Origin of the sequence: Oceanibacterium hippocampi (assembly GCF_900172325.1) — a bacterium.
Classification (GTDB): domain Bacteria; phylum Pseudomonadota; class Alphaproteobacteria; order Sneathiellales; family Sneathiellaceae; genus Oceanibacterium; species Oceanibacterium hippocampi.
Window position 1 is genome coordinate 1 of record NZ_FWFR01000001.1, and the last position, 56269, is coordinate 56269.

At 66.8% G+C, this 56269-nt stretch carries 54 protein-coding genes and 1 tRNA gene (1 of these 55 cut by a window edge); 32 read left to right on the forward strand and 23 right to left on the reverse strand.

All coding sequences use genetic code 11. The features are described from left to right. The first annotated feature begins 353 nt into the window (after positions 1 to 353). Entirely contained in the window at positions 354 to 1853 is a 1500-nt protein-coding gene (locus OCH7691_RS00005) for a M23 family metallopeptidase (protein WP_085881387.1), read from the forward strand. Positions 1854 to 1934: 81 nt separating this feature from the next. Here OCH7691_RS00005 and clpB read toward each other — a convergent pair whose 3' ends face one another. After that, the gene (clpB, locus tag OCH7691_RS00010; protein ID WP_085881388.1) at positions 1935 to 4529 is read right to left on the reverse strand and encodes an ATP-dependent chaperone ClpB; all 2595 of its coding nucleotides are present in this window, start codon (positions 4527 to 4529) and stop codon (positions 1935 to 1937) included. 206 nt (positions 4530 to 4735) lie between these two features. On the opposite strand from clpB, the gene OCH7691_RS00015 reads away from it, so the two are divergent. Continuing rightward, positions 4736 to 5494 carry an MOSC domain-containing protein gene (locus OCH7691_RS00015; RefSeq protein ID WP_085881389.1) on the forward strand — a complete coding sequence of 253 codons (759 nt, stop codon included), beginning with the start codon at positions 4736 to 4738 and terminating at the stop codon, positions 5492 to 5494. A gap of 33 nt (positions 5495 to 5527) precedes the next feature. Here OCH7691_RS00015 and OCH7691_RS00020 read toward each other — a convergent pair whose 3' ends face one another. From OCH7691_RS00020 to OCH7691_RS00060, 9 genes are all read right to left on the reverse strand, one after another. Continuing rightward, a complete protein-coding gene (locus OCH7691_RS00020; protein ID WP_085881390.1) occupies positions 5528 to 6157 on the reverse strand; it encodes a DUF4167 domain-containing protein in 630 nt (209 codons plus the stop codon). Positions 6158 to 6408: 251 nt separating this feature from the next. Next, positions 6409 to 7266, reverse strand: a complete 858-nt coding sequence (gene prmC / locus OCH7691_RS00025; RefSeq protein ID WP_085881391.1) for a peptide chain release factor N(5)-glutamine methyltransferase — start codon at positions 7264 to 7266, stop codon at positions 6409 to 6411. Beyond that, complete coding sequence (gene prfA / locus OCH7691_RS00030; protein ID WP_085881392.1) at positions 7263 to 8357, reverse strand: peptide chain release factor 1; 1095 nt, start codon at positions 8355 to 8357, stop codon at positions 7263 to 7265. Before prfA ends, prmC begins: the two co-directional genes overlap by 4 nt. 1 nt (position 8358) lies before the next feature. Continuing rightward, positions 8359 to 9603 carry a histidine--tRNA ligase gene (gene hisS / locus OCH7691_RS00035; RefSeq protein ID WP_085881393.1) on the reverse strand — a complete coding sequence of 415 codons (1245 nt, stop codon included), beginning with the start codon at positions 9601 to 9603 and terminating at the stop codon, positions 8359 to 8361. Positions 9604 to 9661: 58 nt separating this feature from the next. Then, entirely contained in the window at positions 9662 to 10807 is a 1146-nt protein-coding gene (gene ispG, locus OCH7691_RS00040; protein WP_085881394.1) for a flavodoxin-dependent (E)-4-hydroxy-3-methylbut-2-enyl-diphosphate synthase, read from the reverse strand. A gap of 109 nt (positions 10808 to 10916) precedes the next feature. Further along, complete coding sequence (locus OCH7691_RS00045) at positions 10917 to 12155, reverse strand: helix-turn-helix domain-containing protein (protein ID WP_176244865.1); 1239 nt, start codon at positions 12153 to 12155, stop codon at positions 10917 to 10919. Positions 12156 to 12472: 317 nt separating this feature from the next. Beyond that, a complete protein-coding gene (ptsP, locus tag OCH7691_RS00050) occupies positions 12473 to 14674 on the reverse strand; it encodes a phosphoenolpyruvate--protein phosphotransferase (protein ID WP_085881396.1) in 2202 nt (733 codons plus the stop codon). 59 nt (positions 14675 to 14733) lie between these two features. After that, positions 14734 to 15795 (reverse strand): NAD(P)H-dependent flavin oxidoreductase, encoded by a 1062-nt coding sequence (locus tag OCH7691_RS00055; protein ID WP_085881397.1) that lies wholly within the window; start codon positions 15793 to 15795, stop codon positions 14734 to 14736. Further along, the gene (locus tag OCH7691_RS00060; protein WP_085881398.1) at positions 15785 to 17005 is read right to left on the reverse strand and encodes an aspartate kinase; all 1221 of its coding nucleotides are present in this window, start codon (positions 17003 to 17005) and stop codon (positions 15785 to 15787) included. Before OCH7691_RS00060 ends, OCH7691_RS00055 begins: the two co-directional genes overlap by 11 nt. A gap of 163 nt (positions 17006 to 17168) precedes the next feature. Here OCH7691_RS00060 and ubiG point away from each other — a divergent pair, with 163 nt between their 5' ends. The 4 genes from ubiG to mutT are packed head-to-tail and all read left to right on the forward strand — an operon-like array spanning position 17169 to position 20977. Then, the gene (ubiG, locus tag OCH7691_RS00065; RefSeq protein WP_085881399.1) at positions 17169 to 17921 is read left to right on the forward strand and encodes a bifunctional 2-polyprenyl-6-hydroxyphenol methylase/3-demethylubiquinol 3-O-methyltransferase UbiG; all 753 of its coding nucleotides are present in this window, start codon (positions 17169 to 17171) and stop codon (positions 17919 to 17921) included. Between the two features lie 14 nt (positions 17922 to 17935). Continuing rightward, positions 17936 to 19285, forward strand: coding sequence for an alpha/beta hydrolase (locus OCH7691_RS00070; RefSeq protein ID WP_085881400.1), 1350 nt, complete (start codon positions 17936 to 17938; stop codon positions 19283 to 19285). 44 nt (positions 19286 to 19329) lie between these two features. Beyond that, complete coding sequence (gene argJ, locus OCH7691_RS00075; RefSeq protein ID WP_085881401.1) at positions 19330 to 20559, forward strand: bifunctional glutamate N-acetyltransferase/amino-acid acetyltransferase ArgJ; 1230 nt, start codon at positions 19330 to 19332, stop codon at positions 20557 to 20559. Beyond that, positions 20540 to 20977: an 8-oxo-dGTP diphosphatase MutT gene (gene mutT, locus OCH7691_RS00080; RefSeq protein WP_085881402.1), complete on the forward strand. Its 438-nt coding sequence runs from the start codon at positions 20540 to 20542 to the stop codon at positions 20975 to 20977. Before argJ ends, mutT begins: the two co-directional genes overlap by 20 nt. On the opposite strand, the gene OCH7691_RS00085 is transcribed toward mutT, so the two are convergent. Beyond that, positions 20961 to 21902 (reverse strand): methyltransferase domain-containing protein, encoded by a 942-nt coding sequence (locus OCH7691_RS00085; protein WP_085881403.1) that lies wholly within the window; start codon positions 21900 to 21902, stop codon positions 20961 to 20963. The genes mutT and OCH7691_RS00085 overlap by 17 nt on opposite strands. On the opposite strand from OCH7691_RS00085, the gene OCH7691_RS00090 reads away from it, so the two are divergent. Genes OCH7691_RS00090 through OCH7691_RS00100 form a run of 3 tightly spaced genes read left to right on the forward strand, consistent with a single transcriptional unit; the run spans position 21891 to position 23907 of the window. Next, positions 21891 to 22745 (forward strand): ComF family protein, encoded by an 855-nt coding sequence (locus tag OCH7691_RS00090; protein WP_217807720.1) that lies wholly within the window; start codon positions 21891 to 21893, stop codon positions 22743 to 22745. The genes OCH7691_RS00085 and OCH7691_RS00090 overlap by 12 nt on opposite strands. Positions 22746 to 22779: 34 nt before the next feature. After that, positions 22780 to 23040: a glutaredoxin 3 gene (grxC, locus tag OCH7691_RS00095; RefSeq protein WP_085881404.1), complete on the forward strand. Its 261-nt coding sequence runs from the start codon at positions 22780 to 22782 to the stop codon at positions 23038 to 23040. Between the two features lie 3 nt (positions 23041 to 23043). Further along, complete coding sequence (locus OCH7691_RS00100) at positions 23044 to 23907, forward strand: carbon-nitrogen hydrolase family protein (protein WP_085881405.1); 864 nt, start codon at positions 23044 to 23046, stop codon at positions 23905 to 23907. A gap of 20 nt (positions 23908 to 23927) precedes the next feature. On the opposite strand, the gene OCH7691_RS00105 is transcribed toward OCH7691_RS00100, so the two are convergent. Then, on the reverse strand, positions 23928 to 24455 hold the full coding sequence (locus OCH7691_RS00105) for a class I SAM-dependent methyltransferase (RefSeq protein WP_217807721.1): 528 nt from the start codon (positions 24453 to 24455) through the stop codon (positions 23928 to 23930). 109 nt (positions 24456 to 24564) lie between these two features. On the opposite strand from OCH7691_RS00105, the gene OCH7691_RS00110 reads away from it, so the two are divergent. After that, positions 24565 to 25041 (forward strand): DUF1178 family protein, encoded by a 477-nt coding sequence (locus OCH7691_RS00110; protein ID WP_085881407.1) that lies wholly within the window; start codon positions 24565 to 24567, stop codon positions 25039 to 25041. Between the two features lie 51 nt (positions 25042 to 25092). On the opposite strand, the gene OCH7691_RS00115 is transcribed toward OCH7691_RS00110, so the two are convergent. Continuing rightward, the gene (locus OCH7691_RS00115) at positions 25093 to 25974 is read right to left on the reverse strand and encodes a peptidylprolyl isomerase (protein WP_085881408.1); all 882 of its coding nucleotides are present in this window, start codon (positions 25972 to 25974) and stop codon (positions 25093 to 25095) included. Between the two features lie 285 nt (positions 25975 to 26259). Here OCH7691_RS00115 and secA point away from each other — a divergent pair, with 285 nt between their 5' ends. From secA to OCH7691_RS00145, 6 genes are all read left to right on the forward strand, one after another. Beyond that, on the forward strand, positions 26260 to 29013 hold the full coding sequence (gene secA / locus OCH7691_RS00120; protein ID WP_085881409.1) for a preprotein translocase subunit SecA: 2754 nt from the start codon (positions 26260 to 26262) through the stop codon (positions 29011 to 29013). A gap of 13 nt (positions 29014 to 29026) precedes the next feature. Next, the gene (locus OCH7691_RS00125) at positions 29027 to 29497 is read left to right on the forward strand and encodes a MaoC family dehydratase (RefSeq protein ID WP_085881410.1); all 471 of its coding nucleotides are present in this window, start codon (positions 29027 to 29029) and stop codon (positions 29495 to 29497) included. 91 nt (positions 29498 to 29588) lie between these two features. Next, positions 29589 to 30035 carry a tellurite resistance TerB family protein gene (locus OCH7691_RS00130; RefSeq protein WP_176244866.1) on the forward strand — a complete coding sequence of 149 codons (447 nt, stop codon included), beginning with the start codon at positions 29589 to 29591 and terminating at the stop codon, positions 30033 to 30035. Positions 30036 to 30130: 95 nt separating this feature from the next. After that, a complete protein-coding gene (gene fdxA / locus OCH7691_RS00135; protein WP_085881412.1) occupies positions 30131 to 30469 on the forward strand; it encodes a ferredoxin FdxA in 339 nt (112 codons plus the stop codon). 466 nt (positions 30470 to 30935) lie between these two features. After that, entirely contained in the window at positions 30936 to 31433 is a 498-nt protein-coding gene (locus tag OCH7691_RS00140) for a CarD family transcriptional regulator (RefSeq protein WP_085881413.1), read from the forward strand. A 72-nt stretch (positions 31434 to 31505) separates the two neighbouring features. Continuing rightward, positions 31506 to 32312 carry a hypothetical protein gene (locus OCH7691_RS00145; protein WP_085881414.1) on the forward strand — a complete coding sequence of 269 codons (807 nt, stop codon included), beginning with the start codon at positions 31506 to 31508 and terminating at the stop codon, positions 32310 to 32312. A gap of 13 nt (positions 32313 to 32325) precedes the next feature. On the opposite strand, the gene OCH7691_RS00150 is transcribed toward OCH7691_RS00145, so the two are convergent. Beyond that, positions 32326 to 33252, reverse strand: coding sequence for a transcriptional regulator GcvA (locus OCH7691_RS00150; protein ID WP_085881415.1), 927 nt, complete (start codon positions 33250 to 33252; stop codon positions 32326 to 32328). Positions 33253 to 33436: 184 nt separating this feature from the next. Between OCH7691_RS00150 and OCH7691_RS00155 the strand changes: the two genes are divergently transcribed. After that, positions 33437 to 33865 (forward strand): DUF1127 domain-containing protein, encoded by a 429-nt coding sequence (locus OCH7691_RS00155; RefSeq protein ID WP_085881416.1) that lies wholly within the window; start codon positions 33437 to 33439, stop codon positions 33863 to 33865. A gap of 69 nt (positions 33866 to 33934) precedes the next feature. Here the strand turns inward: OCH7691_RS00155 and OCH7691_RS00160 are convergent, their stop codons facing one another. Next, positions 33935 to 35425, reverse strand: a complete 1491-nt coding sequence (locus OCH7691_RS00160; protein WP_176244867.1) for a M48 family metalloprotease — start codon at positions 35423 to 35425, stop codon at positions 33935 to 33937. A gap of 49 nt (positions 35426 to 35474) precedes the next feature. Then, positions 35475 to 36254, reverse strand: coding sequence for a thermonuclease family protein (locus tag OCH7691_RS00165; protein ID WP_176244868.1), 780 nt, complete (start codon positions 36252 to 36254; stop codon positions 35475 to 35477). Positions 36255 to 36345: 91 nt separating this feature from the next. On the opposite strand from OCH7691_RS00165, the gene OCH7691_RS00170 reads away from it, so the two are divergent. The 5 genes from OCH7691_RS00170 to OCH7691_RS00190 all read left to right on the forward strand — a co-directional run bounded on the left by OCH7691_RS00170 (position 36346) and on the right by OCH7691_RS00190 (position 40504). Next, entirely contained in the window at positions 36346 to 36864 is a 519-nt protein-coding gene (locus OCH7691_RS00170; protein WP_217807722.1) for an acyloxyacyl hydrolase, read from the forward strand. Positions 36865 to 37081: 217 nt separating this feature from the next. Then, entirely contained in the window at positions 37082 to 37798 is a 717-nt protein-coding gene (locus OCH7691_RS00175; protein WP_085881419.1) for a phosphoadenylyl-sulfate reductase, read from the forward strand. Positions 37799 to 37964: 166 nt separating this feature from the next. Beyond that, positions 37965 to 38300, forward strand: coding sequence for a DUF2849 domain-containing protein (locus tag OCH7691_RS00180; RefSeq protein ID WP_139839466.1), 336 nt, complete (start codon positions 37965 to 37967; stop codon positions 38298 to 38300). A gap of 55 nt (positions 38301 to 38355) precedes the next feature. Beyond that, a complete protein-coding gene (locus tag OCH7691_RS00185; protein ID WP_085883409.1) occupies positions 38356 to 40008 on the forward strand; it encodes a nitrite/sulfite reductase in 1653 nt (550 codons plus the stop codon). Further along, positions 40001 to 40504, forward strand: coding sequence for a DUF934 domain-containing protein (locus OCH7691_RS00190; RefSeq protein WP_085881421.1), 504 nt, complete (start codon positions 40001 to 40003; stop codon positions 40502 to 40504). The genes OCH7691_RS00185 and OCH7691_RS00190 overlap by 8 nt, the downstream gene beginning before the upstream one ends. Here OCH7691_RS00190 and OCH7691_RS00195 read toward each other — a convergent pair. Then, positions 40476 to 41141 (reverse strand): rhomboid family intramembrane serine protease, encoded by a 666-nt coding sequence (locus tag OCH7691_RS00195; RefSeq protein ID WP_176244869.1) that lies wholly within the window; start codon positions 41139 to 41141, stop codon positions 40476 to 40478. The two genes, OCH7691_RS00190 and OCH7691_RS00195, sit on opposite strands and share 29 nt — an antisense overlap. Before the next feature lie 365 nt (positions 41142 to 41506). On the opposite strand from OCH7691_RS00195, the gene OCH7691_RS23140 reads away from it, so the two are divergent. Then, positions 41507 to 41662: a hypothetical protein gene (locus tag OCH7691_RS23140; protein WP_176244870.1), complete on the forward strand. Its 156-nt coding sequence runs from the start codon at positions 41507 to 41509 to the stop codon at positions 41660 to 41662. Between the two features lie 170 nt (positions 41663 to 41832). After that, positions 41833 to 41909 (forward strand) — tRNA-Arg (locus tag OCH7691_RS00200). Positions 41910 to 41962: 53 nt separating this feature from the next. On the opposite strand, the gene OCH7691_RS00205 is transcribed toward OCH7691_RS00200, so the two are convergent. From OCH7691_RS00205 to OCH7691_RS00215, 3 genes are all read right to left on the reverse strand, one after another. Continuing rightward, on the reverse strand, positions 41963 to 42706 hold the full coding sequence (locus OCH7691_RS00205) for a hypothetical protein (protein ID WP_085881423.1): 744 nt from the start codon (positions 42704 to 42706) through the stop codon (positions 41963 to 41965). Beyond that, the gene (locus OCH7691_RS00210; protein ID WP_085881424.1) at positions 42706 to 43383 is read right to left on the reverse strand and encodes a hypothetical protein; all 678 of its coding nucleotides are present in this window, start codon (positions 43381 to 43383) and stop codon (positions 42706 to 42708) included. The genes OCH7691_RS00205 and OCH7691_RS00210 overlap by 1 nt, the downstream gene beginning before the upstream one ends. 91 nt (positions 43384 to 43474) lie before the next feature. Then, positions 43475 to 44623, reverse strand: a complete 1149-nt coding sequence (locus tag OCH7691_RS00215) for a helix-turn-helix transcriptional regulator (protein ID WP_085881425.1) — start codon at positions 44621 to 44623, stop codon at positions 43475 to 43477. A 215-nt stretch (positions 44624 to 44838) separates the two neighbouring features. Between OCH7691_RS00215 and OCH7691_RS00220 the strand changes: the two genes are divergently transcribed. From OCH7691_RS00220 to OCH7691_RS00250, 7 genes are all read left to right on the forward strand, one after another. Continuing rightward, entirely contained in the window at positions 44839 to 46284 is a 1446-nt protein-coding gene (locus tag OCH7691_RS00220; protein WP_176244871.1) for a TrkH family potassium uptake protein, read from the forward strand. Positions 46285 to 46358: 74 nt separating this feature from the next. Then, positions 46359 to 47126, forward strand: a complete 768-nt coding sequence (locus OCH7691_RS00225; RefSeq protein WP_085881426.1) for a DUF1194 domain-containing protein — start codon at positions 46359 to 46361, stop codon at positions 47124 to 47126. A 184-nt stretch (positions 47127 to 47310) separates the two neighbouring features. After that, positions 47311 to 48588, forward strand: a complete 1278-nt coding sequence (locus OCH7691_RS00230) for an ABC transporter substrate-binding protein (RefSeq protein ID WP_085883411.1) — start codon at positions 47311 to 47313, stop codon at positions 48586 to 48588. Positions 48589 to 48647: 59 nt separating this feature from the next. Further along, positions 48648 to 49523, forward strand: a complete 876-nt coding sequence (locus OCH7691_RS00235; protein WP_085881427.1) for a branched-chain amino acid ABC transporter permease — start codon at positions 48648 to 48650, stop codon at positions 49521 to 49523. Next, positions 49520 to 50524 carry a branched-chain amino acid ABC transporter permease gene (locus OCH7691_RS00240; RefSeq protein ID WP_085881428.1) on the forward strand — a complete coding sequence of 335 codons (1005 nt, stop codon included), beginning with the start codon at positions 49520 to 49522 and terminating at the stop codon, positions 50522 to 50524. The genes OCH7691_RS00235 and OCH7691_RS00240 overlap by 4 nt, the downstream gene beginning before the upstream one ends. After that, positions 50521 to 51255, forward strand: a complete 735-nt coding sequence (locus OCH7691_RS00245; protein ID WP_085881429.1) for an ABC transporter ATP-binding protein — start codon at positions 50521 to 50523, stop codon at positions 51253 to 51255. The genes OCH7691_RS00240 and OCH7691_RS00245 overlap by 4 nt, the downstream gene beginning before the upstream one ends. 4 nt (positions 51256 to 51259) lie before the next feature. Further along, on the forward strand, positions 51260 to 51964 hold the full coding sequence (locus OCH7691_RS00250; protein WP_085881430.1) for an ABC transporter ATP-binding protein: 705 nt from the start codon (positions 51260 to 51262) through the stop codon (positions 51962 to 51964). 9 nt (positions 51965 to 51973) lie between these two features. On the opposite strand, the gene OCH7691_RS00255 is transcribed toward OCH7691_RS00250, so the two are convergent. From OCH7691_RS00255 to OCH7691_RS00265, 3 genes are all read right to left on the reverse strand, one after another. Beyond that, complete coding sequence (locus OCH7691_RS00255; protein ID WP_085881431.1) at positions 51974 to 53509, reverse strand: acyl-CoA synthetase; 1536 nt, start codon at positions 53507 to 53509, stop codon at positions 51974 to 51976. 66 nt (positions 53510 to 53575) lie between these two features. Further along, the gene (locus tag OCH7691_RS00260; protein WP_085881432.1) at positions 53576 to 54331 is read right to left on the reverse strand and encodes an SDR family oxidoreductase; all 756 of its coding nucleotides are present in this window, start codon (positions 54329 to 54331) and stop codon (positions 53576 to 53578) included. Between the two features lie 141 nt (positions 54332 to 54472). Beyond that, the gene (locus OCH7691_RS00265) at positions 54473 to 55228 is read right to left on the reverse strand and encodes an SDR family oxidoreductase (protein WP_085881433.1); all 756 of its coding nucleotides are present in this window, start codon (positions 55226 to 55228) and stop codon (positions 54473 to 54475) included. Between the two features lie 179 nt (positions 55229 to 55407). On the opposite strand from OCH7691_RS00265, the gene OCH7691_RS00270 reads away from it, so the two are divergent. After that, positions 55408 to 56269, forward strand: partial view of an ABC transporter ATP-binding protein gene (locus tag OCH7691_RS00270; protein ID WP_085881434.1) — the 5' portion only. It continues 836 nt past the right edge of the window; only the first 862 of its 1698 coding nucleotides appear in the window; the start codon lies at positions 55408 to 55410; its stop codon lies beyond the right edge, outside the window.

The window sequence follows — 56269 nt, forward strand, 5'->3', positions numbered from 1 at the left end:
AAAGAGCGCCTCTCCAGAACCGCCTCAGCGGCCCCGCCTCGCCGCAACCCGCCAGCCCCGAAAGACCACCGCGTCGCTGCGAGGCCCGGCTTATACGAACCCTGCCAAACCCTGTCAACAGGCTTTCGAAACATCCCTGTCACATTTGACAAGACGCATTTGCCCATCCCCCCCGGCGCCCGAAAAATGTCACGGCCCGAGGCGGCCAAATACCTTGTATTTCCGGCAAAATTCTTGACAAGAGGAGGGTGTGGCCGCATCGTTCAGCGCGGTCAATCCATGGTTAACAAGTTTCTGCCAGACTGGCCCTCCAACGCCACCCTCCGACGCAACCGACAAGCAAGAAGCACCGCGTGACGAAAAAGCGTACGAGCCGATTCAAGGGCGCCGAGCGTCGGGGAATCATCAGCCCGGCCACGGTCGCCCTGAGCGGCGTGATCTGTGGCGCTGTCCTGGCCCTCGCCGGCCTCGCGCTGACCGATGGCGGGACTTTCGACATGCCGCGCGCGAGCGGCTATGACGAGCGCCTGGAACCGACGCCACCCGTTCTTGAGAGCCGGGCCAACCGTTTCCTGACGGCCGAGGCGGCACCACTCGAGTCGCCGATCGAGGTGGCACTGGCGCCAACCGGCAAGGCCGGCAACGACGATGACATCCTCGGACCTGTCCTTCCGGGCGACGGCCCGGCGCAGGATCCGGAGGAGGTCGAGGCCGATCCCGACAGCGCCCTCGTCAAGGCGGTGGCAGTGGCCAAGGGCGACACGCTCGCCAAGCTTCTCGCCCGGGCCGGAACAGACAGCCGCGATGCCCATCAGGCAATCACCGCGCTCTCCGAGGTCTTCGACCCGCGCCGCCTGCGCATCGGCCAGGAGATTCGCCTCGAGTTCTCGCCGCTCGGCGAGGGCGCGGAAGGCGAACTGCGGCTCAGCCGCGTGTCGCTCATGGACAGTGTCGAGCACGAAGTCTCGGCAACCCGCCGGGACGACGCCTTCACGCCGGAAGAGAATCATCTGGAACTCGAGCGCAGCCTGGTCCGCAGCGATGGCGTCATCAACAGTTCGCTGTTCCTCGCCGCCCGCGATGCCGGCCTGCCGCCAGAGATCGTGATCGAGATGATCCGGATCTTCTCCTTCGACGTCGACTTCCAGCGCGAGGTGCAGCCGGGCGACCGCTTCAGCGTCTATTACGAGAGCTTCCGGAATGACGCCGGCGAGACCGTCAAGTACGGCAACATCCTGCTCGCCGGGATGACCCTCTCGGGCGAGCAGCTGACCTTCTATCGCTTCACCCCCGACGACGACGGCGTTACCGACTATTTCACCGCGACCGGGCAGAGCGTGAAGAAGACCCTGATGCGGACCCCGATCGACGGCGCCCGCCTGTCGTCCGGCTTCGGCAAGCGCCGTCATCCGATCCTCGGCTACACGAAGATGCACCGGGGCGTCGATTTCGCCGCGCCGTCGGGAACGCCGATCATGGCCGCCGGCGATGGCGTCGTCGAATTCGCCGGCCGTCACGGCGGCTACGGCAACTACGTGCGGATTCGCCACAACGGCACCTACAAGACCGCCTATGCCCACATGCGCCGTTTCGGCAAGGGCGTCCGCGCCGGCACGCGGGTCCGCCAGGGCCAGATCATCGGCTATGTCGGCACCACCGGCCGCTCGACCGGTCCGCATCTCCACTACGAGGTCCTGAAGGGCGATCATCAGGTCAACCCGCTGGCCATCAAGCTGCCGACCGGTCGCAAGCTCAGCGGTTCCATGCTCGCCCGCTTCGCCAAGGAACGCGATTCGCTGGAAACGCGCTTCGCCGCGGCCCCGGTGGTCAACCGGCAGGCCAGCGCCGACTGAACGTCGGCGAGCACCGTCCCGAAACGCAGAAACGGCGCCACATGGCGCCGTTTCGCTTTTCAGCAAGCCCGGTCGATCCGCTCAGGCGGCGCGGCTTGCCTCGATGCCGTTGATCAGCAGCCCGCCGCCACCGGCGCTCACCTGCACCGTTTCGCCATCCACGATCGAGCCACGCAGGATCATCTCGGCGAGCGGGTTCTGCAATTCGCGCTGGATCACCCGCTTCAGCGGACGGGCGCCGTATGCCGGGTCATATCCGGCATCGGCCAGCCAGACCGCGGCCGATTGATCGAGCTCGAGCGTGATCTTGCGATCGGCGAGCAACGCCTTCAGCCGCTCGACCTGAATCTCGACTATTCCGGTCATGTTGGCCCGGGTCAGCTTATGGAACAGCAGGATCTCGTCGAGCCGGTTGAGGAACTCCGGCCGGAAGGCCCGCCTGACCACCTCCATGACGCCGCCGCGCACCGCCTCGCTTTCCTCGCCTTCCGGCAGGTTGGCGAGCAGGTCCGAGCCCAGATTCGATGTCAGGATGATCAGCGTGTTGCGAAAATCGACGGTGCGGCCCTGGCCATCGGTCAGACGGCCGTCGTCGAGCACCTGGAGCAGCACGTTGAAGACGTCCGGATGGGCCTTCTCGATTTCGTCGAAGAGCAGGACCTGGTATGGCCGGCGCCGGACGGCCTCGGTCAGCACGCCGCCCTCCTCGTAGCCGACATAGCCGGGAGGCGCCCCGAGCAGCCGCGAGACCGAATGCTTCTCCATGAATTCCGACATGTCGACCCGCACCATCGCTTGATCGTCGTCGAACAGGAAGCCGGCAAGCGCCTTGCAGAGTTCGGTCTTGCCGACGCCGGTCGGGCCGAGAAACAGGAACGAGCCGATCGGCCGGTTCGGATCCTGCAGGCCGGCGCGGGCGCGGCGGACGGCATTGGAAACGGCGACGATCGCCTCCTCCTGACCGATTACCCGGCGACCGAGCCGCTCCTCCATCTGCAGCAGCTTCTCGCGTTCACCAGACAGCATCCGGTCGACCGGAATGCCGGTCCAGCGTGAAACCACGCTGGCGATGTCCTCGGCGGTAACCGCTTCGCGAAGCATGTCGCCGCCGTCCTCGCCTTCGGATTCGGCCAGCTTGCGCTCGAGATTCGGGATCACGCCGTAGGCGAGTTCGCCGGCGCGGGCAAGATCGCCGCGACGCTGCACGTCCTCGAGCTCGCTGCGCGCGTGATCGAGCTCTTCCTTGAGCTTCTGGGCGCCGGAGAGCTTTTCCTTCTCCTGCTGCCAGCGTGCGGTCATCTTGGCCGAGCTCTGCTCGAGATCGGCAAGTTCGACCTCGAGCCTGGCGAGCCGCTCGCGGGATGCCTTGTCGTCCTCCTTCTTCAGTGCCTCGCGCTCGATCTTCAGCTGGATGACGCGGCGGTCGAGCTCGTCAAGCGCTTCCGGCTTCGAATCGACTTCGATGCGAAGCTTGCTCGTCGCCTCGTCCACCAGGTCGATCGCCTTGTCGGGCAGAAAGCGGTCGGTGATATAGCGATTGGAGAGCGTCGCCGCGGCAACCAGCGCCGCGTCCATGATGCGGACCCCGTGATGAAGTTCGTATTTCTCCTTCAGGCCGCGCAGGATCGAAATCGTGTCCTCGACCGTCGGTTCGGCAACGAAGACCGACTGGAAGCGGCGCGCGAGGGCGGCATCCTTCTCGATATGCTTGCGGTATTCGTCGAGGGTCGTGGCGCCGACGCAATGCAGTTCGCCGCGCGCCAGCGCCGGCTTCAGCATGTTGGAGGCATCCATCGAGCCTTCCGCCTTGCCGGCCCCGATCAGGGTATGCAGCTCGTCGATGAACAGGATGACCTCGCCGGCGGCGGCGGAGATCTCCTGCAAGACCGCCTTCAGCCGTTCCTCGAACTCGCCGCGGTACTTCGCGCCGGCAACCAGCTGTCCGAGGTCGAGCGAGAGCAGCCGCTTGTCGCGCAGGCTTTCCGGCACGTCGCCGTTGACGATCCGCAGCGCCAGGCCCTCGACGATTGCCGTCTTGCCGACGCCGGGTTCGCCGATCAGCACCGGGTTGTTCTTGGTCCGCCGCGACAGGACCTGCACGGTGCGGCGGATTTCCTCGTCACGGCCGATGACCGGGTCGAGCTTGCCTTCGCGCGCCGCCGCGGTCAGATCGCGGGAGTATTTCTTCAGCGCGTCGTAGCCCTGTTCGGCCGATGCGGTGTCGGCGGTACGACCCTTGCGGATATCGTTGATCGCCGCATTGAGCTTCACCGCCGTAACCCCGGCATTCTTCAGGATCTCGGCCGCGGCGGTGCCCTTGGCCAGGGTCAGCGCCAGCAGAATCCGCTCGGCGGTAACGAAGCTGTCACCCGCCTTCTTCGCGATTTCGGTGGCCGATTCGAAGAGGCGCGCCGTCTCGGGCGCCAGATATAGCTGCCCGGCACCGGCGCCTTCGACCTTGGGAAGCTTGGCAAGCGCAGCCTCGGTCGCATCCAGCGCACTGTCGGGACGCCCGCCCGCTGCCTTGATCAGGTTGGCCGCGAGGCCTTCCTCGTCGTCCAGGATGACCTTGAGGATATGTTCCGGCGTGAAACGCTGATGCCCTTCACGCAATGCCAGCGCCTGCGCCGACTGAACGAAACCGCGCGAACGCTCGGTAAATTTCTCGAAGTCCATGCTCGTCTCCGACACATAGAAGACCGACCCCCAGGACTGGCACTCCGGCTGCGATTCCGTACGTGGGCAATCGGCCGGAGCCCGTCGGTCGACAATATCATTGGGACATTCGATATATTGGAACCGAAGCGGATGCCCGCAAGGTTCCGCTTCCCCGCGCGGGAGGCAATTGCATTCGCCCGCGGCAACCGCGACAATCCCGCCCCATGAACAAGATCGAGGACTTGTATCGCTATCCGGTCAAGGGGCTCAGCGCCGAGGCGCTGGAGCAGGTGAGCGTGGCGCCGGGGGACGGCATTCCCGGCGATCGGCGCTACGCGATCGCCCACGGCACGACGGAATTCGATCCGGAGGCGCCGGAGCCGTTGCCGAAAACCCGGTTTCTGATGCTGATGCGGAACGAGCGGCTGGCGGCGCTGAAAACCCGGCTCGATCCGGAGAGCGGTGAACTGGTCATCGAACGCGACGGCAGGCCGGTCAGTCGGGGCGTGCTGTCTACTCCGCTCGGGCGCAGCCTGGTCGAGCAGTTTTTTGCCGCCTACCTGGGCGAGGAGGCGCGCGGCGCACCGAAGATTGTCAGCGCCGAGGGCCATCGCTTCGACGACATGGGCGAACCGGTTGTGTCGCTCATCAACCTGAGGACCGTCGGCGATATCCAGCGGGTCGCGAAGACGACGGTCGACCCGCTGCGCTTTCGCGGCAACATCCACTTTTCAGGCGAGGCGCCGTGGTGCGAGTTCGACTGGATCGACCGCGAGGTCCGGATCGGCGACGCGACGCTCCGGATCTTCGCGCGCATCACCCGCTGTGCTGCCACCGAGGTGAACCCGACAACCGCGGCGCGCGATCTGCAGCTTCTGCGGGCGCTCAGAGGCGGCTACGGCCATGTCGATTGCGGCGTTTACGCCCATGTCATCGCGGCCGGCCGGATCAGCCGCGGCGATACGATCCAGCCACTGACCTGACGCCGACCGGGGAGGCCGGCGCCGGGCCCTGAACTAGTCGGCGTCGGCCGTTTCGCCGGGCGTCGCGGCCGGTGCCGCCTGATCGGACTGGGTCTCCGCGCGAGGACGCCGGGTCCGGCGGCGCGGACGGGGGGCCGGCGCCGGCTCGTCCGGCGTGCCGCCCTGCGGCTGCGAAGGCCCATCTTGCGGCGGTGCCTTGGACTGTTGCTGGGGGGCCGCTTCGGCAGCCTGGGGCTGGGGCTGTTGCGGCTGCGACTGTAGCGGCTGGGAATTCTGCTGCCGGTTCTGCTGGCCGCGATCGTTCTGCTGACCCCGGTCGCCCTGCTGGTTGTTGGCCGAGGACTGCTCGTCGCTGTCGTCGTCCTGATCGTCGGAATTGTCGTTGTGACGCGCCTGGGGGGCCTGCTGGCCGCCGGCTTGCGCGCTCATGATCCGGTAATAATGCTCGGCGTGCTGGAAGTAATTCTCCGCCCCGACCCTGTCGCCACTGGTCGTGGCATCGCGGGCGAGCGAGCAGTATTTCTCGTAGATCTGCGCAGCCGTGCCGCGGATCTTGACGTCAGGCCCGTTGCTGTCGAACGCACGGTTCTGACCACCCGGGCGACGACCCCCGTTGCCGCTTGGCCGACCGCCGCGCGCACGCCGATTGTTTGTTACTCTCATTCCGCTATGGACCCACTGTCTTCAGCTGGTTCAAATTGTTCGGTCAGGACGCCCGCAAGTTGCTGGCCAATTTCACCGGACGCAAACCGCGCCGGTCGGAAACGGCTGAGTGTCGCGGGGACACTTTGCGGACCTGGATCAACGTATTTCGCTTGATCGAGCGCGCCACCCGTTCGTCCGGGCTGCCCCGCAGCTCGCGCTCACAAGGAAACCCTAGTCTGCCGCGACCGATTATTCCAATCTTTTTTTCGTCAGCCGCCACTGGGGTCGACCTCGAAAAGCAGGCAACGCTGGCGCCCGGCCAGATCCGCGCGCACCCCGGCGGCACGCAGCCCGGCGGCGGCGGCGATGCGGGTGACGACCTCCCCCTGTCCGGCCCCGATCTCGAGCGCCAGCAGGCCGCCCGGCGCCAGGTGATCCGGCGTCGCCGGCAGGATCGCGCGGTAACAGTCCAGGCCGTCCGGGCCGCCATCGAGCGCGACGGACGGCTCGTGCAGGCGGATTTCCGGCTCAAGATCCTCGATCTCCGCGCTGGCAATGTAGGGCGGATTGGAGACGACGATATCGAAGCGCCCGCCAAGCGGTCCCCACCAGTCGCCGACGGCCATCCGCGCACGATCCGCAAGACCGAGATCCCGGGCATTGGCGACCGCGACCGAGGCGGCGGCGCGACTGCGATCGACGCCGATGCCGGTTGCCCGCGGATATTCCCGAAGAAGGGTGAGCAGCAGGCAGCCGGAGCCGGAACCGAGATCGGCGATCCGCCAATCCTTCGTCCGGTCCGGCCGGGCCGCCAGGACCGCCTCGATCAGCGCCTCGCTGTCCGGGCGCGGATCGAGAACGGCCGGACCGACGCGGAACTCAAGGCTCCAGAACTCGCGACGGCCGAGCAGGTGGGAGGCAGGCTCCCGCGCCGCGCGCCGCGCGACCAGGGTCTCGAATGCCGCCGCTTCATCCGCTGACAGTGGACGTTCGGGCGCGCGCAGGATGTCCCCCGGATCGACCATGACATGGCAGAGCAGCAGCCGGGCCTCGGCACGGGCACCTTCTATGCCGGCCCCGGCAAGCCGTCCGGCGGCGGCGGTCAGGGCATCGCGCAGGCTGATCAATGGCGCGGGTCGTCGCGCATTTCCGCGAGCTGCTCGGCCTGGTCGGCAGCAGTCAGGGCGTCGATCACCTCGTCGAGCGCCTCGCCGGCGATCACCCGGTCGAGCTTGTAGAGGGTCAGGTTGATGCGATGATCGGTGACCCGGCCCTGCGGAAAGTTGTAGGTGCGAACCCGCTCGGATCGGTCGCCGGATCCGACCTGGCTCTTGCGGGCAGCCGCCCGCTCCCGGTCCGCGTTTGCCCGTTCCTGCTCGTAAAGCCTGGCGCGCAGAACCTTCAGCGCCTTCGCCCGGTTCTTGTGCTGCGACTTCTCGTCCTGCTGCTGGACGACAATCCCGGTCGGCAGATGGGTGATGCGGACCGCCGAGTCGGTTGTGTTGACCGACTGGCCTCCGGGTCCGGAAGCGCGGAAGACATCGATCCGGAGATCCTTCTCGTCGATCGCGATGTCGACCTCCTCGGCTTCCGGCAGCACGGCGACGGTGGCGGCGGAGGTGTGAATGCGGCCGCCGGATTCCGTCGCCGGGACGCGCTGCACCCGATGCACGCCGCTTTCGTATTTCAGCCGCGCGAATACGCTCGTGCCCGCAATCGAGAAGATCCCTTCCTTGCATCCGCCGATATCGGTTTCCGAGTAGGAAAGCGTCTCGACCCGCCAGCCATGGAGATCGGCATAGCGCTGATACATCTGCACGAGATCGGCGGCGAACAGGGCGGCCTCGTCGCCACCGGTGCCGGCCCGGACCTCCAGAATCGCGTTCTTCTCGTCGGCCGCATCCTTCGGCAGCAGGCGAAGCTGCAACTCCATCTCGAGGCCCGGCAGGCGGTCCCGCAGGGTCTCGATCTCCGCTGCGGCAAGCGCCCGCATATCGGCGTCGCTGTCGGGATCCGCGGCCATTTCCTCGAGGTCCGCCAGTTCCCGACGGGCCGCGCGATAGCTCTCGACCGCCTCCATGACCGGTCGCAATTCGGCATATTCGCGGGAGATCCGGACGAAGGCCTCGCCGTCCAGCTCGCCGAGTTCGCCGGCCATGCTGGCCTCGAGTTCGCGAAAGCGCGCGGCGATGCGCTGGATTGTGTCGTCGGCGATCATCTCAGGCGGACGCCCTCAGCGCGGCAGCCAGTTCGCCGAGCGGCACCTGCCGCTGTTCGCCGGAATCGAGGTCGCGAAGGGTCGCGGCCCCGGCGGCTAGTTCGTCATCGCCGACGATCACCGCGGCCCGCGCGTTGACCTTGTTGGCCCGTTTCATCCGCCGCCCGAGATTGCCCTTGAAGGCAAGCTCGACGACTTCGCCGCCGTCGCGGAGCGCATGGGCAAGCCGGAGGGTTTCGGCCTCGGCCGCCTCGCCGATCGGGATCAACGCCACCGGGCGCCGTCGGGACGGAGCTCCGTCGGCGAGCATCGCCAGCCGCTCGATACCGCCGGCCCAACCGATACCTGGCGTGGACGGTCCGCCGAGGGTCTCGATCAGGCCGTCGTAACGGCCACCGGCGATCACCGCGCCCTGCGCGCCGAGCGCATCGGTCACGAACTCGAAGGCGGTGTGGGTATAATAATCGAGACCGCGAACCAGCCGCTCGTTATGCGCAAAGGGAATGCCGAGCGCATCAAGGCCGCGCCGGACCTCGGCAAAGAAATCCCGCGAATGGTCGTTCAGATAATCGGCGAAGCGCGGCGCTTCCTCGACCACGACCCGGTCGCCACGATCCTTCGAATCGAGAATCCGCAGCGGGTTGCGCTCGAGCCGGGCAAGGCTGTCCTCGGAAAGCTCGCCCTTGCGGGCCGAGAAATAGGTGACCAGCGCCGCCCGGTAGGCGGTCCGGCTTTCCCGGTCGCCCAGGGTATTGAGCTGCAGCACGCATTTGTCGGCGACATCGAGGGCGCGCAGGATATCCCAGCCGAGCGCCACGACCTCGATATCGGCCTGCGGCTCGGCGGCGCCGATGATTTCCACATCGATCTGGTGGAACTGCCGCTGGCGGCCTTTCTGCGGTCGCTCGTAACGGAACATCGGACCGTGGGCGAAGACCCGGAACGGGACATTCTGCATCAGCCCGTTCGAGATGAAGGCCCGGCAGATTCCGGCGGTATATTCCGGGCGCAGCGTCAGCCCCTCGCCGCCGCGATCCTCGAAACTGTACATTTCCTTGGAGACGACGTCCGAGGTCTCGCCCATCGACCGGGCGAAGATCTCGGTGAACTCGAAGATCGGCGTCGCGACCTCCTCGTGCCCGTAGCGCTCGGCGATGGCGCGCGCGGTATCGACCACGTGGCGATGCCGTCGGTGATCGTCGGGCAACAGGTCGTGGGTGCCGCGTACGGGCTGCGGTGCGGGCAACGTTCTTCTCCGTCAGGGCGCCGGCGCGACCGGCAGCCGCAGGCTCGACGGACGCTGTTCAGGCGGCCCGATGGTCGTCTGCCAGTTCCGCGCCTTCGGCCTCGGCCGCTTGGGCTTCTATTTCGGCGGCCTTCTTTTCGACCAAAGCGACGATATGGTCAACAAGCTCCTCATCGCCGATCCGATGATCGGTGACGCCGTTCAGGTAAACCTGGTGCGTTCCCTTGCCGCCGCCGGTCAGGCCGATATCGGTCTCGCGCGCCTCGCCGGGGCCGTTCACCACGCAGCCGATGATCGACAGGGTGAGCGGCGTGGAGATGTGCGAGAGACGCTCTTCCAGGGTCTCGACCGTGCGGATGACCGGGAAAGCCTGGCGCGCACAGGACGGACAGGAGATCACCGTAACCCCGCGCCGGCGGAGTCCGAGGCTCTTCAGGATCTCGTAGCCGGCCGTGACCTCTTCTTCCGGCTCGGCCGACAGCGAGACGCGGATCGTGTCGCCGATCCCCGACCACAAGAGCATGCCCATGCCGATCGAGGACTTGATGGTCCCGGCGCGAAGTCCGCCCGCCTCGGTTATCCCGAGATGGAGCGGGTAGTCGCAGGCCTCCGCCAGCCCCTGGTAGGCGGCGACGGCAAGAAAGACATCGGACGCCTTGACGCTGATCTTGAACTCGCGGAAGTCGTTGTCCTCGAGGATGCGTGCGTGATTGAGCGCGCTTTCGACCATCGCCTCCGGGCAGGGTTCGCCATAGCGTTCCAGCAATTCGCGCTCGAGGCTGCCTGCATTTACCCCGATCCGCATCGAGCAACCGTGATCCTTCGCCGCCTGGACGACCTCGCGAACCCGCTGTGCCGAGCCGATATTGCCCGGATTGATGCGGAGACAGGCGGCACCCGCCTCGGCCGCCTCGATGGCGCGGCGATAGTGAAAATGGATATCGGCGACGATCGGCACCCGGGCCGCGGAAACGATCTGCTTCAAAGCCGCGGTCGATTCCTGATCGGGGCATGAAACGCGGACGATGTCGGCGCCCGCCGCTTCGAGCCGGCGAATCTGGTCGATGGTGGCGGTCGCATCCGCGGTGACCGTGTTGGTCATCGACTGCACGGTGATCGGCGCGTCGCCGCCCACCGGAACGTTACCGACATGGATCATGCGGCTCTTGCGGCGCACGATCTGTCGATAGCTGCGAATGGTCATCGGGAGAAACCTGCTTCAAGAGGAACGCCGCCAGGCGACCGACGGCGCGCTTACCGGCGGTAACATGACCGCCGAACGAGGCCAGATCAAGGGCCGTTCCCAGTCGAGATCAGCTGTCGGCGGGATACCGCGCAAGCAGCGCCGACGCCGCCAGGGGCACGTTGCGAAGCGTACCGCCCGCAGGCCCCAGCGGCGGCAGCACCCTGCCGTCGACGCGCACTTCGAGCGCCCCGGCATTGCTTGCCATCAGCGACAGATCGTCACGGTTCGGCACCAGATAGCTTTCACCGGCCTTGAGCAGCCGGTCGACGACCTCCTCGGCATTGGCACCCTGGATCTTCACCCAGATCGTCTGCCGGGCGCGCAGCACCACGCGCACATCCGCATGGGCGTCGCCGTAGGTCCCGGGCAACGTGCGTTCCGCACCACCGGCGCCATTGGCGGCAACGACCGGCGGCGGCGGGACCAGTTCCTCTGTCTCTTCAGCCTGCGGCAGGCTGTCCGCGTCGCTCCCCTCGATCACGCTCGGCGGCGGTGCCACCTCGTCGTCCGCATCCCCCGCCGAGGACGCCGTCGATGCGGGTTCGGACGGAGCGGCGGGCGGTGTTGACGGCAGTGTGGTCGAGGGTGGGGCCAGCGCGGCCAGCGCGCGCGACGGATCCGGCGCCTCCGCCCGCTCGACGGGCGTTTCGCCGCGCGTCAGCGGCGCTTCCGGAATCGCCGCCATCGCCGGCGAAACGGTATTCGAGCGCCCGTTCGGCGGGAGCTTCTGCGCGGTCGCCGCCATGTCCCTCCCCGTTGTCCCCGCCTCGTCCGTGGCGGCCGTGTCCGTGGTCGCGGTGGATGATGGTGCGGGACGCGGCTCGGCAACGGCATCGCTTGGGGTCGATTCTTCTGCCGGCGGGTTCTCGGCGATCCGTGCCAGGTGTCCCGGCACGTCGTCGACCGATGGCAGCAGCGCGACATTGTTCTGGCTGAGCATGTACCAGCCACCGAACACGGCGATCGCGGCGACCAGGGATATCCGGACGAGCCAGCCGGCCGGACTCCAGTTGTCCGAGCTCGGTTCCGGGAAATTCAGGCTTGGCGCCGTGCCCTCGCCGCCGGTTTCCTGCTTGAAGAAGGCAACGACCTGCTCGGCGTCGAGATCAAGGAAGCGGGCATAGGCACGCAGGAAGCCGATGACGTAGATCCGTCCAGGCAGGGCGTCGTAACGCCCCTCCTCGAGGGCCTCGAGTTGCGAGATGCGGATCCGCAGCCGCTGGGCGACATCGGCAAGCGATATCCCCTCGCGCTCGCGCACGGCGCGCAGCTGTGCGCCGACCCCGTCAAAATGCGGGCCTTCCATGTCGGGATCCGGTCCGCCGTCGAAGTTCAACTCCGATACGGCGCGGAGCGACGGCTCGACCCGGCGATCGACAGCCTTTCGGCCGCGGCCTCCCGTGTCGTGTCCCCGCTTTCCGGAATGCGCCTGTCCTGCCATTCCATCTGCCGTGCTATTACAAAGTACCAAACAAAATGCCCGATCGTCGTGTCGGCGACGACCGATTAGTGAATATTCCTGATCCCGAATCTCAGGTTAAACCCAACTCCCCAACGGACGCAACGTGATGGCGATTGCAAAACACGATCAAATCCGGCCATGCGTCTTCACGGCCCGAGCGGTCATACCGGGACACCGTGCCGTCGCGCGAAATCGCCGAGGCAATCCCGGATGCTCCGCTCCTGCGCTCCGTTCATTCCACTCATATAGGATGTAAGTTCCGTTAATACCACGTGCCGAACCATCTCCTTCACCGGCCCGATCGAGGCCGCGTTCATCGACAGGTTGCGGAAACCGAGCCCGAGCAGCGCCATCGCCTCGAGCGGACTGCCGGCCATCTCGCCGCACACCGAGATCGGCACCCCGGCCGCGTCGGCCTTGCAGACGAGATGGCGGAAAAACGCGATGACCGGCGGGCTCAGCCGGTCGTAACGGCCAGCCACCCTGGGATTGCCGCGATCGACGGCGAACAGGAACTGCAGCAGGTCGTTCGACCCGACGGAGAGGAAATCGACGACCTCCAGAAGCTCGTCAAGCTGCCAGGCAAGCGAGGGGACCTCCACCATGGCGCCAAGATGAAGCGACCTGGGCTCGGGCGCGCCGCTGGCCCGATGGCGTTCAAGCTCGCGTTCGAGGATCGCGCGCGCAGCGACGAATTCGGAGACTTCGGCGATCATCGGGAACATGATTCGCAGATCGCGGTCTTCGGCCGCGCGCAGCAGCGCCCTGAGCTGGCTTTGCAGAAGCGCCGGCCGATCGAGTCCGAGCCGGATCGCCCGCCAGCCCATCGCCGGATTCTCCCCGCTCTCGATGCGCAGGTAGGGCAGTGCCTTGTCGCCGCCCACGTCGAGCGTGCGGAAGACCACCGGCTTGCCGTCGGCGCGGTTGAGCACGGCGCGGTAGAAGCCGGTCTGTGAATCGATCTTCGGCATCCGCGGCCGCACCATGAAATGGATTTCCGTGCGGTACAGGCCGACGCCGTCGGCGCCGGAGCTCTGCAACTGGTCCATGTCGATCAGCAGGCCGGCATTCACATTGAGTGCGATTCGCACCCCGTCGAGGGTTTCCGAGGGCTGGTCGCGAAGCGCCGCGAACCGCGCCAGTCGGGCGGCGCGGGCCGCGAGATTGGCCTGGAAGGCGTGCAGGACCTCCTCGCCCGGACGGACAAAGATCTGTCCCTGCTCGCCATCGACGATGATCCGGTCGCCGCTTTCCACGCTCTTCCGCGCGTCCCGCACGTTGCCGACCAGTGGAATCTGCAGCGCGCGGGCGATGATGGCGACATGGCTGGTGGTCGCCCCCTCTTCCAGGACCACCGCGCGCAGCCGCTCCCGGTCGTAGTCGAGAATCTCGGCCGCGCCCATGTGCCGGGCGACGATGACCGCATTGTCCGGCAGCGCCGGCTTCGCCTCGTCGCGCTCGATGAGATGGGCGTAGAGCCGGTTCGCCAGGTCGTCCAGATCGGCGAGCCGTTCCCTGATATAGGGGTCGACGGCCGCTTCCATGCGGATCCGCGTGTCGTCCTGGACGCGCTTGATCGCCGCTTCCGCGGTCAGTCCGCTGGCCACCGCCTCCTGGAGGCGAACCAGCCAGCCCCGGTCATAGGCGAACATCTGGTAGGCTTCGAGAATGTCGCGCGATTCGCCGACGAAGACCGACTGCGCCGCACTCATCATGGCGTCGACCGCTTCGCGAAGCTGCGCGATCGAGCGCGCCAGACGCTTCTGCTCGTATGTCGTGTCGTCGGCGATTGCCCGGTCGACGACGATCTTCGGTTCGTGCAGGACCGCGATGCCGATCGCCAAGCCGTCGGCGAATATCTGCCCGGTCAGGCGAACCGGCGCCGTGGTGTCGCTCGTCTGGGCGAAATCTTCCGGGCGGAAGAGCTGGCTGGAAACGAGCAGTTCGGCGAGCACCATCGCCACCGTCTGCAGCGCCTCGACTTCCTCCTCGGAATAATGGCGCTGGGTCCGGTTCTGGACGGCGAGGACGGCGACGACGCGGCCGCCGCGCAGGACCGGCACGCCGAGCAGCGAATGGTAGATTTCCTCGCCCGTTTCCGGCCGGTAGGCAAAGGCCGGATGCGCCTGGGCGTCCGAGAGATTGAGATAGCGGGCGCTGCGTGCGATCTCGCCGATCAGGCCCTCGCCGACGCGCAGCCGGGTCTGGTGGACCGCTTCCGGATTCAGGCCTTCGGTGGCGAACAGTTCGAGCACCCCGTCGCCACGCAGCAGATAGACCGAGCAGACTTCGGCAACCATGTTGTTCGCAATGATGCGCACAACAGTGTTGAGCCGGGCCTCGGCCTCGCCGGTGCCCGCCATGACCTCGCGAAGACGCCGCAGGAGGAGGCGGGGGCTGCTGGTGGCGGGATTCGTCACTGTCACTCGGCGGCGGGGCCGCCGTCCCTGAGGCTGAGAACCGCCGCCGCCTGGCTAACCAGCTCGCCGATGATGGCCGCGGTCGGTTCCTCGCGTTGGACCATGCCGACGCTCTGCCCCGCCATCATCGAACCCCATTCGACGTCGCCCTCGATGACGGCGCGGCGCAAGGCGCCGGCCCAGTAATGCTCGATCTCGAGTTGGGCCTCCTTCAGTTCTATCTCTCCGCGACGGAAACGGGCGATGACCTCGTGCTGGAAGGCGATGAAGCGCTTCGATCCGTTGTTGTTGATAGCCCGCACCGGAATGACCGGAAAAGCCGGATCGACCTGCACGGTCGGCACCGCATCGCGGGCGGCGGCCCGGATGAAGGCCTGCTTGAACTTGGGATGGGCGATCGATTCGCTGGAGCAGACGAAACGCGTGCCGAGCTGGCAGCCGGACGCGCCCATTTCCAGATACATCGCGACCGCCTCGCCGCGACCCAGTCCGCCGGCAACGAATACCGGAATCTCGTTGATATGCGGCAGGATCTCCTGCGCCAGTACGCCGGTCGACACCGGGCCGATATGGCCGCCGGCCTCCATGCCCTCGATAATCAGACCGTCGACGCCGTCGCGAACGAGCTTGCGGGCAAGCCCCAGCGCCGGCGAGAAGCAGAGTAGTTTGGCACCGCCGTTCTTGACCCGGGCAATCGCCTTTCTGGGCGGGATGCCGCCGGCCAGCACGATATGCCCGACCCGATGCTCCAGGCAAACATCGATCAGCCTGTCCAGTTCCGGATGCATGGTGATCAGGTTGACGCCGAACGGCTTCGATGTCAGCGCCGCGGTCGCGGCGATTTCGGCGCCGAGCAGATCCGGCCCCATGGAGCCGCAGGCGATGACCCCGAAACCACCGGCATTCGAGATCGCCGAAACGAGGTTCCGCTCCGAGACCCAGGACATCGCGCCACCCATGATGGCGTATTCGGTGCCGAGCAGGTTCCGGCCGCGTGCCCACAGCGCCGCAAGGCGCGCGGCACCGCGGCGGTCGTCCGTGATAGGCGTACCGTCAGCCGGCATCGAGATCGAAGGCGGTGTGCAGCGCACGGAGCGCCAGCTCCGTATACTCGCCCGCGATCAGGACGCTGATCTTGATCTCCGACGTCGAGATCACCTGGATGTTGATGTTCTTCTCCGCCAGCGCGGAGAACATCGTCTTCGCGACGCCGGCATAGCTTCGCATGCCGACCCCGACGATCGAGACCTTGACCACGTTCGAATCCGAAACCAGCGCGTCGTAGCCGACCTCGCCCTTGACGGCCTCGAGCACGCGCACCGCCTTGTCGAGGTCGGGGCGCAGCACCGTGAAGGTCAGGTCGGTCGCGCGACCGTCCTCGGAAATGTTCTGCACGATCATGTCGACGTTCACGTGGTTATCCGCCAGCACGCCAAACACGTTGGCGGCGATTCCCGGCTGATCCTCGACACGACGGAGCGTGATCTTGGCCTCGTTGCGGGAATAGGTAACGCCACTTACAACTTGCTGTTCCACGATTTCGTCCTCATCGACCACGAGAGTACCCGGCAGGTCACTGAAGCTCGACCTGACCTGCACCCGAACCCGGTGCTTCATTGCCATTTCGACGGAGCGGGTCTGCAAGACTTTTGCGCCGAGCGATGCAAGCTCGAGCATTTCCTCATAGGTAATCTTATCAAGCTTGCGAGCCTGCGTCACGATGCGGGGGTCCGCGGTATAGACGCCGTCGACATCGGTGTAGATGTCGCAGCGGTCGGCGCCGATCGCGGCCGCGAGGGCGACTGCGGAGGTATCCGAGCCGCCGCGGCCCAGCGTCGTGATCCGGTTGTCCGGACCGATCCCCTGGAAACCGGCGCAGACCGCGACCTGGCCCTGCGTCAGACGCGCGCCGAGGAGTTCGGTCTCGATCTTCTGGATCCGGGCGGCGCTGTGCGCGTCATTGGTCCGGAGCGGGATCTGCCAGCCGAGCCAGGAGCGGGCGGAGACGCCGATTTCCTGCAACGCCAGCGCGGTAAGCCCGGCCGTGACCTGCTCGCCGGAGGCGACGACACTGTCATACTCGCGTGCGTCGTGCAGCGGCGCCACGCGGCGGACGAGGCTGTCGAGACGGTCGGTCTCGCCGGCCATCGCCGACACCACGACGGCAACCTCGTGACCGGCATCGACCTCGCGCTTGACGCGCTCAGCCACATTTCGGATACGGTCGATATCGCCGACCGACGTTCCACCGAATTTCAATACCAAACGAGCCATACGGATCGCATCCCTAGTCCACGGCCGGATCCATGGTCGTTCCACCGTGCTCTGAAGCTTGTTTCCTGAAGTCGCGCTTGCCCGAAGCGCGCCAATACATACTCTCTAGACTTGCAGCGAACAAGCTTTGCAACGCTGCCAAACGAGCCCTTCCGGAGGATCCATGGACCAGCAGGCGCAATCGACGGTCGATCCCGCAGAGATCGCCCGTTTCTCCGCCATCGCCGACAGCTGGTGGGACCCGGCAGGCGACTTTCGCCCCCTGCACCGGCTCAATCCGGTGCGGCTCGGCTACATCCGGCAGCAGGCGGAACGCCATTTCGGCCTCGATCCGAACTCGCTCGAACCGCTCCGCGGGCTCAGCGTGCTCGACATCGGATGCGGCGGCGGGCTGCTCTCCGAGCCGATGGCGCGCCTCGGCGCCAGGGTTGTCGGCGTCGACGCGGCGGAGAAGAATATCCGCGTCGCGTCGCTGCACGCGGAACGCGCCGGCCTCTCCATCGACTATCGCCATGACACCGCCGAGGCGCTCGCCGCGGCGGGCGAGCAGTTCGACATCGTGCTCGCCATGGAGATTATCGAGCATGTCGCCGATACCGGAGCCTTCGTCGGCGCCTGCGCGACGCTGCTCAGGCCCGGCGGCCTGATGTTCGGCGCGACCCTCAACCGGACCCTCAAATCCTACGCCATGGCCATCGTCGGCGCCGAATATGTGCTCCGCTGGCTACCGCGCGGCACGCACGACTGGAACAGGTTCCTGCGCCCGAGCGAATTCGCGCGCGCCCTCCGGCAGGCGGGCCTCCGGCTTCGCCACACGACCGGCGTCGCCTACCAGCCGTTCGACGACAAGTGGCGGCTCGACCCCGGCGATCTCGGGGTCAACTACATGCTGACCGCCGATCGGCCGACGCAATAGCCGCGGCCCCGGCAATGCGGCTTGGCGCGAACGGCTCCCGCCTGACCGGCCTGGTCGCGCACCCGTGGTTCGACCTGCTGGCCGAACCCACCGTGACGTCCTATTTCCTGCCACTGTCCCGTGCCTGGGCCGCGGCGCGCGTGGCGGATGGCGACGTCGGCCGCTTCGCCGGAGAGAACGGTCTGCGCCGGCCCGGCAAGGCGCTCGCCCGTGCAATCGTCGCAACTGCCGGCCGCGACCGCCGCTACCGGGAAGCGGAACAGGACTGGCAGCAGGCGATGTTCGGCGACGGCGACGAAGGCCAGGCCCGGCGACTGGGCACGGAGCGCGCTGAACGCGCCTTCCGGCTGATGGCCGCGCGTGCCTTCTTCCTGCCGTGGCGTAGCAATTTCGCCGCCGTCCGCTGGGACATCGAAACGCCCGTGGCAACCCACCGGCGGCACGGCGCTCGGCTTGCCCGGACGGCGTCCGCCTATCCGGCGCCGGCCATGACCGATATCGAACGCTCGGCCACCGTCGCCAATGGAAAGGTCCGACGCTACTGGCTGCGCTTCACCGCCGCCGGTTCCGGCGACCGGATGATCGCGCGGGTCAGCGAGCCGGCGAGCGGCAACGTCCGGGCCACGGTGATCCTCCTGCACGGCCTCGCGGTCGAGGACGAAATGTGGCCGAACCCGGCCGACCCGGTTCTTCCCATGGTGGCCGAAGGGGTCCGGTTCGTGCAGCCGGAAGCGCCCTGGCACGGACGACGGACCCTGCCCGGCACCTACGGCGGCGAGCCGGTTCTGGCGCGCGGTCCTGGCGGCCTGCTCGATTTCTTCCAGTCGGCGCTGTCCGAGATCGCCTTGCTCGTCCGGTGGGCGAAGAACCGGGGCGACGGCCCGGTCGGTCTCGGCGGCGTCTCTCTCGGCGCGCTCACCATCCAGCTTGTCGCGACCGCCTCGCGGAACTGGGCCGGGCAGGAGCGCCCCGACGCGCTCCTGCTGATCGCGACGACCGGACGCATGACCGACGTGCTCCATGCCGCCCCCGCCTTCCGCCGACTGAAGCTGTTCGAGGCGGTACAGCAGGGCGGCTGGAGCATGGACGAGATCGAGACCTGGCGCCCTCTCCTGGAGCCGAGTGGCGAACCCTGCCTGCCGCCGGAGCGCATCGTCATGGTGCTCGGCAACCTCGACACCGTGACACCTTATGACGGCGGGTTGGCGCTCGCCCGTGACTGGCGGGTGCCGGAAGACAACCTGTTCCTTCGTCGCCAGGGTCATTTCTCGCTGGCCCTCGGCGTGCTGTCCCGGCCGGCGCCGATCGTCCGGTTCCTTGAGATCCTCGGCGTCGGCGCCTCCAACAGCGCTTGTCCGGCCTGAGAGCCGACGATAGGATCGCGCCGCTATTCAGGAAAGGTCGCCCCATGGCGCAGTTGCAACGTTCCCCGCTGGCCCCGGCCGGCTTTCCCGTGCTGCCGGCGATCGCCGGCGTGACGCTCGCGACCGGCAATTCCGGCATCCGCTACAAGGGCCGCGACGACGTGCTGTTCGCCCGTTTCGTCCCCGGTACCACGGTCGCCGGTCTGCTGACGCGGAACAGCATGCCGGGCGCGCCGGTCACATGGTGCCGGGCCAATCTGGCGCGCGGCAGCGCCGGGGCGCTGGTCGTGAATGCGGGCAATGCCAATGTCTATACCGGCGCCGCCGGCGACCGCGCTGTCGAGGAGACAGCGGCGGCGGCGGCGAAGATCGCCGGCTGCGTCGCCGAGGATGTCTATGTCGCCTCGACCGGGGTCATCGGCGTACCGCTACCGGCCGAGAAGATCGCCGCGCTGCTGCCGGCGCTTGGCAATGGCGAGGGCGATTTCGAGGCCGCCGCCAAGGCGATCTGCACCACCGACACCTTCCCGAAGGGCGCCTCGGCAACCGCGACAATCGGCGGGGACCGGGTGACCATCGCCGGCATCGCCAAGGGCTCGGGCATGATCCAGCCGGACATGGCGACAATGCTGGCCTTCGTCTTCACCGATGCGAACCTGCCGGCGGAAGTGCTCGACAGCATCCTGCGAGAGGCGAACGACCGGAGCTTCAACGCGATCACCGTCGACAGCGACACCTCGACCAGCGACACCCTGCTCGCCTTCGCGACCGGCAGGGCCGGCAACCGCCATGTCTCCGACCCCGCCGATCCGCTGCTCGACGAATTCCGCGCCGCGCTCGAGGCCGTCCTGGTCGACCTCGCCAAGCAGGTCGTGCGTGACGGCGAGGGTGCCAGCAAGTTCATCACCGTGCAGCTGGGTGGCGCGAAGGACGATCTTTCCGCCCGCCGGATTGCCCTCAGCATCGCCAATTCACCGCTCGTCAAGACCGCCATCGCGGGCGAGGACGCGAACTGGGGACGGATCGCCATGGCGATCGGCAAGAGCGGCGAGCCGATCCGCATGGAGGCGGTGCGGATCACCATCGGCGGCGTCCAGATCGCCGCCAACGGCGGCCTCGACCCGGCTTACCGGGAGGCGGACGTGGTGCCGCACATGAAGGGACAGGAGATCGAGATCACCGTCGATGTCGGCATCGGCGACGGCCGGGCAACGGTCTGGACCTGCGACCTGACGCACGGCTACATCTCGATCAATGCCGACTACCGCTCCTGAAAAACCCGCCGGGACGGCGCGGCCGATCGTCCTGGTCGCCGCCGTCGCCCTGGTCGATGCGGACAACCGGGTTCTTCTCGCCGAGCGTCCGGCCGGCAAGAGCATGGCCGGGCTTTGGGAATTTCCCGGCGGCAAGGTCGAGGCCGGCGAGACCCCGGAAGCGGCGCTGATCCGCGAGTTGCACGAAGAGCTTTCCATCGATGTGACAGCGGCCTGTCTCGCCCCCTTCACCTTCGCCAGCCACGCCTATGACGACTTCCACCTGTTGATGCCGCTTTATCTCTGCCGACGCTGGTCGGGCGACCTCGTCCCGCGCGAGGGGCAGACGCTGCGCTGGGTCCGGCCGCTGAAGCTCCGGGACTATCCGATGCCGCCCGCCGATGTGCCGCTGATCGCAATGCTCAGGGATTTTCTCTAGACGGCGTCGACTTCGCCGGTGTCCCCGCAACCTCGCCGGCCGAGCGCTCGTCCGTCCCCAGGGCGTCGGCGAGCCTCGCATTGGCGCTGCCCGGACGGAGCGGCTTCTGCTGGCTCTCGTGTGGCGCCCAGCCGGTCAGGAACAGGACCTGGAAGGTCGCCGGCACCCGTCCCTCCGCGTCGGCGAATTCCTCGGCATAGATCTCCGCCGCGCGGGCGAAGACCGCCCGCCGCGTCGCGCCGCGTGGCCGGCCGCAGGTCGCATTCGCCTCGCCCATGCCACGCAAGTCCCGCATCAGCGCGAACGGGTCCGGGTAGCGCACGGTGATCGTGTCGACGTCGGTCACAGGCAGGGCAAAGCCGGCCCGCTGCAGCAACGCACCGACATCGCGGAGCGCCGCCGCCGGCGAGACGCGCGGACTGGCACCACCGGTGATCTCGGTCTCGGCCAGCAACAGGGCGTGGCGCAGCTCGCGTAGGGTCTCGCCGCCGAACAGCGCCGCGAGGAACAGGCCGTCCGGAACCAGCGCGCGGCGGATCTGCACCAGGCTGCCCGGCAGGTCGTTGACCCAGTGCAGGCCGAGAACGCTGGTCACCAGGTCGAAGCTCGCAGCCCGGAACGGCAGCGCCTCCTCGTCGGCGACGATCCCGATACCCGATGCCCGCGCAACCATCGCGGCACTCAGGTCGGCGGAGACAAGGCCCTTGATGCGGCCGGCCCCGGCCAGCGCCCGGCCCATCAGGCCCGGGCCGGCGTTGAGATCAAGCGCCAGGCCGAAGCCCCGCTTGACGTCGAACACGCGCTCGAGCATGCGGTCGCCGATTTCGCGGATCAGGAAATCGTGCGCGTCGATGACCGCGGCCGCGCGGTCGCGATGCCAGCGCACGGCGCGCCGGTCGAACAACAGGATGTCGTGCTCGTTCATGACGCCAGCGTTGTGGCACGACCGGCGACCCTCATCAAGCGGCGACAGCAAGCCCGTGCCCGTGGCATCATCGGCATCATGCCTGCCGTGATCCTTCGCCGTTCGCTCCGGCTCGGCCTCGCCCGGACCATCGACTTCCTGCTGCCGCCGCAATGCGCCGGCTGCCGGATACCGATCGCCCAGGACAGCGCGCTTTGCGCGGAATGCTGGGGCGGGATCGACTTCATCGGGCCGCCCTATTGCGTGACCTGCGGCTATCCGTTTCCGCACGATGCCGGCGACGGTGCAGAGTGCGGCGCCTGCATCGCCCGGACGCCGGCCTTCGACAGGGCCCGGGCGGCGATGGCCTATGGCGAGGTTCCGCGCACGCTGATCCTCGGCTTCAAGCATGGCGACCGGATCGAGGCAACCGCCCTCTACGCGCGCTGGCTGGCGCATGCCGGCGCCGCCTTCCGGGCAGAGGCCGATATCGTCACTTGCGTGCCACTGCACCGCGGCCGCCTGTTCCGCCGCCGTTACAACCAGTCGGCCCTGCTGGCCAATCGCCTGGCGCGTGACTGGGCAAGGCCGGCAATTCCCGATCTCGTGCTGCGGGTCCGGGCGACGCGGAGCCAGGGCGGGCTGAATGCCGGCGAGCGCCGGCGCAATGTCGCCGCCGCCTTCGCGATAAACCCGCGCCACGCCGCGCAACTGGCCGGCCGCAATGTCGTGCTGGTCGACGACGTGCTCACCACCGGTGCGACGGTCGAGGCAGTCGCCCGCGTGCTGCGCCGTGGCGGCGCCGGAGCGGTGAACGTGCTCACACTGGCGCGGGTTGTCCGCGATTGGCGTAATCCCATATAAATGCGCGACCCAACAGGAGCCGAGTGAGTCCGACATGCCGAACGTCACGATCTACACCACGATGATGTGCCCCTATTGCTTCCGGGCGAAGAAGCTGCTCACGCAGAAGGGCGTCAAGTTCGACGAGATCGATGTCGGTACCGACCCCGGCCTGCGTCGAGAGATGACCACGCGCTCGAACGGCGGCCAGACCGTGCCGCAGATCTTCATCGGCAAGCGCCATGTCGGCGGTTGCGACGAGTTGTTCGCGCTCGAAGCCCGTGGTGAACTCGACGCCGCGCTGCAAGCGGCCTGATCGATGCCGGACCAGGCCGGACAGAGCTTCACCGCCGCGTGCGTGCAGATCAACGGCTCGGCCGACTGGCGCGAGAATCTGGAGGCGACCAGCGCGCTGATCCGCGAAGCCAAGCTGGGTGGCGCCGATCTTGTCGCGACGCCGGAAGTCACCAACATGCTGGGCGGCGGCCGGCGAACGCGCGAGGAAGCCCGCCCGCAGGACGACGATCCGTCGCTCGCGTCCTACCGGACGCTGGCGGCCGAACTGAAGATCTGGCTGCTGCTCGGTTCGCTGACCCTGAAGAAGCAGGACGACGAGCGGCTTGCCAACCGCTCGTTCCTGATCGGCCCGGACGGCGCGATCGCAGCCAGCTACGACAAGATCCACATGTTCGACGTCGCGCTGGAAAACGGCGAAACGCACCGGGAATCGAAAAATTTTGCGCCCGGCGACACGGCGGTACTTGCCGATCTGCCATGGGGCCGGCTCGGACTCTCCGTCTGCTACGACGTCCGCTTTCCGCATCTCTACCGGCGTCTTGCCAAGGGCGGCGCCGACATCCTGAGCGTGCCCGCCGCCTTTACCCGGACCACCGGTGAGGCGCACTGGCATGTCCTGCTGCGGGCGCGGGCGATCGAGAACGGTGCCTTCGTCATCGCGCCCGCGCAATGCGGCAGCCATGCCGACGGTCGCCAGACCTACGGCCATTCGCTGATCGTCGCGCCCTGGGGCGAGGTGCTCGCCGACGGCGGCACCGAACCCGGACTGATCCTGGCGACCATCGAGACCGGCGAGATCGGCAAGGCGCGCCGACGGGTTCCGAGCCTCGAGAACGACCGTGCGATCACCGGTCCGGCCGAGCGGCCCACCAGGGCCGCTGAATAAAGGCGCTTGTCGACGCTGACCTAGGGCGCGCGTCTGGCGGCAATCTGCTGCTTCACGGCCGGCTTCGGGTGCCTGACGAAACCATACCGATAGGCGATCAGGCGGAATCCGTCCTCCAAGGCGCCCAGAAGTTCGCCCCGCCGCAACAGGAAATCCGGATTGGACGGCCGGCCATAGCGCTCGTTCCCGACAGCGAAGGTATCGTAGAGGACGACCCCGCCGGGCGCGACCGAGGCGGCAAGTGCGGGAAAGAGCGGCCGCCAGAGATAATTGGCGACGATGACAGCGGCGAAGGTGCGGCCGGCGAACGGCCAGGAACCGGCCTCGAGGTCGGCCTCGACGATCTCCAGGCCCGCGATCCTGCGCAGATCGGCGAGACCGCTGCAATCCCGGTCGACCGCCGTGACCGGGTGGCCGCGACCGGTGAAGAAACGGGTGTGCCGCCCGCCGCCCGCGGCAACGTCGAGGACGGCGCCGCCCGGCTCCACCTCGTCGGCGAAACGGCCGATCCAGTCCGAAATGCCGCCTGCCCTTCCGTTCCCGCTCATGCTGCCCCGCCGCGCTCCTGTCATAATGACTTGTCGTGCCGACATCCTGTTGTCATCTATATCACGATGACCGGATCGTGATTGTACCCGCCGGCAGCGAGTGGAAGCGATGATCGTCTATGACCTGAAATGCCGCAATGACCACCAGTTCGAGGCCTGGTTCCGCTCGAGCGACGATTGCGACGAACAGGTTTCCGCCAAGGCGGTGTCCTGCCCGATTTGCGGCAGCAGCAAGCTGGAAAAGGCGTTGATGGCGCCGGCACTCGCATCCGGGCGCGGCCTGCGCGACGATCCGGCCGAGGGTCGCACGGAGGAACCCGCGGCCACCCGGCCCGCGCCCCAGCAGGTCGGCCAGTTCGCCGCCATGGGGGAAGCGATGCGCGCGCTGCGGGCGTTGCGCGAGCATGTCGAGAAGAACAGCGATTATGTCGGCGAGCGGTTTGTCGAGGAAGCCCGCAAGATCCACCACGGCGAGACCGAGAAGCGCAACATCTACGGCGAGGCGACCCTCGAGCAGGCGTCCGAACTGAAGGACGAAGGCATAGACGTGGCGGCGATCCCGTGGCTGCCACGGGAGAACGCCTGAAACCCAGGCGCCTCCCGCGGTCGATCCACCGACCGGGTCGTCAGACCCTGCTTAGTCGCTCTTGCTCTCGCTCTCTTCCGACTGACCTTCCGCGTCACCCGCGATCGGCTTGCCGTCCAGGCCGTAGATCGTGATCTCGGCCTTGTCCTTGAGCTTGCCGACCAGTTCGGCGACCACGTCCTGGGTCAGTTCCTGACGCAGCCCCGGTTCCAACTCCTCAAAGCTCGGCGGCGGCGCGTCGCGGCGATCCTCGACCTTGATGACATGCCAGCCGAACTGTGTCTTCACCGGCTCGGCCGACACCTCGCCGACCTCCATCGCGAAGGCGGCCTCGGCGAATTCCGGCACCATCTGATCCTTGGAGAAATAACCGAGATCGCCGCCCTCGGAGCCGGACGGACCGGTCGAGCGGGTCTTGGCGAGTTCGGCAAAGTCCGCGCCGTCTGCAAGTTCCTTGATGACCGCCTGGGCTTCCGCCTCTTCGGCCACGAGAATATGGCGGGCCGAGATCTCCTGCTTGGCCGGCATTTCCTTGATCGCCGCGTCGTAGGATTCACGCAGACGCTCGTCGGTCACGGCCGCCTCGACATGGCGGGTCAGGTAGATCTGCTGGACAATGCGGTCCTTCGCCTCGGCAAGCCGGTCGGCAACTTCCGGATCGTCGCCGAGCCCGTCGGTTTCCGCCGCGGCTGTCATCAGCTTGCGCTGGATGATCTGCTCGACGAGCGCGCCGTAGAGGACCTGGAACGGGTACTGCTTGTACTGGTCAGGCAGGCTCGCATAGAAGTTCTCGACGGCGCTGCGGTGGATCTCGTCGCCGTTGACGATCGCGATCACGGGATCGTCGGCGTCGCCGGACGATTGTGCAATCGCGTTGTTGCCCATGGCCAGGCCGAAGCAAAGGGCGGCAGCCGTGACAATGCCAAATCTCATAGGTCGGTTTCCTTTCGGGATCAGGATTGGCGGATCGATGCGGCCCTGCTCTTCCGGCACCCAGTCGATTGCCACCCGTCGGCGCTCGATCGCTGCCCGACAATAACGTCCGACGTCGACGGAGCAAGAGAAAGCCGCAACAATGCAATGTCTTGTGATCGACCGTAAACAGCAGCGTCGATTCGTTGACAGACATGCGACCGCCCCTTATCTGTCAGCGGGCTCCGAACGACCGGAGAGACGGCGCGAATGGCGTCGTTCAAGGAATTTTTAAGGATTTCGAGCATGTTCGGCGGCATTGCAAAAAGGCTGTTCGGCTCTGCCAACGACCGGGTAGTCAAGAATTACGAGAAGCGCGTCGAGGCGATCAACGTCCTTGAGGACGAGATCTCCGCGCTCTCCGACGAAGCACTGAGAACCAGGACCAGCGAGTACCGGGCTCGGATCGCCGGGGGAGCGAAGCTCGACGACTTGCTGCCGGAAGCCTTCGCGACCGTCCGCGAGGCCGCCAGGCGGGTGCTCGGCGAGCGCCATTACAACGTGCAGCTGATCGGCGGCATGGTTCTCCATGACGGCAAGATCGCCGAGATGAAGACCGGCGAAGGCAAGACGCTTGTCTCGACCCTGCCCGCCTATCTCAACGCGCTGAGCGGCAAGGGCGTTCATATCGTCACCGTAAACGACTACCTGGCCAGCCGCGATTCGGAATGGATGGGCCAGATCTACCGCTTCCTCGGCCTGACGGTCGGCTGCATCGTGCACGGCCTGGACGACGATGCGCGTCGGGCACAATACGCCGCCGACATCACCTACGCCACGAACAACGAGCTCGGCTTCGACTATCTGCGCGACAACATGAAGTTCCGCCGCGAGACCATGGTTCAGCGGCCCTTCAACTACGCGATCGTCGACGAGGTCGATTCAATCCTGATCGACGAGGCGCGCACGCCGCTGATCATTTCCGGACCGGTCGAGGATTCCTCCGAACTGTACCGGCGGGTCGACAAGCTGATCCCGGGCCTCACCGAGGACGATTACGAAAAGGACGAGAAGGCTCGGACCGTCGCGTTCACCGAAAGCGGTACCGAGAAGCTGGAGGCGCTGCTGCGCGAAGCCGACCTGATGCAGGGCGAGAGCCTCTACGACATCGAGAACGTGACGGCTGTTCACCACACCAACCAGGCGCTGCGCGCCCACAAGCTCTTCACCCGCGACACCGACTATATCGTCAAGGACGACAAGCTCATCATCATCGACGAGTTTACCGGCCGGATGATGGAGGGGCGGCGCTACTCGGACGGCCTGCACCAGGCGCTCGAGGCGAAGGAAGGGGTGACGATCCAGAACGAGAACCAGACGCTCGCCTCGATCACCTTCCAGAATTATTTCCGGCTTTACCCGAAGCTTGCCGGCATGACCGGTACGGCGGCGACCGAGGCCGAGGAATTCGCCGAGATCTACAGTCTCGAGGTCGTCGAAATCCCGACCAACGTCCCCGTCGCCCGTATCGACCATGACGACGAGGTCTACCGGACCGAAGGCGAGAAGGTTGCCGCGCTCCTCGAGGCGGTCAAGGATTGCAAGGAACGCGGCCAGCCGGTGCTGGTCGGCACGGTCTCGATCGAGAAATCCGAGATGCTGTCGGCGGCGCTGAAGAAGGCCAAGGTCGAACACCAGGTCCTGAACGCCCGCTATCACGAAACCGAAGCCGAGATCATTGCCCAGGCCGGGCGCCTCGGGGCGGTGACGATCGCCACCAACATGGCCGGCCGCGGCACCGACATCCAGCTCGGCGGCAACGCCGAGCTGCGCATCGCCGCCGCGCTTGAGGGCGTCGAGGGCGACGACGAGCGCGCTGCCGTGGAGACGCGCATCCGGGCCGAGGCCGCGGCCGAACGGGCCAAGGTGAAAGAGGCCGGAGGCCTGATGGTCATCGGCACCGAGCGCCACGAGTCGCGGCGTATCGACAACCAGCTCCGTGGCCGCTCGGGCCGCCAGGGCGATCCCGGCGCTTCGCGCTTCTACCTGTCGCTTCAGGACGACCTGATGCGGATCTTCGGCTCCGAGCGGATGGACGGCATGCTCCGCAAGCTCGGGCTCGAGGAAGGCGAGGCGATCATCCATCCGTGGATCAACAAGGCGCTCGAGAAGGCGCAGCAGAAGGTCGAGGCGCGCAACTACGACATTCGAAAGAACCTGCTGAAGTTCGACGATGTCATGAACGACCAGCGCAAGGTGATCTACGAGCAGCGCATCGAGCTGATGGAAGCCGACGACGTCGCCGAGACCGTCGCCGGTATGCGCCAGGAAGTGATCGACGGACTGGTCGCCGACCATATCCCGGAGAAGGCCTACCCCGAGCAGTGGGACAGCGAAGGACTGGCGAAGGAGGTTCGCCGGGTCTTCAATCTGGACCTGCCGATCGTCGACTGGGCGGCCGAGGAAGGCATCGCCGACGAGGAGATCCGCGAGCGGATCGGTCAGGCAGCCGATCGCAAGATGGCAGAGAAGGCCGCCAACTACGGCCGTGACGTCCTGCGCATGGTGGAGAAGAACCTGCTGCTGCAGCTTCTCGACCAGCACTGGAAGGAGCACCTGCTCCGCCTCGATCATCTGCGCCAGGGTATCGGGCTGCGTGCCTACGCCCAGAAGGACCCGCTCAACGAATACAAGCGCGAAGCCTTCAACATGTTCGATTCCATGTTGTCGCAGCTGCGCGAGAGCGTGACCGCACTGCTGGCCCATGTCGAACTGCGCATGGAATCGCCCGCCGCGGGCCTCGCGCCGCCGCGCGATCCGGACACCTCGGCGATGCAGCCGGAACATCTGGACCCGCAGACCGGGACCAACGAGTTCGCCGAGCCGGAACTGGAAACGGTCGGCGACGGCCCGGCAGAGCGCGCCCACCGCCCCGCCCCGAAGCCGGCAGAGCCGGCGGTCGATCCGAACGATCCGGCGACCTGGGGGAAGGTTGGCCGCAATTCCCTCTGTCCTTGCGGTTCCGGCAAGAAGTTCAAGCAGTGCCACGGCCGCCTGTGACGGCCCCGGACCGGTGAACGGCGAGCGATATTACGAGGATTACGCGGTCGGCCTGTGCTTCCGGGCCAACGGCGTGACCGTGACCGAGGCGCAGATCATCGAGTTCGCCTGCCTGTACGATCCCCAGCCGTTCCACATGGACCGGGTCGCGGCGGAAAGCTCGATCTATGGCGGCCTGATCGCCAGCGGCGTGATGGTGATGGGGCTGGGTCTGCGCATGCTGGTCCAGGCCGGCGCCCTGACACCGACCAGCATGGGCTCTCCCGGCATCGACCGCGTCCGCTGGCACCGCCCGGTACGCCCGGGCGACACGCTCTACGGCGTCGCCACCGTGACCGAGACGCGGGCCAGCCGATCGCGCCCCGACCTCGGCCTCGTTACCATGGATTTCGAGATTCTGAACCAGAGCGACGAGATCGCCATGCGCTGGACCGGCACCCAGCTCATCGCCCGCCGCCCGACGGATGCGGCGACGGCGTCGTAGGCCGGCGCGACGCGTCGGGCCACCTTCTTCTCCTTCCGGGTTGTGACCCGGAACAACCCGTGATAGGCCACCCGTGATGGTACTGGATCGCTTGAAATCACTGTTCGTCGGAATTGAATCCGGCGAGTCCCCGCGCCCGACCCGCGACGAGAAAGCCTTCTCGGCCGCGGCTCTCCTGGTCGAGGCCGCCGCCTTCGACGATCGGGTCGACAGCGAGGAGATGGCCACAATCCGGGCCATCCTGACCGACCGCTTCGCCCTGTCACCGGAAGAGGCCGGTGGCCTGCTGGAAGAAGCGCGGAACCTGCAGGCAACGAGCAACGACCTGCACGGCTTCACCCGCCGCATCAAGGAACATTTCCCGCCGGAAGAACGGATCGGCATCATCGAGATGCTCTGGGAAGTCGCCTATGCGGACGGCGAATTGCACGACTTCGAAGCAAACCTCTTGCGTCGCGTTTGCGGCCTGATTTATGTCTCTGACAGTCAGAGTGGCGCCGCGCGCAAGCGCGTCCTGGCGCGCCTCGGGCTTGAGTAACCGCCGATCGGCTTATCCGCCCAGGCGATCGGTTCCGGATCGTTTCCGGGCGCCCGTTGGAAAGACACCCGTGCCAGGGTGAAGGGGAGAGCAGAATGACCTACGTCGTCACGGACCCGTGCATCAAGTGCAAGTACATGGATTGCGTCGAGGTCTGTCCCGTCGACTGCTTCTATGAAGGCGAGAACATGCTCGTCATTCATCCCGACGAATGCATCGACTGCGGCGTCTGCGAGCCCGAATGCCCGCCGGAAGCGATCATTCCGGACACCGAGGGCGACGTCGATGTCTGGGTCGAACGCAACCGCGAATATTCCGAGATCTGGCCGAACATCACCCGCAAGGGCGAGTCCCCGGCGGACGCCGACAAGTGGCGCGACGTCAAGAACAAGTGGGACGAACATTTCAGCGAGAAACCCGGCACCGGCAGCTGAGCCGCCCTGCCGCGAAACGTCGCTCCGTCGGCCTGAGCCGGCACGCCGCCGAAACACGCATTGCGCGAAATTCGCATGGCTCCCATGCGCCGAAGTCACGGCGGCGGGCGGCGATCGCCCTTCATAGTAGAAATTCGTAATAATACGCCGGAAGTCGGCTTTCTCAACTTCCCCGCCGGTTCCCCCGCGACAATTTCGCCCCGACCCGCAAGAAATCACCCGACCGATCCCTCGGGACCACGGTGATTTGTTATTGGGCCAAATTGTGCTATATTTGTTACGGTAGAGCTTGGGGAGACGGGGTGACGATCTTGGTCGCCCGCCGCTGAGCGGGTAGCGTGTACACTTCGCCCGGCCCGGGTCCTTGCAGCTTCGTGTTAATGAAATGTAGTGCGCAGTCGCGCCTGTGAACATCAGGGGCGTGCGCTTGTTTTTGCGGCATTTTCAAAGGCGAGATCGGCACGACATGAGCAAAGCGCTGGAATTTTCTCCGAAGGACCACGTGGTTTACCCGACGCACGGCGTCGGGCAGATTTCCTCGATCGAGGAGCAGGAAATCTCCGGCATGAAGCTGAAGCTTTATGTCATCGAGTTCGCGCATGAGAAAATGACCCTTCGCGTGCCGATCGGGCAGGTCAAGAATGTCGGCATGCGCAAGCTCTCGACGCCGAAGAAGATGAAGACGGCGATCGAGACCCTGAAAGGCCGCGCCCGCGTGAAGCGCACGATGTGGAGCCGGCGGGCACAGGAATACGAAGCCAAGATCAATTCCGGCGATCCGATCTCGATCGCCGAGGTGGTCCGCGACCTGCACCGCAATTCCGGTCAGCCCGACCAGTCCTACAGCGAGCGCCAGATCTACGAGGCGGCGTTCGACCGGCTGGTTCGCGAGTTCGCCGCGGTCGAGGAGATCGACACGACCCAGGCCGGCGAGCGCCTGCAGAAGATCCTCGAAGTCGAGTAATCCCGTCGCGCGGCGCCCTGCGGAGCCGCCCCTGCGCCGCAGGCGCCCCCTATCGCGAGGTCGGTGACGGCGATGCCGCCACAAGGCAGCGAAGTATTCGCCAGTCTGGATCATGCCGGGCGCGTCTGGGCGGTCGCCCCGGTGGCCGGGCGGTCGGCCAAGCTCGCGCGCCTGCACGATCAGTTGGCCAACGCCTGGAGGCTCGGCGACCGGCTGGTCTATCTCGGTGATTACCTGGCGCCGGGCCCGGATATCGTCGGCACGCTCGACGAGTTGCTGATGTTCCGGCGCGAGCTGCTCTGCCGCCCCGGGATGGAGCCGGGCGACATCGCCTATCTGCGCGGCGCGCAGGAAGAAATCTGGCGCAAGCTGCTCCAGCTTCAGTTCGCGACCGACCCGATCGGCGTCTTCGACTGGATGCTGCGCCAGGGCATCGGCGCGGCCATTGAAGCCTATGGCGACGACGTCGAGCGGGCGCGCAATCACTTCCGTGCCGGCGCCCAGGCGACAACCCGCTGGAGCGGCGAGATGAGCGCCCGCATGCGTGCCCATCCCGGCCATGACGATATCCTCGCGGGCCTCCGGCGCGCTGCCTACACGGCCGAGGGAACCCTGCTGTTCGTCCATGCGGGGATCGACCCGGATCGTCCACTCGCCGCCCAGAACGATACCTTCTGGTGGGGCAGCCGCCGCTTTGCCGACATGGCCGAACCGTACGAGGGCTTCCGCCTGGTGGTGCGCGGCCGCGACCGGGAGCGACATGGCGAGGGCGCGGGAACCTACTGGCTGACGATCGACGGCGGCAGCGGCGACACCGGCACGCTCAACGCCGGCTGCTTCTCTCATGAAGGCGAACTCGTCGACCTGATCGAGGTCTGACGGCCACGGCCGATCAGATGATCGGCGTCTCCCGCGTCGTCTCCTCGAACAGCCAGTCGCGGAAGGCCACGACCTTTGGCCGCTCCGCGTGCGCCGGCGGGTAGACGATATAGTAGGCAAATTCGGTCGCTTCATAGGCCTCGGCCCTGAACGGCCGCACGAGACGCCCTTCCGCCAGCATGCTTTCCGCCACCGCCCCGGACAGCAGCGCCACGCCCTGGCCGCCGAGTGCCGCCTGCATGGCGAAACCCTCGATCGTGAAGCGCGGCCCTCGATCCACGTCGATCCCCTTCAGGCCGGCCGCCGTTATCCAGCTTCGCCAGGTGGTCGCGGTTGCCTGGTCGCCGCCGCGCCATTGCACGTGAAGCAGCGTATGGCGTGCCAGATCCGCCGGCGCCTTGAGCGCATTCGGCCCGTTCAGCAGCTTCGGGCTGCACACCGGAAAGACGGTTTCCGCCATCAGCCGATGCGAGATCAGACCCGGATACTTGCCGCGGCCGTATCGCAGGCCGAGGTCGACACGCTCGCGGACGAAATCGACCAGCGCATCGTTCGCATCGATCCGGACATCGTACTGCGGCCAGGCCAGCCGGAAACGCTCCAGCCGCGGCACCAGCCAGCTTGCGCCGAACGACGGCATCACGCTGACGGTAAGGATCTCACTGTCGTGGGGCAGCCGCATCAGGTCGACCGCCTCGGCGAACCGATCCATGGCCTCCCGGAGCGATGGCAGTGCCGCCCTCCCGGCTTCCGTCAGCAGCAGTGACCGGGTCAGGCGCCGGAACAGCGGCACCCCGACGAAAGACTCCAGCAACTTGACCTGCTGGCTGATCGCCGCCGGGGTCACCGCCAGTTCGTCGGCCGCCTTCTTGAAGCTCAGATGGCGGGCCGCCGCCTCGAAGGCGCGAAGCGAATTGAGCGGCGGCAGGCGACGGGTCACGGCGGATCCATGCAATAGATTTTCTTATTCATTCTCGCAGGTAATCTCGTTTGTCCAGCCACGTTCTGCGCCCGATATTCCAGTTACAAGATGAAGCAACAGCAGGCCGACAGCCTCTTCACATCATATCGCGTTAGATTTTCTTGTGAACCGGACGGCTGCTCAGACGCGAAAGGCAAGCAAGATGGAGTACTGGACAAGCTGGCATGCGCTCGACGACAAGTACCGCAACGGTCTCATCGTCGCGCGGATCGAACGGGCCCGGACCTTCCAGGGCCTGGGCAACCGGATCGCGCGCGGACTGGTCGCAGTCGGCGTCCTCGGCCGCGAACTGGTCGCCGCCGCCGCCCGTTACCGGCTGGAACGGCGGACACGGGCCGCGCTGGAGCACCTTTCCGATCAGGTCTTGAAGGATATCGGCGTGCCGCGCGGCGATATCCATGCCATCGCCCGGGCCGCTGCGGGCAAACGCGAGGTCGCCTTCACGGAGAGCCGGTGGGTCCAACGCGTCGGGAGCCCCGAGCCAGGGCACACCAATGACTTCATCCACGCGCCCCGGACGAACCGTCCGGCCGCGAACGATCGGACGGGCCGCAAGGGTAACGCGGCCTGATGCCCGGCTGCGACGGTCACCGGAACCCGCCCCGGCGGTGGCCGTCGCAGAACCGGCCTTGGATCGTTCTCAGGGGCCGGCCTGGATCGTCTTGATGACCGGCGGCAACGCGCCGGTCCCCGGTGCGAGACCGTTCAGGACCGCCAGCCGCTCGATCTTGAAGTCATCGAAGGGCAACAGGGCGGCATAATCCGCGAGGGTCCTGCCGGCGCGGGTCTCCTGCAGCCTCACCCGAAGCGGCTCGACCGCGCTCGCTTCCGCCGCGCTCAAGCCGCGGAAGCTTTCGTAGCTGTCCTCTATCGCCCGCTCGAGACCCCGGTAACGGCGGGAGGCGGTGACGAACTGGAAGCGGTAGATTTCGCCCGGCCGGAGTTCCACGGCGACCAGATCGACGACCACCGGCTGATTGCGCAGCGTGCCGGTCAGGCGACCGGTTGCGGATGGCAGGCCCGGCACCGGTCCGAGCCTGAAATCCTCGAGCGAATAATCCCGCAGCCAGTTGCGCCGCATGTAGCGGGCCATGTCGCCGGCATAGCGTTTCGCCACCTCCGGATCGCGCTCGCGGTCGAACAGCACGACATCGCCCGCCTTGCTGCCGGCAACCACCGCGGCCGGCGAATTCTGCAGCATGTAGCCCGGCGGCACGGCGAAACGGAAGCCGAGGTCCGGATGCACGAACTCACGCCCGCGAACGAGGCCCTGCTTCGGATCGTCGCCGTAGAGCAGGCCGTCGATTTCCGACAGATAGCGCTGCCGACCGGGATCGCGGGGCCCCTCGACCCCGGATTCAGTGGCGAGCTTCGTCGCATCGGCCACGCGCTCCGAGGTCAGCGGATGGGTCTGCGCCCAGGAGAATTGCTCATCCTCGTCCTTGCCGGCGATCTTCCGCGCGAGCGCGCTCTGATCGCCGAGCTTCTTCAGGAACCCGGCCATCGCGTCGGGCGGATAGCCGGCGCGCACCAGGTAACGGATACCGAGCGCGTCGGCCTGACTCTCCTGGTCGCGCGAGTAGCCAGCCAGATAGAGCCCGCCGACCTGGCTGCCGAGCTGGCCGACGGCGCTGCTGCCGGAGAGAATCGCCGCAGCGGCACTGAAGATACTGACGCCGATCGCCCGTGTCTGGCGCTGCGCCCCGTGACGCGCCGTGACATGGCCGATCTCGTGGGCCAGCACGCCGGCAAGCTGCGCCTCGTCATCGGCGAGCGCGAGCAGGCCGCGCGTCACGTAGACATAACCGCCCGGCAGCGCGAAGGCATTGACCACTTCGCTGTTGAGGACGGTGAAGGTCCAGCCGATATCGGGCAGCTCCGAAACCTTGGCGAGCCGGCCGCCGAGGGCCGCGACATAACCGCCGATTGCCGCCTCGTCGTAGGGACCGCCGAACTGCGCGAGAACATTCGGATGCTGGCTCTGGCCGATCTTCTTCTCATCGGCCGGGCTGACGAAGGTGACTTCCGACTGTCCGGTCGCCGGATTCATTGCCGTACAGGCGCCGAGCAGGACCGGCAGTGCGACGAGCGCGAAAAGCGTGAGCGCGAACCGGAATTCTCTGAGCGTCATCGGTTGATTGCCTTGTCGTCCGTCTGAGGAAGTGGATGTCGCACAGATACTAACCTGAACCGGATCCGTCGGGCGACCAGTACCGGATACCGTCAGGCGCGAGGATCTCGATGCTGGCCGGGTGGTCGAGCTCCAGGTAGGGGCCATTATACCAGCGGAGCCAGCCGCGCACCCGGACGAGGCGACCCTGCAACGCCTCCAGCCATGTCATGGCACCGAGCGCCCGGGCCCGGGCGAGCCGCATGCCGATGGTGAAATCGCGCCGCCAGTCGTCGCCGAAATTGAGCCAGATCCAGCGTTTCGAGCGGGCTACTTCGCGGACCCGGCCCTCGACGAGGCCGAAGCGGTCGAGCAGGCCGACATTCGTCGCGTCGCGGACCCGGAACTCGGCTTCGCCCCAGAGGCCCTTGCGGGCGAAACGCGCCGCCGCCTCGGCGGACAGCAATTGCGGCCAGCCGGCCGGCGGCTCGCCGGCGAAATCGACCCGCGCAAGGCCTTCGCCGAGCAGATCGATCTGGAGCGGGGCGCCGTCCCCGCCCAGCACGAGCCCCCTCGCCCGGCCATAGCGATCCTCTGCCGGCGCGGTCTCGAGCAGGGTCAGCGGTCGACCGAGTGCCCTCTCGCGAAGCCGCGTCACCGCCGCGTCGGCGAAACGTTGCTGGGCGGTCCCTGGGGTTTCCAGGCCGGCGAGCCTGACCGACCGGCCATCGGCGAGCACCAGCACCCAGTCGGCCTCGACCCGGAGCACGGTTACCGTTTCGGCCGAGGCCGCGCCGCCGGCCGGCTGCAGCCACAGCCCGGCCAGCAGCAAACAGGCGCCCAGCCACAAACGGCGTCGTCCTGCGGCAAACGGTTGGTATTCCGCCGCACTTCTCATAGACTGCCGCCGACACGACAGCCAATCTGGGGGAACGAGGATCGTGAAGCGACTTACCGGGATCATCGCGGGTCCGGGCATTGTGATGCTGGCCATGCTTATTGTCGCATTGGCGCCGCGCACCGCAAAGGCTGACGATCCGGCCTTCCTCGCCTTCTCCGCCGGATACTTCGACATCCTCGCCAAGGACGACACGGCGTTCGAGGGACGGGTGGAGTATCGTTCCGACTACAAGCTCTGGTTCGTGAAACCGTTCGTCGGCCTCACCGGAACCTCCGATGGCGCGGTTCATGCCTATGGCGGCATTCTCAGCGATATCTATTTCGGCCGCCGCTGGGTGCTGACGCCGAGCTTCGCGCCCGGCTATTTCCACGACGGCGGTGGCAAGGATCTCGGCTCCGAGATCGAATTCCGCTCGCAGATCGAGCTCTCTTACCGATTCGACGACCGGTCGCGCCTCGGAATCAGCTTCAACCACATTTCCAATGCCGGGATCGGCGACGCCAATCCGGGCACGGAGACGCTGGCGATCACCTACGCGATCCCGCTCGGCGGCGACTGAACCGCATCGCGACGGCGGGCGTCGCCACCATCGCGACCTTCCCGATTTTCACCGATCCGACCGCGGCCAGGTTGGCGGATTTCATTTATCATTATTTCACACATAGATTATGTTGATGCATTTTTTTCACGAGTCACATTGACATTAAATCCGCGTCTACATAATTGAAACTGTAGTTCAAATTCGAATCTCAATCATCGGGGCGCGGAGCTTAGGGATGAACGATACCGTCAAGAGCTGCAGCGAGTACGAAGCAGCGCGCCTCCGCGGCCTGTATGGCCATCTGGACGGCGCGGAGCTGCTCGAACCGCTCCTTCGGCGCGAGTTCCAGGGCCGGATCGTCGCCACTTCGTCCTTCGGCGCGGAGGCGGCCGTGCTGCTCTCCCTGATCGCCGATATCGACCCGAGGACCCCGGTGGTGTTCCTCGATACGCTCCGCCTGTTCGGCGAAACCCTGCGTTACCAGCGCGACCTGAGCGACCATCTCGGGCTCGAGGATGTTCGCGTTGTCCATCCCGACAGCGGCGCCCTGGCGGCCCTCGACCCGGACGAGATGCTGTTCGCCCGCGACCCGGATGCCTGCTGCCGGATTCGCAAGGTCGACCCGCTCGGGCCCGCCATCGAAGGCTTCGACGCCTGGATCACCGGGCGCAAGCAGATGCATGGCGGCAGCCGTGCCTCGCTGGAGGTCATCGAGGCGGCCGAAGTGCGGATCAAGGTCAATCCGCTGGCCCGCTGGGACGCCAACGACATCAAACTCGCCTTCCTTGAGCGCGACCTGCCGCGGCACCCGCTCGTCGCCGAAGGGTTCCTCTCGCTCGGCTGCATGCCCTGCACCGAGCGTGTCGCCTCGGGATCGAGCGATATCCGGGGCGGCCGCTGGGCCGGTCGGGACAAGAGCGAATGTGGCATTCACCTGCCTCGCGGACAGTAATACGATATTGTCGTGTGATATATATTTTTTCACACTTCGACTATTGCTTGTGCGGTAATTTCTGCCAATATCACGGGATATAAATGCATTGCCCGGACATGGGCTGACATACGACCGGGAACCGAAGCGGCAGCGCCGCGACGGCGACGACAAAGGAGACGACACAATGGCTCATCGGGTCATCACCGGATCCCTTCTTCGCGAAGGCACGATCGCCTATCTGCGCGTCGAGAACGGCTGTCGTCGCTGGATCGCCACGCTCGGCGAGGCAACGCACGTCGCCGACAAGGACGCCGCGGAGACGCTGCTGGCGGAGGCAATCGCCGATGTCGAAGCGAACCTGATCGTCGCCCCCTATGTCGCCGACATCCGGGTCGAGGATCGGGCCGTCGACGGCATCACGATGCGTGAGCGGATCCGTGCGGCCGGCCCGACCATTCCGCTGCCGTCCGGCGACCGTCGCCGTGGTGCGCGCGGCGATGAAGAACGGCGCGCCGCCTGAGCCGCCAATGGTAGGCGCCGCCCGGACGGCGCCGCCCGGACATAGCAGGACGACGATGTATCAATACGATCGCTTCGATCACCAGATGGTGCGCGAACGGGTGGCCCAGTTCCGTGGCCAGGTCGCGCGCCGCCTGAACGGCGAACTCACCGAAGACGAGTTCAAGCCGCTCCGCCTCCGCAACGGGGTCTATCTCCAGCTCCATGCCTACATGCTGCGGGTCGCCATTCCCTATGGCCTGCTGGCATCCCGGCAGTTGCGCAAGCTCGCCCATATCGCGCGGCGCTACGACAAGGGCTACGGGCATTTCTCGACCCGCCAGAACATCCAGTACAACTGGCCGCGGCTGGACGAGGTGCCGGACATCCTGGCGGAACTCGCCGAGGTCGAGATGCACACCATCCAGACCTCGGGCAACTGCATCCGCAATACCACCGCCGATCACCTGGCCGGCGTCGCCGTCGACGAGATCGAGGATCCCCGGCCCTACTGCGAGCTGGTTCGCCAGTGGTCGACCTTCCATCCCGAATTCAACTGGCTGCCGCGCAAGTTCAAGATCGCGATCAGCGGCGGCGCCCAGGACCGGGCGGCGCTCGCCTATCACGATATCGGCCTTCGCCTGGTGAAGAACGACGCCGGCGAGATCGGCTTCGAGGTGATGGTCGGCGGTGGCCTGGGACGGACGCCGATGATCGCGAAGACGATCCGGGAATTCCTGCCGAAGCAGCACCTGCTGAGCTATCTGGAAGCGATTCTCCGCGTCTACAACATGCTCGGCCGGCGCGACAACATCTTCAAGGCGCGGATCAAGATCCTCGTTCACGAGCACGGGATCGAGAAGATCCGCGAACTCGTCGAGGCCGACTGGGAGGCCACCCGGGATGGCGCCCTGGCGCTCCGTGACGAGGATATCGCCGGGTTCAAGGCCTTCTTCGCACCGCCGCCATACGAGACCCTGCCGGCCAACGACAGCGGCCTCGCCCAGCAGCTCGAAAGCGACCCGGCCTTCGCCCGCTGGCACGGCAATGCGGTCATCGCCCATCGGGTTCCGGGCTATGCGGCGGTTGACATCTCGCTGAAGACCGGCGTGCAGGCGCCCGGCGACGTCACCGACGACCAGATGGACGCTATCGCCGATCTCGCCGACCGCTACAGCTTCGGCCAGATCCGGGTCAATCACCGGCAGAACCTGCTGTTCGCCGATGTCCGGCAGTCGGATCTTCACGCCCTCTGGCAGGCGCTGGTGGACCTCGATCTCGCGACCCCGAACAACGGCAAGCTGACCGACATCATTTCCTGCCCGGGAATGGATTTCTGCAGCCTGGCGACCGCCCGCTCGATCCCCGTGGCGCTCGACCTGCAGCGCCGCTTCGAGGACCTCGATCATCTCTACGATCTTGGCGACCTGACGCTGAACATCTCCGGCTGCATCAATGCCTGCGCCCATCATCATGCGGGCAACATCGGCATCCTCGGCGTCAACAAGAAGGGCGAGGAGCTTTACCAACTCCTGCTCGGCGGCTCGTCGCGCAACGATGCCTCGATCGGTGCTATCACCGGCCCGGGCTTCGCGCCGGACGCGATCGTCGGCGCGGTCGAGGACGTGCTCGCCGTCTATCTGGAACGGCGCGAGGGACCGGAAGAAACCTTTCTCGAGGTCTATCGCCGCCTCGGCGACCAGCCGTTCAAGGAGCGCCTCTATGGATAAGATCCTCAAAGACGGCGTGCTGATCGACAACGAGTGGACCGACGTGACCGGCTACGAGGCGCTGTCCTCGCTTCCGTCCGGCGATATCGTCGTGCCGCTCGACCAGTGGCTGGAACACCGGGCCGACCTGGTGAAGCGGAACAGCCGCCTCGGCGTCCGCCTCAGGAACGACGAGGATCCCGCCCGCCTGGCCGACGATCTCGGGCGGATCGCGCTGGTCGTCCTCGAATTCCCGAGCTTCGGCGACGGACGGGCACTGTCGCAGGCGAACCTGCTGCGCCGCCGCCTGGGCTTCGAGGGCGAGATCCGCGCCACCGGCGATGTCCAGCGCGACCAGATGAACGACATGCGGCGCTGCGGGGTCGATGCCTTCGCCGTTCGCCCCGACCGCGACGCGCTGGCCGCCGCCGAGGCGTTCGACGATTTCACCTATTCCTACCAGCCGACCGCCGACGGCCGGCTGCCGATCAGCCGGATACGCCGCGGCGACGCCTGAGCATGAGGGGGTAGAGCAGACCGCCGGCGAAGAACCCGCCGAGATGGGCCTGCCAGGCAACACCTGCGCCGCCACCGGTCAGCATCGTGCCCACGGGCGTCAATCCGATCACGAAGTTGAGCGCCAGGATGACCGCGACGAAGATCATCGCCCGCGCCGGACCGGCACGCGCCGCCATGAGCCAGGCCGCCGCCCCCATCAGGCCGAATACCCCGCCCGAAGCGCCGTAGACGAGAACGTCGAGTTCGCTCGACAGCACGGTCTGCGCGACCGCGCCGGCAACCCCGCAGACGAGGAAAAGCAGGGTCAGCCGCAGTGAGCCGATCAGGCGCTCGAGCAGGCTGCCGAAGGCCAGGAAAAGGCCGCAGTTCATGATCAGATGCATCAGGTCGTGATGCAGGAACATGTGCCCGATCATGGTCATCGCGAGATCCGGCACGAGCCCCGGCGCGCCGCCCAGGAAGGCGTCGAGCTCGGCGGGCACGAAGCCGAAGGTGACGACGATCCGTTCGCCGGCCGCCGCGGGCAACAGGTTCACCGCTGCGAAGACCGCGACCAGGATCAGGGCGATGATCCGGGTCGCCGGCGGCACGTTGAAGATCGGCGGGCCTTTCGGCCGCGGACTGGACATCGTCATGAGGGGCCCGGGTGACTGGAATGGCTTTCCATAGGACGGATCCAGGCACCCGGGGTCAAGTACGGGCCGTCCGGATAGGGCGGCGCACCGGCATTTCCCGGCGGTCTGCACGCGAGATGGTTGAAAGTTCCCAATACGACCCCATCTATACAGGTGATCGTCTTCCCCTGCGGGCCCTGAATGCGCCCCGGAAGCCAGCCGGCGGCGAGTTTTGCGGCCGCGGCGGATCACGCCTCCCCAATGTGAGACGTTAACGATTAAACAACCATGCCATGAGAATGTCATGGGATCGCAAGAAGACAGACATCACGGTTCGCTACGATTGTAGGAAGAGGTGGTGATTAAGAGTGAAGAAAGTGAAAGACATGAACCATATGCATACTGTGACCGAGACGCCCCGCGCGTCCGTCATTCCGACGCTGCCGGCCGCCATCAAGGCGTCCGAGCGCGAAACGACCCCGGCGAAGTCGGGCCTGACGCGCGCGGAACTCCGCGAGATCGTCATGGACGTGCTCGGCTGAGGCCGAACGGTCCCGCCGGCTGCTGACGCGGCCGGCGCGCAGGGCAACCTGCGCCTAAAGATTCGTCACCGTCGCAGCGGTGGCGTTTTTTTTTGGCCTGATCCTGTGCCCGCGACGACCCCATCCGGAATTGACGCCGCGTCCGCCTTGAGCCTAAAACCTTGGGCAATGTCCCCGTAGCTCAGTCGGATAGAGCACAGGATTCCTAATCCTGGGGTCGCAGGTTCGAATCCTGCCGGGGACACCAGATTTTCCGGTGACCGAAGAGAGCGGTCTCGTCGCCAGTGCCGCTCCGCGTGGCTAGTCCGGATCGGGGCAATCCGTCGTCCAGCCGGTCGGTTCGACCGCGAAGGCCCGGCCGCCGCCGCCCGGATAGTGCCCGGCGCGGAGCGCGGCAGGATCGGGAGCCGGCGCGCCGAACGCCGCGTCGACCTCCAGCAAGCCGGGCTCGACACCGGTCGGCGCCGGGCGGCTGTAGACGGTCAGCGTGAACGGGTTGCGGCCGGGATAATGCGCGCGCATGACCTTTTCCCGGCCCATCGAAGCACCGGGATAAAGCGGACAGCCGAGAGTCCGCAAGGCGACGCCGCGGATAGCCAGCGCATCGAGCAGGTTGTAGCGGCCGCCCGAGCCCTGTTCCCGCCAGTCGAAAGCGATTCCGCCGACGGCCGACGCGCTGCCGGCCAGGGTCACGTCGATGTCACCCAGCCTGCCGGCCAGCCCGTCTGTCGACCAGTGAACTTGGGGCAACCGGGCGCGTGCATCCTCAGCGGCCGGAACGGCCTCCCCCTCGGCCCCGGCGACTGCCAGCAGCGCTTCCGCCATCGGGCCGGCGGCAAGCGCGCGTGACCACCGCGCCCGGCATTCGTCCCGCGCCCAAACCGCGGCCGACGCATCGCGCGCCAGGATCTGCCGTTCGCAGCGGTCGACGAAGACGTCCTCGCTTTCACGCGGCGGAAAGCCGTCGGGCGATGCTGCGGCGACACCGATAAAGGCCGCGAGCGCGGCGGCCGTCCACCGGCATACGCCGGATCGTCGTTGCATCACGCCACGTTCTGGGCCCCGGCACCCTGCCGGGCGGCGATCTCGGCCCGGAGGTCGTTCTGCAGCGCCTGCGCGCATTCGAGCGTGAGGCCGCCGCTCAGTACCGTCTCGTCGCTGCCGCTCCGTGTCCGCAAGGTGACCAGGTAGGAGCGCTCGACCGCCCGCCTGTTCAGTGCCCGCGAGAACATCGCGGACGTGGGCTGGGCGCCGTAGACAAGGCCGCCGCCGGCTGTCCGGTGAACCACCTGGGGTGGCTCGTCCGTCCTGATCCGGCTGCCGCGCCTGAGGTTCAGATCCGCGACGTCCGACAGCGGCCAGGCCTTGTCGCCGCTGCGAATGTCCTGGTCCGACACGGTGATCGTCGCCGGGGTCCGGTAGCGCGCGCCGATCGGGAAGGCAAGCAGGCCCATCGTGACGGGAATGAGGCCGAAGAGGGCAATGATCTCCAACCACAACTGGCTGCAGAGTGCCGCGCCACTGATGAGGAGAACGAGCGCCGCGCGCGAGGCGCGGGCCGGCACGACCTCGAACGTCGTGCCCCCGTCGGCGGACGACCTGACGAAGCGGCTGGTCGCCCTGTTGCCGAGCGTCCGGAACGCGTTCGCCCAGCCGAATTTCGTCAGGAGAACATATCCCGCTGCCAGCAGCAGGAGCAGAACAAGAATTCCCGTACCCATGGCATATCCGCGCGTTGCTGAAACAATCGGACAAAGAGGCCCATTATCCCGGTGCCCGGCGGGGAAAATCGCCCCCTGTTTGGGGGAGAAATCAGTCGGCCTGCCGGTCGAACGCGGCCACGCTGCGGGCGATCAGCGCCACGGCTTCCGCCTGGCGGTGGGTGCCCGTCTTTGCCAGTATCCGCTTCAGATGGGAACGCACGGTGGCCGGCCCGACGGCGCGGCGCCGGGCCACCTGATCGGGCGACAGGCCGTTCGCGAGGTCGGCGGCGATCACGGCTTCGGTCCGGGTCAGCCCGAACAGTTCGCGGAGCACGCGCGTCGTCGCGACCGGCCATTCCGGATCGCGGACCATGACGAGCGCAAGCGGCTGGGCGGCGAGCCGGGCCATTCCGGCCCGCAGCGGCGCGACGAACAAGGTCAGCGGCAAGCGATCGGTCCGCGTGAGCGCCATTGCCGACCCGGGCGGCTCCGTTGGGCCGGTCGCCGTGAGGAGGCATGCCCGTACGAGCTGCATCATGCGCTCCTGAAGCAGCGGATCGCGGAGCGCCAGTCGGCCCTGGCCGAGCGTGAGGACGTCGGCCTCGCGCACGAGCGTCTCGGCCCGTCCGTTCAGCGTCGCGACCCGGCCAAGGCGGTCGACCGCGAAGACGGCCGCATCGATGCGGGCCAGCGCCTCCTCGCCGAACGCCTGGCGGATTCCAGCGTCCGCGAACATCCTGCCGAGCCCGAGGGCGCGCTGAAGGTGGGGCAACAGGATCGAGAGCTTGCGCCGGTCGGCATCCTCGTAGGCGCCGGCCTGCTCCGGGCGATGCACGCCGAGAACGCCGAGCACATCGCCATCCGCCGGGAAGACCGCGCCGACCATGTGGTGGATGTCGAGCGCGCTCAGCCATTCCCGGTAGAAACCGCTCCGGCGCTGCTCGGCCGGGCTGACGAGGTCGTGATCGGTGACGACGCGGCCCGGACCGAAGGCGGCGGAACGCTCGACCCAGAGGTCCTGCCGGTGCCAGTGCGCGGCCCAGTCCTGCCGGCTGTCCGGGATGTGGAGATTGTCGGTGCATTCGAGCAACCGGAAGTCGTCGCCGCCACCATGCAGTTTCAGCACGGCGCTGGTGGAATCCAGGGCCCCGGCGATCTCGCCCGCGATTCCCGCCCAGCCGGAAGCGTCGGCCGCCGCGTCGTAGAAACGCCCGATCAGTCCGAACAGCCGGTCGTCCGGGGCGCTATCCGGCGGCATGGGTCAGATCCCGTCACAAGTCGCACCCGGGAGGGCCGGCGGGCGCCCCGCTACGCGACATCGCAGAACATCGTCTGGATGATGCCGTGCTCCGGGCCGGCGCACAAGAGATCGCGGCGGCAAGGCACGGGATCGGGCTCGACGTTGCCGCCATCCGGCCCTAGGGTTCCCCTGCCCGGCCGATCGCGTGGCCGGGTGCCGGATGCGAGTGCCGAATGGCGAGTCTGACCCCCGTCGTGCGCGTTCTCGGCATGCTGCTGATCGCGCTGGCGGTCACCATGCTGGTACCGCTCGGCATCGACATGTTCTACGAGCGCCAGGACTGGACGGCCTTCCTGCTGTCGGCGACCGTCGCCGCCTTCGCCGGTGGCGCCGCGGTGGCCGCGACCGGCAGCGGCAGCGCCTTCGAGATCGACACCCGGCAGGCCTTCCTGATCACCGGGGCGAGCTGGCTGATCCTGCCAGCCTTCGCCGCCGGCCCGTTCCTCGGCATCGGCCACAGCTATACCGATTCCTTCTTCGAGACCGTCTCCGGCCTGACCACGACCGGCTCGACCGTGCTGGTCGGGCTCGACGACCTGCCGAAGGGAATCCTGCTCTGGCGCTCGTTCCTGCAGTGGCTGGGCGGCATCGGCATCATCGTGATGGCGATCGTGCTGCTGCCCTTCATGCGGGTCGGCGGGATGCAGCTCTTCCGTCTCGAAAGCTCCGACAAGTCGGAGAAGGCGGTCGCCCGGTCCTTTCATTTCGTCTTCTCGATCCTGCTGATCTATCTCGGCCTGACGATACTTTGCGCGGTCGCCTACGCGGTCCTCGGCATGTCGGGCTTCGACGCGGTCAATCACGCGATGGCGACGCTGTCGACCGGCGGCTATTCCACGCACGATGCCTCGTTCTCCTATTTCGTATCGCCCGCACTGCACTGGACCTCGATCGTCTTCATGCTGAGCGGCGCATTGCCCTTCGTGGTCTATATCCGCGTCCTGCAGGGCAAGCGGCAGGCTATCTGGCAGGATCCGCAGGTGCGCTTTCTGCTCGTCATGCTGGCCTTCGTCTGTGTGACGATGGCGCTCTGGCTGACCGCCACGAACGGGGTGCCGATCGGCCGGTCGCTCCGCCTTGTCACCTTCAACGTGGTGTCGGTCGTGACCACGACCGGTTTTGCCAGCGCCGATTACTCGAGCTGGGGCCCGCCGGCGGCGACAGCCTTCTTCCTGCTGACCTTCGTCGGCGGCTGCGCCGGGTCGACGTCGGGGGCGATCAAGATCTACCGCATCCGCATCGCGCTGTCGGTCGTCCGCATGCAGGCGCTGAAGCTGATCACGCCGTCGCGGATCGTGCCGCTGACGTACGGTGGGCGACGTCTGAGCGACGACGCCGCCTACTCGGTCCTGGCGTTCCTGTTCGTCTACCTGGCCTCGACAGCGGCCGTCGCCGTCCTGCTTTCATTCATGGATCTCGATCTGGTCACGGCGCTGACCGCGAGCGCCACGGCGATCTCCAATGTCGGACCGGGGCTCGGGCCGGTGATCGGGCCGGCGGGGAATTTCGCGACCCTCCCCGACGGCGCCAAATGGGTCCTGACGGCGGCCATGCTGCTCGGCCGGCTGGAGATCTTCACGCTCTTCGTGCTGATCAATCCGCGCTTCTGGGAAAACTGACGACACCCCGAAATCCCGCTGAGAAGGGCCCGCGCCATGCTAGGATGTCCGGAACGCGAAATCCGGAGAGCCACATGCGCCTTGCCCCGGGAGCCTTCGTCGCCTGCCTGTTCACCCTGCTCGCCATCGCGCTTGCGCCCCGCCACGCGACGGCCGGGACGGTCGACATCGAACTCGTCCTGCTCGCCGATGCCTCGGGCTCGATCGACGAGGCCGAAACCCTGTTCCAGCGCGCGAGCTATGCCGCCGCGGTCACCGATCCGGCGGTACTCGCCGCGATGACCGGCGGTTACCAGGGACGGATCGCGCTGACCTACGTGGAATGGGGAAACGAATACAGCCAGGACGTTGTCGTCCCCTGGACGGTGATCGACGGAATCGAGGCCGCGACCGTGTTCGCCGAGGCGCTTCTCTCGCAGCCGCGCCGGGCCTTCGGGCTGAACGCGATCGGCAGCGCCATCGCCTTCGCCCATCGGCTGATCGAGGAGAACGACCATGAAGGCCTGCGCCGGGTCATCGACTTTTCCGGCGACAGCGCCAACAACTGGGGCGGAATTGGGATCGAGGCGGCCCGGCGGGCGGCGATCGACGACGATATCGTGATCAACGGCCTGGCGATCCTTTGCCGCGGCTGCAACGGACGCCCGGTCGATTACGACCTGGAGGCGGCGTTCCGCGACTTCATCATCGGCGGCGTCGGCGCCTTCGTCGTCACCGCCGACGACAAGGCGAGCTTCGCGCAGGCAGTGCGCAACAAGATGCTGCTGGAGGTCGCCGGCCGGACCCCCGGCGAGGCTGTCGCGACGGTCTTGGCGGACGATGGCGGCGGAGTCCCGGACTGATCATCCGTCGCCAGACTTGCGCCTTTGCCGGCGGACAGTCCGTGTGCCATCGGGCGAGAAAATTGGGGGGCCAGGCCACCAATTCGACCCTCGCCAGCAATATGCAAACATGCAAAACTCGTTCGTATCCAGCGCGGCTGAACAAGGCCGCCAACAAGATCAAGACAAGGTGGGGAACAGCATCATGACGGACTTCCGGACCGACAATAATGGCAAGACCCGGGGCAGCCGGGCGCTCCCGGTCAGCCGGCGCGGCTTCACGTTGGGCGCTGCCGCGACAGCGGCAGTCCTTGGTGCCCCCGGGATCCTGAAGGGCGCGCGCGCCGCGACACCGCTCAAGATCGGCTGCCTCGCCCCGCTCACCGGCTTCTTCGCCCGCGAAGGCCAGAACTGCAAGCGCGGCTTCGATATCGCGCCGGCGCTGTTGTCCGACATGGGGCACACGGTCGAGATCATGATGGCCGATACCGAGTCCAATCCGGACAAGGCCAGGACCGCGGCCGAGAAGCTGGTCAACGAGGGCGCCCAGGTGCTGATCGGCACCTTCGTGTCGGGCGAGACGGCGGCCGTTGCCCAGGTCGCCGAGCAGCGCGGCATCCCGCACATCATCAATGTCGCCGCCGCGCCGCAGATCACCGAGCAGGGTTACAAGTACGTCTTCCGCAACTTCACGACCGGCCCGATGCTGGTGATCAACGGCCTCGGCCTGATCAAGCAACTGATGCAGAAGGTCGGCGCGACCCCGAAGGGCGCGGTCTTCATGCATGTGAACGATACCTTCGGCACGGCGATGTCGAAGGGTATCGAGGCGCTCTACGGCCGCATGGAGATGCCGTTCCCGATTCTCGAGACGATCGCCTACGACCCGAAGGCCAAGGATCTCTCGGTCGAGGTCGCCAAGGCGAAGGCGAGCGGCGCGGACATCGTCTTCCCGGTCAGCCACGGCGCCGACGCGATCCTGCTGATCCGCGAGATGGTGAAACAGCGCTTCGAGCCGGCCGGCATCATGACTCCCGGCAGCCCCGGCACTTACGAGGCGCAGTTCTACAAGGCGCTCGACAAGTATTCCGAGTTCGTCATGGCCAATGTGCCCTGGATCGATCCGTCGACGGACATGTCGAAGGCCTTCACCGCCGCCTTCGACAAGACCTTCAAGGGCGAACTGATGGAACTCAACGCCGGCTTCTCCTTCGAGGCGGTGCTGATCGCCGCCGATGCCCATGCCCGGGCCGGCAGCGCCGATCCCGGCGCGCTTGCCGACGCCATCCGGGCGACCGACATCGCCGAGCACGTGATGATCGGCGGTCCGATCCAGTTCGACGAGAAGGGCCAGAACGTCAACATCAAGTCGGCGACGCTGCAGAATCTCGACCGCATGCCGACGGTGGTCATGCCCGCGGAATCGGCCCAGCACGAGCCTGTCTACCCGATGCCGGGCTGGCGCGACGCGGCGCGCAAGTGAGCGGCCGCCAGCAACATTCCGGAACCTGACGCGACAAGACAACTGGCAGCACGGACAACATGACCTGGGAACTGGCCGCGAACGTCGTGACCGGAGGCCTTCTGATCGGCCTCGTCTATGCACTGATGGCCCTCGGGCTCTCGGTGATCTTCGGTGTCACCCGCATCGTCAATTTCGCCCATGGCGAAATGACGGTGCTGGCGATGTTCGCCGCGGTCATCCTGTTCCGGCAATTCGGCCTCGACCCGATCCTGATGTCACCGATCGTCGCCGCCGGCCTGTTTGCCCTCGGCTACGGCCTGCAGCGCTACCTGGTCGCACCCTTCGTGACCCGGCCGGAGCATGAGCAGTTCATCCTCCTGCTCGCCGTCGCCTTCGCGCTCACCAACGGCATGCTGATCGTCTTCGGCCCCGAGGCCCAGGGCATCCTGACCGACTATTCCTTCGATTCCTACGAGATCGGACCGCTGATCGTCGACAAGACGAAGGCGATCGCCGGGCTGATCTCGCTGGTTGTCGCCGCCCTGCTGCTCGGCTTCTTCCGCTACTCGGCGACCGGCCGGGCGATCCGCGCCTGCGCCGACAACCTGATCGGTGCCGGCGTCGTCGGCCTTAACGTGCCCTATCTCTACGCCCTCACCTTCGCAATCGGTGCCGCCACGGTCGGCGTCGCCGGCTGCCTGCTCTCGATCATCATGGACGCGACGCCCGTGCTCGGGCCGGAGCTGACCCTGCTTGCCTTCATCATTGTCATCGTCGGCGGGCTCGGCTCGATGACCGGCGCGCTTCTGGGCGGTGTCCTGATCGGCGTGTCCGAGGCTCTTGCCGGCCTGCTCTTCACCCCGTCCCTGAAATCGATGCTGAGCTTCGGCCTACTGATCCTGGTGCTGGTCGTGCGCCCGCAGGGCCTGTTCGGCAAGAGCGGCGCCCGATGATCGCATCGCTCGCCCGACTGCCCGCGCGCGTCCTGCTGGCGACGGCTCTGCTCGGGCTTGCGCTCGCCACGGCGCCGCTGGTCGTCGACGGCTACATTCTCTCGGTCATCCTGATCGCGCTTTACTTTGCCTATGTCGGCCAGGCCTGGAACATCGTCATGGGCTACGCCGGCCAGCTCTCGCTTGGCCACGCGCTCTATGTCGGGCTCGGCGCCTACATGGCCGCGGCACTCTATATCCATGCCGGCATACCGCCGATCCTGGGCGTTTTTCCGGCCGTCGCGGGCGCGGCGCTCGCCGCCGCGATCATCGGCGCGCTGGCCTTCCGGTTCCGCATCGGCGGGGTCTATTTCGCGCTGCTGACCATCGCCTTCGCGGAGTTCACCCGCATCCTGTTCATGCATATCGACTGGCTCGGCGCGACCGAGGGGTTGTTCCTGCCGGTCGAGAACCGGACGACGAACGATCTGCTCAACCTGCGCGGCTCGCCGACGATGTTCTATTACGTGCTGCTCTCCCTCGTCGTCGCCTCTGTGGCGCTTGCCTATTATCTCCGCGAGAGCCGGCTCGGCTTCTTCCTGCGCGCGGTGCGCGAGGACGAGGATGCGGCGGAAGCTTCGGGCATCAACATCTTCCGCGTCAAGATGATCGCCGTCGTGCTGTCGGGCGCGATGACCTCCGTCGGCGGCGTCATCCTCGCCTTCTATTACAACAACCTCTTCCCCTCCGACGTGTTCGGGATGCATCGCTCGATCGAGATCATCCTGGCGCCGATCGTCGGCGGGCTCGGCACCCTGTTCGGCCCGCTGATCGGCGCCTTCGCGCTCGGCATCCTCGGCGAGGGCCTGACCGCTGTCCTCGAGGCGAGCGGCACCTCGACCGCCGGCATCAAGCAGCTTGTCTACGCGGCGATGCTGATCGTCATCATCAAGTTCCTGCCCGGCGGGCTCTGGCCGAGCATCGCGCGGCTGATCCGCCTCGACCGCGGGGGCGAGCGATGAGCGCCCGGACCCTGCTCGAGGTGGCCGGCGTCTCCCGGACCTTCAAGGGCCTGCGCGCCGTCGACGCCGTGTCGCTGAGCGTGACCGAGGGCGCGATCGTCGCCCTGATCGGGCCGAACGGCGCCGGCAAGACGACGCTGTTCAACCTGATCGCCGGCCATCTCGTCCCCGACACCGGCACCATCGACTTTGCCGGGCAGCGCCTGAACGGCCTGCGCCCCGACCGGGTCTGCCGGGCCGGCATCGGCCGGACCTTCCAGATCGTCCGCCCGTTCCTGAAACTGTCGGTGCTCGAGAATGTCGTGGTCGGCGCGCTGCACCGGCGCCGCTCCGTCGCTGAGGCGGAAACCCATGCCCACCGGCTGCTCGGCCTGCTCGACCTCGACGGCATTGCCGATCGCCAGGCGTCGAGCCTGAGCCTGCCCGAGCGCAAGCGGCTGGAGGTCGCGCGCGCGCTTGCCACCGATCCGAAACTGCTGCTGCTCGACGAGGTGATGGCCGGCATGCGGCCGGCCGAGACCGACCAGCTTGTCGAGGTAATCCGCCGCCTGAACCGGGAAACCGGCGTGACCGTGCTGCTGACCGAACATGTCATGCGCGCGGTCATGGCGCTGGCACAGGAGATCTACGTGCTCAACTCCGGCCGCCTGATCGCCCATGGCGCGCCCGAGGAGGTGATCCGCAACGAGGCCGTCCTGGAATGCTATCTGGGCGCCGAGGCGATCGAGTAGGGCCATGCTGAGCGTACGCGACCTCACCCTGTTCTACGGCGATGCCCAGGCACTCGACGGCGTCGGCTTCGACATCGGCGAGGGCGAGATCGTCGCCATCGTCGGCGCCAACGGGGCGGGCAAGACATCGCTGATCCGCGCGGTCGCCGGCATGGAACGACCGGCCGGCGGGACGATCCGCTTTCGCGGCGCCGATATCGCCGGCTGGCCGCCGCACCGGATCTGCAATACCGGCATCGGCCAGGTCGCGGAAGGGCGCCAGATCTTCCCCTCGCTCAGCGTGATGGAGAACCTGCAGATGGGCGCGATGCTGCCGCGCGCGCGCAAGCGTTTCCGGCAGAGCCTCGACGAGGTGATCGCCCTGTTTCCCCGGCTCGAGGAACGCCGCGACCAGGCAGCGGGCACGCTGTCGGGCGGCGAGCAGCAGATGCTGGCGATCGGCCGCTGCCTGATGGGCCGGCCCGAGCTGATCCTGTTCGACGAACCCTCGCTCGGCCTTGCGCCCACGATCGTCGCCGATGTCTTCCGGATCATCCGACGCCTGCACGAAGGCGGCATGAGCATTGTCCTGGTCGAGCAGAACGTATCGGCCTCGCTGCGGCTTTCCAGCCGCGCTTACGTGCTGGAAAACGGCCGCGTCGTCGCCGAGGGCGCGAGCGCCGAACTCGCCAACGATCCGCGTATCCGTCAGGCCTATCTCGGCCTCTGACGCGGCTTGCTAGATGTTGCGTCCGGCGCCTTCCCAGTAGGGCGCGCGCAGCTTGCGCTTGAAGATCTTGCCGGAATCCTCGCGCGGCAACTCGCGGGCGAACTCGATCACCTTCGGGATCTTGTAGTTGGCGAGTCGCTCGGTCAGCCAGCGGCGGATGTCGCTCTCGCCGAGGCCCGCGTCGGGCTGCAATTCGACATGGGCGCAGAGCTGCTCGCCATATTCCGGGTCTGGAATGCCGAAGACCGCGCAATCCTGGACCCCGGGCATGGTCACCAGCACCGCCTCGATCTCGGCCGGGTAGATGTTCACCCCGCCGGAGATCACCATGTCGCGGACCCGGTCGCAGAGGAACAGGTAGCCTTCGTCGTCGACGTAGCCCATGTCGCCGACGCTGATCAGGCCGTGCTTTTCGCACTCGGCCCGCTTCTCCGGCAGCTTGTTATAGGTGAAGTCAGGAAAACCGGCGATCCGGATATAGACCTCGCCGACCGCGCCGGGCGGCAGTTCCCGGCCCTCGGCGTCGAGTATCCGCAACTGCCCGTACTCGATCGGACGGCCGACCGTCCCGGGCTTGCGCAACGCCTCCTCGGCAGTGTGGAAGATCACCCCGCCGGTCTCGGTCGCGCCGTAATACTCGTTGATGACCGGCCCCCACCATTCGATCATCCGGCGCTTGACCTCGGCCGGGCACGGTGCCGCGGCATGGACGACGAATTCGAGCGACGACAGATCGTATTTCGCCCGCACCGCGTCGGGCAGTTTCAGCAGGCGGACGAACATCGTCGGCACCATATGCAGGTGCGTAATCCGGTGGCTCTCAATCAGTCGCAGTAGTTCCTCGGCGTCGAAGCGCGGCTGCAGGATCACAAGACCACCCTCGCGCGCCGCCGAGAGCGCATAGAGGTTGGGCGCCGAGTGATAGACCGGGCCGGTGATCACCGTCCGCATCTTCCGGCCCGGACGGATGTCGAAGATCGTGTCGACCATGGCGCCCAGCCGCTCGGCCATTTCCGCCGTCGCCGGGGTTCGCCGCACGCCCTTCGGCAGGCCGGTCGTACCGGAGGTGTAGATCATGTTGGTCCGCACGCTGGCCGGCGGCGTCGGCCAGGGTTCGTGACCGGCAACCCAGTCGTTCCATTCGGCGCGCCCCTCGGGCACCCGGCAGACCGCATCGGCGAGGCCGTAGGCCGCGCGGATCTCGGGCGGCACCGGCACGACGAGGACGGCGACATCGTCGGGGATCGCGGACGCCATCGAGGCGAGCAGATCAGCGTGGATCACGACTGCCCGGGCACCGCAATCGCGGAGGATGTAGCCGACCTCGTCAGCCTTGAAATGCCAGTTGACCGGGACCGCGTAGGCACCCGCCTGATTGGCGCCGAGAGCCGCCTCGAAGAAGGCGAAGTCGTTGCGGAGAACGAGCGCTACAGCGTCGTTCTCGGCAACGCCCAGCGCCATGAAGCCCTGAGCGGCCCGGGCCGCGCGCGTGAGCAATTCGGCCTGGGACAGTTCCCGGCTGCCGCTCAGAATCCGGCCACTCATCAGGCACCCTCCCCTTGCAGCCGCGTTCTCCTTTTCGTCCGATTGTAGTCCTCTGGTGCGGCTCCGCTAGCCCTTCCGTGCGGGTTGGCCAAGCCGGTCCACGGTCGGCGAGAGAAGGATCTCGTTGATGCAGACATGGTCCGGCTGGGTCGCGACATAATGGATCAGCCGGCCGAGATCCCGGCTCTGCAGCATGCGCGCCATATCCGCCTCACTCGGCGGAACCGGCCGGTTCGCCATGATCGGTGTCGCGACCTCGCCCGGGCAGATGGCGCAGCTCCGGATGCCGTTGCGGCCCTCCTCGATGTTGAGGCTGGCACTCATCGCGACGACCGCATGCTTGGCGGCGATGTAGGCGGGACCGGGCAGGAAATTGACCTGCCGCCCGGCCCGGGACGCGATCTGGATCAACAGCCCGCCGCCCTGGCGGCGCATGATCGGCAGGACGACGTTGCTGGTATAGAAGGTGCCGTCAAGATTGATGCGGACGACATCGTCCCAGTCGCTTTCCTCGAGATCGCCCCAATGGCGCTCCGGAACATTCATCCCGGCGGAGTTGACGAGGATGTCGAGCCGGCCATGACGCTTGTCGATCCGCCCGGCGACGGCAGCGACCGCCTTCCTGTCGGTAACGTCGAGGATCTCGATCTCGGCCGCGCCGCCGGCCGCTTCGATCCGCCCGGCGACTTCCTTCAGCTTCTCTTCCCGTCGGCCAGACAGCACGACCAGCGCGCCGGCCTCCGCCAATGCCTCCGCCCCGGCCGCACCGATGCCGCTGCCGGCGCCGGTGACCCAGACGATCTTGCCCCCCAGTTCGCTCATTACGCTATTCCGCCTTCTCACAAGTTACTTTCCGGAACACAGTAACAGAGCCTTCCATCCGGCCAAGCCCCGGGGGCATGCAATTGTGGCCCCAGGTCCAGGCCGGCTTCCCGGGTCGGCCGCTTGCGGTTGTCTCGCCCGCTAGTCCTTCCGCGCTGCCTGGCTGACGCGGTCCCAGGTCGGCGAGATCAGGACCTCGTTGATGCAGACATGTTCCGGCTGGGTCGCGACATAGCGAATCAGCCGGCCGAGATCCGCGATCTGCAGCATGCGCGCCATTTCCGCCTCTGTCGGCGGCACCGGACGCTTCGCCATGATCGGCGTCGCGACCTCGCCCGGGCAGATGGCGCAACTCCGGATCCCGTTGTGGCCCTCCTCGAGATTCAGGCTCGCGCTCATCGCCACGACCGCATGCTTGGCGGCGTTGTAAGCGGGCCCGGTCAGGAAAGTGACGTACCGGCCGGCCCAGGAGGCGATCTGGATCATCAGCCCGCCGCCCTGCCGGCGCATGATCGGCAGGACCGCGTTGCTGGTATAGAAGGAGCCGTCCAGATTGATGTGGACGACATCGTCCCAGCCGCTTTCGTCGACATCACCCCAGTGGCGCTTCGGCACGTTCAGGCCGGCGGAATTGACGAGGATGTCGAGCCGGCCGTGGCGCTTCCCGATCCGCCCGGCGACGGCGGCGACCGCCTTCTTGTCGGAAACGTCGAGGACCTCGATCCCGGCATGGCCCCCGGCCGCTTCGATCCGCCCTGCAACTTCCTTCAACTTGTCCTCGCGGCGCCCCGACAGCACGACCAGCGCCCCGGCCTCCGCCAACGCCTCCGCCCCGGCCGCGCCGATACCGCTGCCGGCGCCGGTAACCCAGGCGACCTTGCCCCCCAGTTCGCTCATGTCGTTCTCCTGCCCTGTTTATCGGTTGCTTTTCCCGGATACTGTAGCAGAGCCTTTTGCTCGACCAGGGTCGAGACTCCGTTGCAACGGCCGCAAGGGTCAAAGCGGTGTTCTTGGACGAACCGCTATGCTATTGCCTCGCCCGCGGCGCTGCCCCGGGCGCCCGTTTCGGAAATGCCATGCGGAACGTCTTACGAATTTTCCTGACCACCCCGGGTCCGGCGAAATGGACGGCGGTGATCAGCCTGATCGTCGCCGGTTTCGCCGAAAGCATCGGCCTGGCGACCCTGCTGCCGCTGCTCACGACCGCGATGGGCGATGCCAACGATCCCTCGCCGGTCAGCCGGATGGTGCGCGAGGGGTTGGCGATGATCGGCCTGCCCGCCGATCTCGAGATCCTGCTCGCGATCGTCGTTCTCGGCGTGACGGTGAAGGCGGTCTTCGTCATGATCGCGATGCGCCACGTCAGCTACACGATGGCCGACGTCGCGACCTATCTCCGCACCGCGCTGGTCCGCAACGTTGCGGCCGTCGAATGGCGCTATTTCACCCACCAGCCGGTCGGCCGGATCGCCAACGCGCTCAGCCTCGACGCCAACAACTCGGCACGCGCCTACCTGCTGGCGACGATGTTCCTCGCGACTCTGATCCAGTCGGCCTTCTACGTGGTGGTCGCCTTCTTCGTCTCGCCGAGGCTCGCCCTGGTCGCCTTCGTCACCGGGATGCTGCTGATCCTCGTGCTGCAGCCGCTGGTCCGCATCTCGCGCAAGGCCGGCAAGCGCCAGCGCGCGCGGACCGAGGAACTGGTGACGCTGCTCTCGGACACCATGGGCAACATCAAGCCGCTCAAGGCGATGGCCCGGCAGGAACATTTCGCCCACTTCTTCGACGAGAAGATCTCGCTGCTGCGGACCGCGATCCGGCGCGAGGCGCTGAGCAACCTGGCGATGAAGAACATCCGCGAGCCGATCCTGGTAATGCTGATCGCCGTCGGCTTCCTGGCGACCCGGAACAGCCTCGAGATCGGCGTCCCGGAACTGC

Excerpts from the sequence above, each read along its gene's own strand:
- clpB (WP_085881388.1), bottom strand. The coding sequence starts at position 4,529 with ATGGACTTCGAGAAATTTACCGAGCGTTCGCGCGGTTTCGTTCAGTCG.
- OCH7691_RS00015 (WP_085881389.1), top strand. The coding sequence starts at position 4,736 with ATGAACAAGATCGAGGACTTGTATCGCTATCCGGTCAAGGGGCTCAGC.
- OCH7691_RS00020 (WP_085881390.1), bottom strand. The coding sequence starts at position 6,157 with ATGAGAGTAACAAACAATCGGCGTGCGCGCGGCGGTCGGCCAAGCGGC.
- prfA (WP_085881392.1), bottom strand. The coding sequence starts at position 8,357 with ATGATCGCCGACGACACAATCCAGCGCATCGCCGCGCGCTTTCGCGAA.
- ispG (WP_085881394.1), bottom strand. The coding sequence starts at position 10,807 with ATGACCATTCGCAGCTATCGACAGATCGTGCGCCGCAAGAGCCGCATG.
- OCH7691_RS00045 (WP_176244865.1), bottom strand. The coding sequence starts at position 12,155 with ATGGAAGGCCCGCATTTTGACGGGGTCGGCGCACAGCTGCGCGCCGTG.
- ptsP (WP_085881396.1), bottom strand. The coding sequence starts at position 14,674 with ATGGCGGGCACCGGCGAGGCCGAGGCCCGGCTCAACACTGTTGTGCGC.
- OCH7691_RS00055 (WP_085881397.1), bottom strand. The coding sequence starts at position 15,795 with ATGCCGGCTGACGGTACGCCTATCACGGACGACCGCCGCGGTGCCGCG.
- OCH7691_RS00060 (WP_085881398.1), bottom strand. The coding sequence starts at position 17,005 with ATGGCTCGTTTGGTATTGAAATTCGGTGGAACGTCGGTCGGCGATATC.
- ubiG (WP_085881399.1), top strand. The coding sequence starts at position 17,169 with ATGGACCAGCAGGCGCAATCGACGGTCGATCCCGCAGAGATCGCCCGT.
- OCH7691_RS00070 (WP_085881400.1), top strand. The coding sequence starts at position 17,936 with ATGCGGCTTGGCGCGAACGGCTCCCGCCTGACCGGCCTGGTCGCGCAC.
- argJ (WP_085881401.1), top strand. The coding sequence starts at position 19,330 with ATGGCGCAGTTGCAACGTTCCCCGCTGGCCCCGGCCGGCTTTCCCGTG.
- mutT (WP_085881402.1), top strand. The coding sequence starts at position 20,540 with ATGCCGACTACCGCTCCTGAAAAACCCGCCGGGACGGCGCGGCCGATC.
- OCH7691_RS00085 (WP_085881403.1), bottom strand. The coding sequence starts at position 21,902 with ATGAACGAGCACGACATCCTGTTGTTCGACCGGCGCGCCGTGCGCTGG.
- grxC (WP_085881404.1), top strand. The coding sequence starts at position 22,780 with ATGCCGAACGTCACGATCTACACCACGATGATGTGCCCCTATTGCTTC.
- OCH7691_RS00100 (WP_085881405.1), top strand. The coding sequence starts at position 23,044 with ATGCCGGACCAGGCCGGACAGAGCTTCACCGCCGCGTGCGTGCAGATC.
- OCH7691_RS00105 (WP_217807721.1), bottom strand. The coding sequence starts at position 24,455 with ATGAGCGGGAACGGAAGGGCAGGCGGCATTTCGGACTGGATCGGCCGT.
- OCH7691_RS00110 (WP_085881407.1), top strand. The coding sequence starts at position 24,565 with ATGATCGTCTATGACCTGAAATGCCGCAATGACCACCAGTTCGAGGCC.
- OCH7691_RS00115 (WP_085881408.1), bottom strand. The coding sequence starts at position 25,974 with ATGAGATTTGGCATTGTCACGGCTGCCGCCCTTTGCTTCGGCCTGGCC.
- secA (WP_085881409.1), top strand. The coding sequence starts at position 26,260 with ATGTTCGGCGGCATTGCAAAAAGGCTGTTCGGCTCTGCCAACGACCGG.
- fdxA (WP_085881412.1), top strand. The coding sequence starts at position 30,131 with ATGACCTACGTCGTCACGGACCCGTGCATCAAGTGCAAGTACATGGAT.
- OCH7691_RS00140 (WP_085881413.1), top strand. The coding sequence starts at position 30,936 with ATGAGCAAAGCGCTGGAATTTTCTCCGAAGGACCACGTGGTTTACCCG.
- OCH7691_RS00145 (WP_085881414.1), top strand. The coding sequence starts at position 31,506 with ATGCCGCCACAAGGCAGCGAAGTATTCGCCAGTCTGGATCATGCCGGG.
- OCH7691_RS00155 (WP_085881416.1), top strand. The coding sequence starts at position 33,437 with ATGGAGTACTGGACAAGCTGGCATGCGCTCGACGACAAGTACCGCAAC.
- OCH7691_RS00160 (WP_176244867.1), bottom strand. The coding sequence starts at position 35,425 with ATGACGCTCAGAGAATTCCGGTTCGCGCTCACGCTTTTCGCGCTCGTC.
- OCH7691_RS00175 (WP_085881419.1), top strand. The coding sequence starts at position 37,082 with ATGAACGATACCGTCAAGAGCTGCAGCGAGTACGAAGCAGCGCGCCTC.
- OCH7691_RS00180 (WP_139839466.1), top strand. The coding sequence starts at position 37,965 with ATGGCTCATCGGGTCATCACCGGATCCCTTCTTCGCGAAGGCACGATC.
- OCH7691_RS00185 (WP_085883409.1), top strand. The coding sequence starts at position 38,356 with ATGTATCAATACGATCGCTTCGATCACCAGATGGTGCGCGAACGGGTG.
- OCH7691_RS00190 (WP_085881421.1), top strand. The coding sequence starts at position 40,001 with ATGGATAAGATCCTCAAAGACGGCGTGCTGATCGACAACGAGTGGACC.
- OCH7691_RS00195 (WP_176244869.1), bottom strand. The coding sequence starts at position 41,141 with ATGACGATGTCCAGTCCGCGGCCGAAAGGCCCGCCGATCTTCAACGTG.
- OCH7691_RS23140 (WP_176244870.1), top strand. The coding sequence starts at position 41,507 with ATGAACCATATGCATACTGTGACCGAGACGCCCCGCGCGTCCGTCATT.
- OCH7691_RS00205 (WP_085881423.1), bottom strand. The coding sequence starts at position 42,706 with ATGCAACGACGATCCGGCGTATGCCGGTGGACGGCCGCCGCGCTCGCG.
- OCH7691_RS00210 (WP_085881424.1), bottom strand. The coding sequence starts at position 43,383 with ATGGGTACGGGAATTCTTGTTCTGCTCCTGCTGCTGGCAGCGGGATAT.
- OCH7691_RS00215 (WP_085881425.1), bottom strand. The coding sequence starts at position 44,623 with ATGCCGCCGGATAGCGCCCCGGACGACCGGCTGTTCGGACTGATCGGG.
- OCH7691_RS00220 (WP_176244871.1), top strand. The coding sequence starts at position 44,839 with ATGGCGAGTCTGACCCCCGTCGTGCGCGTTCTCGGCATGCTGCTGATC.
- OCH7691_RS00225 (WP_085881426.1), top strand. The coding sequence starts at position 46,359 with ATGCGCCTTGCCCCGGGAGCCTTCGTCGCCTGCCTGTTCACCCTGCTC.
- OCH7691_RS00230 (WP_085883411.1), top strand. The coding sequence starts at position 47,311 with ATGACGGACTTCCGGACCGACAATAATGGCAAGACCCGGGGCAGCCGG.
- OCH7691_RS00235 (WP_085881427.1), top strand. The coding sequence starts at position 48,648 with ATGACCTGGGAACTGGCCGCGAACGTCGTGACCGGAGGCCTTCTGATC.
- OCH7691_RS00240 (WP_085881428.1), top strand. The coding sequence starts at position 49,520 with ATGATCGCATCGCTCGCCCGACTGCCCGCGCGCGTCCTGCTGGCGACG.
- OCH7691_RS00245 (WP_085881429.1), top strand. The coding sequence starts at position 50,521 with ATGAGCGCCCGGACCCTGCTCGAGGTGGCCGGCGTCTCCCGGACCTTC.
- OCH7691_RS00250 (WP_085881430.1), top strand. The coding sequence starts at position 51,260 with ATGCTGAGCGTACGCGACCTCACCCTGTTCTACGGCGATGCCCAGGCA.
- OCH7691_RS00255 (WP_085881431.1), bottom strand. The coding sequence starts at position 53,509 with ATGAGTGGCCGGATTCTGAGCGGCAGCCGGGAACTGTCCCAGGCCGAA.
- OCH7691_RS00260 (WP_085881432.1), bottom strand. The coding sequence starts at position 54,331 with ATGAGCGAACTGGGGGGCAAGATCGTCTGGGTCACCGGCGCCGGCAGC.
- OCH7691_RS00265 (WP_085881433.1), bottom strand. The coding sequence starts at position 55,228 with ATGAGCGAACTGGGGGGCAAGGTCGCCTGGGTTACCGGCGCCGGCAGC.